Source organism: Zeimonas arvi (assembly GCF_008039575.1).
GTDB classification, from domain to species: Bacteria; Pseudomonadota; Gammaproteobacteria; order Burkholderiales; family Burkholderiaceae_E; genus Zeimonas; species Zeimonas arvi.
In genome coordinates, this window is the sequence record NZ_VDUY01000001.1 from 1 (window position 1) to 57421 (window position 57421).

Annotated in this window: 48 protein-coding genes (1 of these 48 cut by a window edge); 25 read left to right on the forward strand and 23 right to left on the reverse strand. The window is 70.8% G+C overall.

Annotation, left to right across the window (positions count from 1 at the left end; all coding sequences use genetic code 11):
• Positions 1–132 (forward strand): integrase core domain-containing protein (locus FHP08_RS00005; RefSeq protein ID WP_147702272.1); only part of this gene is annotated, 132 nt, incomplete at its 5' end.
• Between the two features lie 32 nt (positions 133–164).
• On the opposite strand, the gene FHP08_RS00010 is transcribed toward FHP08_RS00005, so the two are convergent.
• From FHP08_RS00010 to FHP08_RS00020, 3 genes are read right to left on the reverse strand one after another with little or no spacing between them, the layout of a single operon-like run.
• Complete coding sequence (locus FHP08_RS00010) at positions 165–2078, reverse strand: DMT family transporter (protein WP_147702273.1); 1914 nt, start codon at positions 2076–2078, stop codon at positions 165–167.
• Positions 2075–2989, reverse strand: coding sequence for a cysteine synthase CysM (gene cysM, locus FHP08_RS00015; protein ID WP_147702274.1), 915 nt, complete (start codon positions 2987–2989; stop codon positions 2075–2077). The genes FHP08_RS00010 and cysM overlap by 4 nt, the downstream gene beginning before the upstream one ends.
• Positions 2990–3045: 56 nt before the next feature.
• Positions 3046–3990, reverse strand: coding sequence for a LysR substrate-binding domain-containing protein (locus tag FHP08_RS00020; RefSeq protein ID WP_147702275.1), 945 nt, complete (start codon positions 3988–3990; stop codon positions 3046–3048).
• Between the two features lie 61 nt (positions 3991–4051).
• Here FHP08_RS00020 and FHP08_RS00025 point away from each other — a divergent pair, with 61 nt between their 5' ends.
• Together FHP08_RS00025 and FHP08_RS00030 are read left to right on the forward strand one after the other, a co-directional pair.
• Complete coding sequence (locus FHP08_RS00025; RefSeq protein ID WP_187272106.1) at positions 4052–5026, forward strand: 2-dehydro-3-deoxygalactonokinase; 975 nt, start codon at positions 4052–4054, stop codon at positions 5024–5026.
• A gap of 66 nt (positions 5027–5092) precedes the next feature.
• Complete coding sequence (locus FHP08_RS00030) at positions 5093–5764, forward strand: 2-dehydro-3-deoxy-6-phosphogalactonate aldolase (protein ID WP_147702277.1); 672 nt, start codon at positions 5093–5095, stop codon at positions 5762–5764.
• Between the two features lie 50 nt (positions 5765–5814).
• On the opposite strand, the gene FHP08_RS00035 is transcribed toward FHP08_RS00030, so the two are convergent.
• Positions 5815–6309, reverse strand: a complete 495-nt coding sequence (locus FHP08_RS00035; RefSeq protein ID WP_147702278.1) for a c-type cytochrome — start codon at positions 6307–6309, stop codon at positions 5815–5817.
• 282 nt (positions 6310–6591) lie between these two features.
• Between FHP08_RS00035 and FHP08_RS00040 the strand changes: the two genes are divergently transcribed.
• Complete coding sequence (locus FHP08_RS00040) at positions 6592–7203, forward strand: Spy/CpxP family protein refolding chaperone (protein WP_147702279.1); 612 nt, start codon at positions 6592–6594, stop codon at positions 7201–7203.
• The gene (locus tag FHP08_RS00045; protein WP_147702280.1) at positions 7200–7454 is read left to right on the forward strand and encodes an SHOCT domain-containing protein; all 255 of its coding nucleotides are present in this window, start codon (positions 7200–7202) and stop codon (positions 7452–7454) included. Before FHP08_RS00040 ends, FHP08_RS00045 begins: the two co-directional genes overlap by 4 nt.
• Before the next feature lie 37 nt (positions 7455–7491).
• Here the strand turns inward: FHP08_RS00045 and recG are convergent, their stop codons facing one another.
• The 3 genes from recG to FHP08_RS00055 all read right to left on the reverse strand — a co-directional run bounded on the left by recG (position 7492) and on the right by FHP08_RS00055 (position 10620).
• Positions 7492–9516: an ATP-dependent DNA helicase RecG gene (gene recG, locus FHP08_RS00050; protein WP_225878967.1), complete on the reverse strand. Its 2025-nt coding sequence runs from the start codon at positions 9514–9516 to the stop codon at positions 7492–7494.
• A gap of 41 nt (positions 9517–9557) precedes the next feature.
• A complete protein-coding gene (locus tag FHP08_RS18580) occupies positions 9558–9950 on the reverse strand; it encodes a RidA family protein (RefSeq protein WP_225878968.1) in 393 nt (130 codons plus the stop codon).
• A gap of 94 nt (positions 9951–10044) precedes the next feature.
• Positions 10045–10620, reverse strand: a complete 576-nt coding sequence (locus tag FHP08_RS00055; protein WP_147702282.1) for a PaaI family thioesterase — start codon at positions 10618–10620, stop codon at positions 10045–10047.
• A 100-nt stretch (positions 10621–10720) separates the two neighbouring features.
• Here FHP08_RS00055 and FHP08_RS00060 point away from each other — a divergent pair, with 100 nt between their 5' ends.
• The 4 genes from FHP08_RS00060 to FHP08_RS00075 are packed head-to-tail and all read left to right on the forward strand — an operon-like array spanning position 10721 to position 17424.
• Positions 10721–11695 (forward strand): helix-turn-helix transcriptional regulator, encoded by a 975-nt coding sequence (locus FHP08_RS00060; RefSeq protein WP_147702283.1) that lies wholly within the window; start codon positions 10721–10723, stop codon positions 11693–11695.
• A gap of 30 nt (positions 11696–11725) precedes the next feature.
• The gene (locus FHP08_RS00065) at positions 11726–13000 is read left to right on the forward strand and encodes a metallophosphoesterase family protein (RefSeq protein WP_147702284.1); all 1275 of its coding nucleotides are present in this window, start codon (positions 11726–11728) and stop codon (positions 12998–13000) included.
• Positions 12997–16578, forward strand: coding sequence for an ATP-binding protein (locus tag FHP08_RS00070; RefSeq protein ID WP_147702285.1), 3582 nt, complete (start codon positions 12997–12999; stop codon positions 16576–16578). The genes FHP08_RS00065 and FHP08_RS00070 overlap by 4 nt, the downstream gene beginning before the upstream one ends.
• A 39-nt stretch (positions 16579–16617) precedes the next feature.
• A complete protein-coding gene (locus FHP08_RS00075; protein ID WP_147702286.1) occupies positions 16618–17424 on the forward strand; it encodes a universal stress protein in 807 nt (268 codons plus the stop codon).
• A gap of 32 nt (positions 17425–17456) precedes the next feature.
• Here the strand turns inward: FHP08_RS00075 and pobA are convergent, their stop codons facing one another.
• Complete coding sequence (gene pobA / locus FHP08_RS00080; RefSeq protein ID WP_147702287.1) at positions 17457–18632, reverse strand: 4-hydroxybenzoate 3-monooxygenase; 1176 nt, start codon at positions 18630–18632, stop codon at positions 17457–17459.
• 164 nt (positions 18633–18796) lie between these two features.
• On the opposite strand from pobA, the gene FHP08_RS00085 reads away from it, so the two are divergent.
• A complete protein-coding gene (locus tag FHP08_RS00085; RefSeq protein WP_147702288.1) occupies positions 18797–19471 on the forward strand; it encodes a histidine phosphatase family protein in 675 nt (224 codons plus the stop codon).
• Between the two features lie 42 nt (positions 19472–19513).
• On the opposite strand, the gene FHP08_RS00090 is transcribed toward FHP08_RS00085, so the two are convergent.
• The 3 genes from FHP08_RS00090 to FHP08_RS18355 are packed head-to-tail and all read right to left on the reverse strand — an operon-like array spanning position 19514 to position 21215.
• Positions 19514–20038, reverse strand: coding sequence for a superoxide dismutase family protein (locus FHP08_RS00090; protein ID WP_225878969.1), 525 nt, complete (start codon positions 20036–20038; stop codon positions 19514–19516).
• 29 nt (positions 20039–20067) lie between these two features.
• On the reverse strand, positions 20068–20778 hold the full coding sequence (locus tag FHP08_RS00095; RefSeq protein WP_147702289.1) for an alanyl-tRNA editing protein: 711 nt from the start codon (positions 20776–20778) through the stop codon (positions 20068–20070).
• A gap of 17 nt (positions 20779–20795) precedes the next feature.
• Complete coding sequence (locus tag FHP08_RS18355) at positions 20796–21215, reverse strand: TM2 domain-containing protein (protein ID WP_187272107.1); 420 nt, start codon at positions 21213–21215, stop codon at positions 20796–20798.
• A gap of 166 nt (positions 21216–21381) precedes the next feature.
• On the opposite strand from FHP08_RS18355, the gene FHP08_RS18360 reads away from it, so the two are divergent.
• Together FHP08_RS18360 and FHP08_RS00120 are read left to right on the forward strand one after the other, a co-directional pair.
• On the forward strand, positions 21382–27861 hold the full coding sequence (locus FHP08_RS18360; RefSeq protein ID WP_225879016.1) for an excinuclease ABC subunit UvrA: 6480 nt from the start codon (positions 21382–21384) through the stop codon (positions 27859–27861).
• 82 nt (positions 27862–27943) lie between these two features.
• The gene (locus FHP08_RS00120) at positions 27944–28612 is read left to right on the forward strand and encodes a DUF1294 domain-containing protein (protein ID WP_225879017.1); all 669 of its coding nucleotides are present in this window, start codon (positions 27944–27946) and stop codon (positions 28610–28612) included.
• Between the two features lie 88 nt (positions 28613–28700).
• On the opposite strand, the gene FHP08_RS00125 is transcribed toward FHP08_RS00120, so the two are convergent.
• The 5 genes from FHP08_RS00125 to FHP08_RS00145 all read right to left on the reverse strand — a co-directional run bounded on the left by FHP08_RS00125 (position 28701) and on the right by FHP08_RS00145 (position 33290).
• Positions 28701–30179 carry an aldehyde dehydrogenase gene (locus tag FHP08_RS00125; RefSeq protein ID WP_147702291.1) on the reverse strand — a complete coding sequence of 493 codons (1479 nt, stop codon included), beginning with the start codon at positions 30177–30179 and terminating at the stop codon, positions 28701–28703.
• A 41-nt stretch (positions 30180–30220) separates the two neighbouring features.
• Positions 30221–31138 (reverse strand): NAD(P)-dependent oxidoreductase, encoded by a 918-nt coding sequence (locus FHP08_RS00130; protein WP_147702292.1) that lies wholly within the window; start codon positions 31136–31138, stop codon positions 30221–30223.
• Positions 31139–31158: 20 nt separating this feature from the next.
• Positions 31159–31752, reverse strand: coding sequence for a thiamine pyrophosphate-dependent enzyme (locus FHP08_RS00135; protein WP_323808881.1), 594 nt, complete (start codon positions 31750–31752; stop codon positions 31159–31161).
• A gap of 11 nt (positions 31753–31763) precedes the next feature.
• Positions 31764–32300, reverse strand: a complete 537-nt coding sequence (locus FHP08_RS00140; protein WP_147702294.1) for a thiamine pyrophosphate-binding protein — start codon at positions 32298–32300, stop codon at positions 31764–31766.
• Between the two features lie 138 nt (positions 32301–32438).
• A complete protein-coding gene (locus FHP08_RS00145) occupies positions 32439–33290 on the reverse strand; it encodes a class I SAM-dependent methyltransferase (RefSeq protein ID WP_147702295.1) in 852 nt (283 codons plus the stop codon).
• Between the two features lie 137 nt (positions 33291–33427).
• Here FHP08_RS00145 and FHP08_RS00150 point away from each other — a divergent pair, with 137 nt between their 5' ends.
• Entirely contained in the window at positions 33428–35437 is a 2010-nt protein-coding gene (locus FHP08_RS00150) for a BTAD domain-containing putative transcriptional regulator (protein ID WP_225878970.1), read from the forward strand.
• 15 nt (positions 35438–35452) lie between these two features.
• Here the strand turns inward: FHP08_RS00150 and FHP08_RS00155 are convergent, their stop codons facing one another.
• Both FHP08_RS00155 and FHP08_RS00160 read right to left on the reverse strand, forming a co-directional pair.
• A complete protein-coding gene (locus tag FHP08_RS00155; protein WP_147702296.1) occupies positions 35453–36274 on the reverse strand; it encodes an alpha/beta fold hydrolase in 822 nt (273 codons plus the stop codon).
• Positions 36275–36332: 58 nt separating this feature from the next.
• Positions 36333–36923: a TetR/AcrR family transcriptional regulator gene (locus tag FHP08_RS00160; protein WP_147702297.1), complete on the reverse strand. Its 591-nt coding sequence runs from the start codon at positions 36921–36923 to the stop codon at positions 36333–36335.
• Between the two features lie 113 nt (positions 36924–37036).
• On the opposite strand from FHP08_RS00160, the gene FHP08_RS00165 reads away from it, so the two are divergent.
• From FHP08_RS00165 to FHP08_RS00190, 6 genes are all read left to right on the forward strand, one after another.
• A complete protein-coding gene (locus FHP08_RS00165) occupies positions 37037–38071 on the forward strand; it encodes an NADP-dependent oxidoreductase (protein WP_147702298.1) in 1035 nt (344 codons plus the stop codon).
• Positions 38068–38616 carry a DUF924 family protein gene (locus FHP08_RS00170; RefSeq protein WP_147702299.1) on the forward strand — a complete coding sequence of 183 codons (549 nt, stop codon included), beginning with the start codon at positions 38068–38070 and terminating at the stop codon, positions 38614–38616. The genes FHP08_RS00165 and FHP08_RS00170 overlap by 4 nt, the downstream gene beginning before the upstream one ends.
• Positions 38617–38712: 96 nt before the next feature.
• A complete protein-coding gene (locus FHP08_RS00175; protein WP_147702300.1) occupies positions 38713–39543 on the forward strand; it encodes a methyltransferase domain-containing protein in 831 nt (276 codons plus the stop codon).
• Between the two features lie 131 nt (positions 39544–39674).
• Complete coding sequence (locus tag FHP08_RS00180) at positions 39675–40301, forward strand: LysE family translocator (protein ID WP_147702301.1); 627 nt, start codon at positions 39675–39677, stop codon at positions 40299–40301.
• Positions 40298–40924 (forward strand): LysE family translocator, encoded by a 627-nt coding sequence (locus FHP08_RS00185; protein WP_147702302.1) that lies wholly within the window; start codon positions 40298–40300, stop codon positions 40922–40924. Before FHP08_RS00180 ends, FHP08_RS00185 begins: the two co-directional genes overlap by 4 nt.
• Positions 40921–41442 carry a TspO/MBR family protein gene (locus FHP08_RS00190; protein ID WP_225878971.1) on the forward strand — a complete coding sequence of 174 codons (522 nt, stop codon included), beginning with the start codon at positions 40921–40923 and terminating at the stop codon, positions 41440–41442. The genes FHP08_RS00185 and FHP08_RS00190 overlap by 4 nt, the downstream gene beginning before the upstream one ends.
• 1 nt (position 41443) lies before the next feature.
• Here the strand turns inward: FHP08_RS00190 and FHP08_RS00195 are convergent, their stop codons facing one another.
• Positions 41444–41788 carry an antibiotic biosynthesis monooxygenase family protein gene (locus FHP08_RS00195; RefSeq protein ID WP_147702303.1) on the reverse strand — a complete coding sequence of 115 codons (345 nt, stop codon included), beginning with the start codon at positions 41786–41788 and terminating at the stop codon, positions 41444–41446.
• 76 nt (positions 41789–41864) lie between these two features.
• Here FHP08_RS00195 and FHP08_RS00200 point away from each other — a divergent pair, with 76 nt between their 5' ends.
• Positions 41865–42176, forward strand: coding sequence for a cupin domain-containing protein (locus tag FHP08_RS00200; RefSeq protein ID WP_147702304.1), 312 nt, complete (start codon positions 41865–41867; stop codon positions 42174–42176).
• Between the two features lie 68 nt (positions 42177–42244).
• Here FHP08_RS00200 and FHP08_RS00205 read toward each other — a convergent pair whose 3' ends face one another.
• The gene (locus FHP08_RS00205) at positions 42245–42436 is read right to left on the reverse strand and encodes a hypothetical protein (RefSeq protein WP_222707784.1); all 192 of its coding nucleotides are present in this window, start codon (positions 42434–42436) and stop codon (positions 42245–42247) included.
• Between the two features lie 270 nt (positions 42437–42706).
• On the opposite strand from FHP08_RS00205, the gene FHP08_RS00210 reads away from it, so the two are divergent.
• Both FHP08_RS00210 and FHP08_RS00215 read left to right on the forward strand, forming a co-directional pair.
• Positions 42707–43150, forward strand: a complete 444-nt coding sequence (locus tag FHP08_RS00210) for a hypothetical protein (protein ID WP_147702306.1) — start codon at positions 42707–42709, stop codon at positions 43148–43150.
• 33 nt (positions 43151–43183) lie between these two features.
• The gene (locus FHP08_RS00215) at positions 43184–51802 is read left to right on the forward strand and encodes a GH36-type glycosyl hydrolase domain-containing protein (RefSeq protein ID WP_147702307.1); all 8619 of its coding nucleotides are present in this window, start codon (positions 43184–43186) and stop codon (positions 51800–51802) included.
• A gap of 23 nt (positions 51803–51825) precedes the next feature.
• Here the strand turns inward: FHP08_RS00215 and FHP08_RS00220 are convergent, their stop codons facing one another.
• The gene (locus FHP08_RS00220; RefSeq protein ID WP_147702308.1) at positions 51826–52488 is read right to left on the reverse strand and encodes a glutathione S-transferase family protein; all 663 of its coding nucleotides are present in this window, start codon (positions 52486–52488) and stop codon (positions 51826–51828) included.
• 144 nt (positions 52489–52632) lie between these two features.
• Between FHP08_RS00220 and FHP08_RS00225 the strand changes: the two genes are divergently transcribed.
• Both FHP08_RS00225 and FHP08_RS00230 read left to right on the forward strand, forming a co-directional pair.
• Positions 52633–53337 (forward strand): ribonuclease activity regulator RraA, encoded by a 705-nt coding sequence (locus tag FHP08_RS00225; protein ID WP_147702309.1) that lies wholly within the window; start codon positions 52633–52635, stop codon positions 53335–53337.
• Positions 53334–54680, forward strand: coding sequence for a TIGR03862 family flavoprotein (locus FHP08_RS00230; protein WP_225878972.1), 1347 nt, complete (start codon positions 53334–53336; stop codon positions 54678–54680). The genes FHP08_RS00225 and FHP08_RS00230 overlap by 4 nt, the downstream gene beginning before the upstream one ends.
• Before the next feature lie 12 nt (positions 54681–54692).
• On the opposite strand, the gene FHP08_RS00235 is transcribed toward FHP08_RS00230, so the two are convergent.
• Complete coding sequence (locus FHP08_RS00235) at positions 54693–55451, reverse strand: 2OG-Fe dioxygenase family protein (RefSeq protein ID WP_147702310.1); 759 nt, start codon at positions 55449–55451, stop codon at positions 54693–54695.
• Between the two features lie 95 nt (positions 55452–55546).
• On the opposite strand from FHP08_RS00235, the gene panC reads away from it, so the two are divergent.
• On the forward strand, positions 55547–56452 hold the full coding sequence (gene panC / locus FHP08_RS00240; RefSeq protein ID WP_147702311.1) for a pantoate--beta-alanine ligase: 906 nt from the start codon (positions 55547–55549) through the stop codon (positions 56450–56452).
• Positions 56453–56480: 28 nt separating this feature from the next.
• Here panC and FHP08_RS00245 read toward each other — a convergent pair whose 3' ends face one another.
• Positions 56481–57421 carry the 3' portion of an MBL fold metallo-hydrolase gene (locus FHP08_RS00245; RefSeq protein ID WP_147702312.1) on the reverse strand. The gene runs 136 nt beyond the window's last position, so only the last 941 of its 1077 coding nucleotides appear in the window; its start codon lies off the right edge, out of view; the stop codon is at positions 56481–56483.

The following is a 57421-nucleotide window of genomic DNA, read 5'->3' on the forward strand; positions in this document are numbered from 1 at the left end:
CGTACCCAGATGCTTGCGAAGTGGCAGCACCACTACAACTGGCACCGCCCGCATCAGGGCATCGGCGGCGTGCCGCCGATCTCCAGACTCAACGCCGCGTCAGACAACAACGTCTTGACGCTTCACAGCTAGGCGTCCGGGCGGCACTCTGCCGCCCAGACTCCCTAGTCCTCGATCGCGCGCACCGGCATCCGGTTGCGGATCGCCATCACCACCCCGGTCGTCACGATGAGCCCCAAGCCGAGCAGCGCCGGCAGGTCCGGGAACTGGCCGAAGAACACGAAGCCGAAGACCAGCGCCGCCGCGGCGTGCGCGTAGCCGTAGGGCGCGAGCGACGAGGCCGATGCGATCTCGTAGGCGCGCACCAGCATCAGGTGGCCCACCGCGCCGATCGCCCCGGTGGCCACGAAGAGGATCGCGTCGAGCGGCCCGGTGGGCAGGCTCCAGGCTCCCGGCGCGAACAGCGACAGCAGCAGGGCCGCCACCGCGCCGCCGATGAACAGCGTGGCCAGCCCGTTGTCCACGCCGCTGAGTTGCCGCGTGAGCAGTTGATAGCCCATCGCGAACACCGCGGTCAGCAGCGGCAGCAAGGCCGCCCAGCCGAACAGCGCGCTGCCCGGACGCACGATCAGCATCACTCCGGCGAAGCTGGCCACCAGCGCCCACCAGGTGCCCGGCGGCGTGCGCTCCTTCAGCCACCAGACCGCGCCCGCGGTGACCAGCACCGGCGCGATCGCCACGATCGCAGTGGCCTCGGCCAGCGGCAGGTAGGCGATGCTCGAGAAGAAGCAGATCGACGACAGGCCCAGGCAGAGCCCGCGGGCCACCTGCAGCCCGGGGCTGCGGGTCACGAAGAGCCTGCGGCCCATCGTGGGCGCGAACACCGCGACCATGATCACCACATGGAACACGTAGCGCGCCCAGGCCACCATCATCGGCGAGTGGGTCTGCGACAAGTGCTTGGCGATGCTGTCGAGCAGCGAGAACATCACGCAGGCGCCCACCGCGAGCAGCACGCCGCGCAGCGGCGCGCGGACGGACACCGCGGGCACCGGCACCCGGGCCGGGGCCGTCGCCTCGGCCGGCAGCGCCGGCGCGCCGTCGGGCGCCAGCACCGGACCGGCGATCGCCGCCGCGCGCTCCTGCGCCGCCGGTTCGAGCGTCTCCGGCTGCGCGGCAACCCCCGCAGTCTCGCGCTCCGGGCGCATCGGGCCGCGACCGCGCAAGGCCATCGTCACGCCGGTCAGCGCGATCAGCCCCATGCCGGCCAGCGCGACCAGGTCCGGGAAGTTCCCGAAGACCAGCCAGCCCAGGGTCAGCGCGGCCACGATCTGCAGGTAGATGAAGGGCGCGAGCAGCGAGGCCGGCGCCCGCTCGAAGCCGCGCACCAGCAGCAGGTGACTGAACGCGCCCATCGCGCCCATGGCCAGGAACAGGCCGGCGTCGGTCCAGTTGCGTGGCAGCTCCCAGTACCAGGGCACCACCAGCGTGGCCAGCGCGGTGGCCACCAGCGCGCCCAGGAACAACGTGGAGAGTCCGTCGTCGACGCCCGCCAGCTTGCGGGTGAGCAGCTGGTAGCCGGCGAAGCAGAAGGCCGTCGCCAGCGGAAAGAGCGCCGGCCAGCCGAAGACCTGGCCGCCCGGGCGCACGATCAGCAGCACGCCGGCGAAGCTCACCGCCAGCGCCCACCAGGTGCCCGGGGGCGCCTTCTCGCGCAGGAAGCGGCGCGCCAGCAGCGTGAGCAGGATCGGCGCGACCATCGTGATGGACGAAGCCTCGGCCAACGGCATCAGCGAGATGCCCGACACGAAGAACAGCGTGGACATCCCGAGCACCACGCCGCGCGCGATCTGAAGCCCCGGGCGCTGCGTGGCCACCAGCCGCGCGCCCATCCGCGGCCACAGCAGCGCCACCATGATCACCACGTGGAAGAAGTAGCGCGCCCAGATGACCAGCGGCAGCGGATAGCTCTGCGAGAGATGCTTGGCGAAGGAGTCGAGGACGGAGAACGACGAGACCGCCGCGACGACGAGCAGGATGCCGACGAACTGGCGCCGGCGTTGCGCGCCGTCGTTCACGCCGGGAACACGCCCGTCGACAGGTAACGGTCGCCGCGGTCGCAGACGATGAACACGATCGTCGCGTTCTCGACGGTCTCGGCGATCCGCAAGGCGATGCAGCAGGCGCCGGCGGCCGAGATGCCGCAGAAGATGCCCTCTTCGGCGGCCAGCCTGCGCGCCATCTGCTCGGCATCGGCCTGCGTGACCGACTCGGTGCGGTCGACGATCGCATGGCGATAGATCTTCGGCAGGTACTCGACCGGCCACTTCCGGATGCCCGGGATCGACGAGCCTTCGGCGGGCTGAGCGCCCACGATCTGCACCGCCGGATTCCTTTCCTTCAGGTAGCGCGACACGCCGGTGATTGTGCCGGTGGTGCCCATCGCCGACACGAAATGCGTGACCTGCCCGCGCGTCTGCTCCCAGATCTCGGGGCCGGTGGTTTCGTAGTGCGCCGCCCAGTTGTCGTCGTTGGAGAACTGGTCGAGCACCCGGCCCTTGCCCTCGGCCTGCATCCGGTCGGCCAGGTCGCGGGCGCCCTCCATGCCTTCCTTCTGGCTGACCAGGATCAGCTCGGCGCCGTAGGCCTTCATCGACTGCCGGCGCTCGACCGACAGGTTGTCGGGCATGATCAGGACCATCCGGTAGCCGCGTATCGCCGCCGCCATGGCCAATGCGATGCCGGTGTTGCCGGAAGTGGCCTCGATCAGCGTGTCGCCCGGCCGGATCTCGCCGCGCGCCTCGGCCTTGGCGATCATCGCCAGCGCCGGCCGGTCCTTGACCGAACCTGCCGGATTGTTGCCCTCCAGCTTGCCCAGGATCAGGTTGCCGCGCGCGGCGTTGGCGGCGCCGGGCAGGCGCTGCAGCCGCACCAGCGGCGTGTGGCCGATCGTGTCCTCGATCGTCGGGTAGGTCGGGCGTTCGCTCATGCTTGGCGTCCCATTGTTTGACGTCCATCGGGGCCGGGCAGGGCCGACCGGGGTTGTCAGTGGCTGACGGCGGGCTCGTCGGCCAGCATGGTCACGCCCGGCAGCCCCGCGTGCAGGATCGCCTTGCGCAAGGCCTCGATGGCCGGCCGCCGCGAGTAGCTCTTGCGCCAGGCCAGCGACACTCGCCGGTAAGGCTCGGGCGTCTCGAACGGGAGATAGGTCAGCAGGCCGTCGTCGCTCATGTCGGGCCGGACCATCTTGGGCAGCACCGTGACGCCGATGCCCGAGGCCACCATGTGCCGGATGGTTTCCAGCGAGGAGCCCTCGAAGGTCTTCTGGATGCCGGCGCTGGCCTGCGAGAAACGCGACAGCTCCGGGCAGACCTCGAGCACGTGGTCGCGGAAGCAGTGGCCGGTGCCGAGCAGAAGCATCGTCTGCTCCTTGAGCTCCTCGGAACGGATCTTCCTGCGCTTCGCCCAGGGGTGGTGTTTCGGCACGGCCACGATGAAGGGCTCGTCGTAGACCGCCTGCGTGACCAACCCGGCGTCGTGGAAGGGATCGGCCACGATGGCCACGTCGATGTCGCCCTGGCGCAGCAGCTCGAGCAGCTTGACCGTGTAGTTCTCCTGCAGCAGCAGCGGCATCTGCGGCGCGTCGGCGATCATCCGCCGCACCAGGTGCGGCAGCAGGTAGGGGCCGATCGTGTAGATCACACCCACCCGCAGGGGCCCGGCAAGCGGGTCGCGGCCCTGCGCCGCGATCTCGCGGATCGCGTTGCTCTGCTCGAGCACGTGCTGGGCCTGCTCGACGATCTGCTCGCCCACCGGCGTGACCGCGACCTCGGAACCGCCGCGCTCGAAGAGCTGGACACCGAGTTCGTCCTCGAGCTTCTTGATCGCGACCGAAAGCGTAGGCTGGCTGACGAAGCAGGCCTCGGCGGCGCGGCCGAAGTGGCGCTCGCGCGCCAGGGCCACGATGTACTTGAGTTCGGTGAGCGTCATGGGGTCGGACGATGATATCAAGGCGCCCGGCCGGGGCCGCGGCTCGGGCATACTCCCGATCATGGTTCCGGAACACGACTCCGAAGCACTGCCCGCCGGCGCTGCCGAACGCGCCCGCCTGATCGCGCTGGACTGGGGCAGCTCCTCGTTGCGCGGCTGGCTGCTCGATGCGAACGGCGAGGTGCTCGACCGGCGCGAGGCGCCGCTGGGCATCCTGAACGTGCGCGAAGGCCGCTTCGCCGAGGCCTTCCGGGCCTTCTGCGCGCTGTGGCTCGCCATCCGCCCCGACCTGCCGGCGATCGCCTCCGGCATGATCGGCAGCCGGCAAGGCTGGCGCGAAGCGCCCTACGTGGCCACCCCGGCCGGATTCGACGCGCTGGCCTCGGGCCTGCTGGATCTCGGCGACGAAGCCGGCCGCCCCTTCCGGATCGTGCCGGGGCTGGTCACCCGGCCGCCCGGCGGATCGCCCGACGTGATCCGGGGCGAGGAGACCCAGGTGTTCGGGGCGATCGGGACCGGCGCCAGCGGAACGGCCCTCTTCCTGCTGCCGGGCACGCACAGCAAGTGGGTCGCCACGCGCGACGCGGTCGTCACCGGGTTTCGCACCTGCATGACCGGCGAGCTCTACGCGGTCATGCGCCAGCACTCGATCCTCGGGCGGCTGTGCGAGGAACCCGAATCGCCCGATGCCCCCGGTCCCTTGTCGGCCTTCGACGACGGCGTGCGCCGCGGCCTGGCCGAACCCGGCGCCCTGGGCCACCTGCTGTTCACGGTGCGCAGCGAAGGCCTGCTCGGCCAGCGCCCGCCCGATCACCTGCCCGGCTACCTGTCCGGTCTGCTGATCGGGGCGGAGATCGGCGACGCGCTGCGCGCCTTCTCGCCACGCCAGGCGCCCTGCGTGATCGCCGCGCCGGCGCTGGCCGCCCGCTACCTGCGCGCGCTGCACCTGGCCGGCATCGAGGCCACTGCCGCGCAAGGCGAGCCGGCCCGGGACGGGCTGTACGCGATCGCCGCCCACGCGGGGCTCGTCGCCTGAGCGCCGGCCCTTCGATCCTCGACGACGCCTCCGAAGCGCAACGCGATTTCCCTGAATCCGAACGCGATGTCCCCGACTCCGAACACGACGACGCCCCGCCACCCCGAACTCGACGCCGCGATCGCGGCGCTTCCGCTGGTCGCGATCCTGCGCGGCCTCACCCCCGCCGAGGCCCCGGCCATCGGCGACGCGCTGCGCGACGCCGGCTTCCGGCTGATCGAGGTGCCGCTGAACTCGCCCGATCCGCTCGCCAGCATCGGCCTGCTGGCCGCGCGTCTCTCGGACTGCGTGGTCGGCGCCGGCACGGTGCTGGAGGCCGCCGAGGTCCGCGCGGTCCGCGAGGCCGGCGGCGGTCTGGTGGTGTCGCCCAGCTTCGACCCCGAGGTGGTGCGGCAGGCGGCAGCGCTGGGAATGCCGGCGGTGCCGGGTGTCGCCACCCCGTCCGAGGCCTTCGCCGCGCTGAAGGCCGGCGCGGCGGCGCTCAAGCTCTTCCCCGCCGAGGGCATCCCGCCGGAAGCGCTGCGCGCCTGGCGCGCGGTCGTGCCGGCCTCGGTGGCCATCCTGCCGGTGGGCGGCATCACCCCCGAGAAGATGGCCGTCTGGCGCGCCGCCGGCGCCTCGGGCTTCGGGCTGGGCTCGGCGCTCTACCGCCCCGGCGACGAGGCCCGCGCGGTCGGCGAGCGCGCGCGCCGCTTTGTCGCGGCCTGGAACGCAGCGAACGGGCGATTCAGCGTCTGAAGCGCGCCGCCGTCGGCGGCCGCGCCGCCATCGCACCGCGCAATCGCCGCTCAGCGCCGGCGATTGCGCCGATCGATTTCGTCGTGGTAGCCGCGGGTGTCGGCGGGCCAGGTCGACTTGATGAATGCCAGCACCGCCCAGATCTCGGCGTCCGACAAACGCCCGGCGTAGGCCGGCATGTCGCTTTCGTAGCCGGCCGGCGCGTAGGCCTCAACGCCATCCTTGACGATGCCGAACAACTGCTCGGCCGGGTGATGCCAGGTGTGGCCCGAAGGGTCGTGCGGCGGCGCCGGCAGCCGGCCGTTGATCAGGCGCGTCTGCCAGTCGGGCTGGCCTTCGAGTTGCACGCCGTGGCAGCTCGCGCATTCGCGCTGGTAGACACGCTCGCCCAGGGCGAGCACGCGCGGGTCGGTGCTGTCCATGGGACTTGCTGCCGTCCGGGCGAACTGCCACCACCCCAGGCCGGCGATCGACGCGACCAGGGCGGCGCCTGCGAGCAGCCCGATGACCGGCACACCGCGCCGCGATGGGGTTCCCTCCGTCATCGTCCTGTCCTTGCTCCGCGGGCCTGGGCCGGCCGCCTGGCCATGCCCTCGAATCCGACATTGTCCTGGGTCAACGCACGCCGGGCAATGCGATTGACGCCGCCGACAGCGGGTGCCATCTTGAGCGCTCGCACGGTGCGACGCACCGCCTGCCGGCAGCGCCGGCCCTATCCCGCCTTCGACTGCCGACGGGATCCGACCCCCCTCTCTCAGGCGGTCGCCGCGGCGAGAGCCTGCGTCGGTCCTTGGTCCAGGATCTGCGCCGCTATCCAGGAGACGGACATGAAGCGAATGATCCTTGCCTCGGCCCTCGCGCTCTCCGCGGGACTAGCCGTCGCCCAACCCTCGCCGAACGCGCAGGCGCCCGGCGGCTGGGGCCACGGCTGGGGCATGGGTCCTGGCTGGGGCATGGGCCCCGGCATGATGGGCGGCTACGGGTCCGGCTACGGCATGGGCCCCGGCATGATGGGCGGCTACGGGCCGGGCTACGGCATGGGCCCCGGGATGATGGGCGGCCATGGCCCCGGCTGGGGAATGGTCCAGGGCATGATGGGCTTCGGCGCGGGCCGCGCGATGTGGCTGGCCGATCTGACCGAGAAGCAGCGTGGCGAACTCGCGAAGATCCAGGACGAGACCCGCCGCAAGCAGTGGGAGCTCGCCGGCAAGATGCACGACGAGATGGCGGGGGTCCGCGACGCGATGGCCGCCCCGGGCAAGCGGGATCGCGCCGCCGCGCTGGCTGCCTTCGACCGGATGAGCGCGCTGCGCAGGCAGCGTCTCGAGATCGCCCTCGACACCGCAGACCGCGTCGACCAGGTTCTCACACCCGAGCAGCGCGACAAGCTGCGCAACTGGGGGCCGTGGTGGGGGCCGGGAGACGGAGGCCCTCGATGATGTGGGGCGGCATGTACGACGGTGGATGGGGATGGGGCATGGGCTGGGGCCTGATGGGCCTGCTCCATGGCGTGCTCTGGCTGGTGCTGATCGCGATGGGAATCTTCGTGCTGGCGCGGTGGCTGCGCGCCGACGCCGCAACGACTGGCCACGGCGCGGAAAGCGCCCTGGATGTCCTGAAGAAGCGCTACGCGCGCGGCGAGATCGGCAAGGAGGAGTACGAGGAGAAAAAGCGCGACCTGAGCGCCTGAGCCGGCCCGGCACGGGCGCCTGGGGCCCCTCGGGCCTTCATGCCTTGAGGAATTCCTCGCGCCCGCCCAGCCAACGCTCGAGGTGCGCGTCGACCGCCGCTGGATCCTCGCGCAACATCTGGTCGGCGGTCTCGCGCGCGACGGCCACCAGCTCGGAGTCGCGCTCGAGGTCCGCGAAGCGCAGCAGCATCTGCCCCGACTGGCGGGCGCCGAGCAGCTCGCCGGGCCCGCGCTGCATCAGGTCGCGGCGCGCGATCTCGAAGCCGTCGGTGGTCTCGTACATCGTGCGCAGCCGCTCGCGCGCGGTCGCCGACAGCGGGTTGCGGTACATCAGCACGCAGAAGCTCTCGGTCGTGCCGCGCCCCACCCGGCCGCGCAGCTGGTGCAGCTGCGCGAGGCCGAAACGCTCGGCGTGCTCGATGATCATCAGCGAGGCGTTGGGCACGTCCACGCCGACCTCGATCACCGTGGTGGCCACCAGCACCTGCACCTCGCCGCGCACGAAGCCGTCCATCACCGCCTGCTTGTCGGCCGGCGGCATCCGTCCGTGGACCAGGCCCACGCGGATCGGCGCGAGCTCCCGGGACAGGCGCTCGTGGGTGTCGATCGCGGTCTGCAGGTCGAGCGACTCGCTCTCCTCGATCAGCGGGCAGACCCAGTAGACCTGGCGCCCGGCGGCGGCGGCGGCGCGCAGCCGGTCGATGACCTCGTCGCGCCGCGCCTCGGACACCAGCTTGGTGACCACCGGCGTGCGACCCGGCGGCAGCTCGTCGATGACCGACACGTCGAGGTCGGCGTAGTAGGACATGGCCAGCGTGCGCGGGATCGGCGTGGCGCTCATCATCAGCTGATGCGGCAGCAGGCCGCCTGCCGCGGCCGTGTCGAGCTTGGCCCGCAGGGCCAGCCGCTGAGCCACGCCGAAGCGGTGCTGCTCGTCGACGATCGCCAGGCCCAGACGCGCGAAGGCCACCGTGTCCTCGATCAGCGCGTGCGTGCCGACCAGCAGGTCGACCTCGCCGGCCGCGACCGCGGCGCGCACCGCCTTCTTCTCCGATTCGCGCAGCGAGCCCGACAGCCAGGCGACGCGCGCGCCGACCGCCTTCATCCAGGGCGCGAGCTTTCGCCAGTGCTGCTCGGCGAGCAGCTCGGTGGGCGCCATCATCGCGGCCTGCCAGCCGCTGCCGATGGCCTGCGCCGCCGCCAGGGCCGCGATCACCGTCTTGCCGCTGCCCACGTCGCCCTGCAGCAGCCGGTTCATCGGCTGCGCGCGGGCCAGGTCGGCGGCCACCTCGGCCCAGGCCCGCTGCTGCGCGCCGGTCAGCCTGAAGGGCAGCGCCCCGAGCAGGCGCCCGACCGCAGTGCCCGAGCCGAGCGCCGGCGCGGCCAGCGAAGCCCGGGCCGCGCGCGCGCGCTTGAGCGACAGTTGCTGGGCCAGCAGCTCGTCGAAGATCACCCGCCGCCACTCGGGCGTGGCGCGCTCCTGCAGGGCCTCCAGCGCCACGCCAGGCTCGGGCTGGTGCAGCGCCCGCAAGGCGTCGGCCGCCGGCGGCAGCCCCAGCCGGCGCACGACGTCGGCCGGCACCGTCTCGGGCCAGGCGAGCTTGCGCAGCGCACCCAGCACCGCGGCGCGGATCCTGGCTTGCCCGATGCCGGACACGGTCGAGTACACCGGCGTGAGCCGATCCGGCAAGGGCTCGCCCGGGTCGACCAGCCGCCAGCGCGGGTGGACCAGCTCCAGGCCGAACAAGCCGCCGCGCGCCTCGCCCTGCGCCCTCACCCGGCGGCCCGACCCGAACTGCTTGAGCTGCGAGCCCCAGAAGTTGAAGAAGCGCAGGTCGATGCGGTCGCCGGCATCGTCGCGCAGCGCCACGACCAGCATCCGCCGGGGCCGGGGGACGATCTCGGTGCGCGCGACCTCGCCCTCGACCTGCACCGTCTCGCCCGGGCGGACCCGGGCGATCGGCACGATCCGGGTCTCGTCCTCGTAGCGGATCGGCAGGTGAAGCGGCAGATCCTGCTCGCGGCGGATGCCGAGCCTGGCGAGCGGAAGAGCCTCGGCCACCTGGATGAAATCGGCAGGCTGCTGCGCCGGAAGTCGGCGGACTAGACGACCTGCTCGAGCACCAGCACCGCCTCGACCTCGAACTGCGCGCCGCGCGGCAGGCTCGCCACGCCCAGCGTCGAGCGGGCCGGATACGGCGCGCGGAAGTGCCGCTGCATGATCTCGTTCACGGTGCCGAACTGCCCGAGGTCGGTCAGGAACAGCGTGAGCTTGACGATCTGGTCCAGCCTGCCGCCAGCCGCCTTCACCACGGCCGCGAGATTCGCGAAGGCGCGCTCGACCTGGGCAGTGAAGTCCCCGTCGACCAGCTGGCCGGTGGCCGGGTCGAGCGGGATCTGGCCCGAAAGCCAGACCGTGTCGCCGACGCGAACCGCCTGCGAGTAGGGGCCGATCGCGGCAGGCGCGTCGGCGGTGGCAACGATCTGTCGGGGCATCGGCGCTCTCCCGGAGGGTTGGACTGCGCCGATGTTAGCCGATCGCCTGGCGCGGCCGGCCCCTCGCGCCGGGGCAAGCGCGGGGATCGCGGGCTCAGGCCGTCTGCGGAATCGGGAAGATCAGGCAGGTCGTGGTCGCGTGGGCGTAGAGCTTGCCGCCGGCATCCACCAGGCGCCCCTCGGCCGTTCCGATCTGGCGCGAGACGTTGATCACCCTGCCTTCGGCGCGAACCGGCCCGGTCCGGTCGGTAACCGGGCGCAGGTAGCTGAGCTTCAGCTCGAGCGTGGTGTAACCGAAGCCCTTGGCGATCATCGTCTGCACGGCGCAGCCCACTGCCGAATCGAGCAGCGTGGCGATGTAGCCGCCGTGCACCGAGCCGATCGGGTTGTAGTACTCGGCCTTCGGCGTTCCCTGGAAGACCATCCGGCCTTCCTCGCACTCGACCGGCACGAAGTCGAGCGCCTGGAAGATCGGCGCCGACGGCAGCTCGCCACGCCCGATGCGCTGCAGGAACTCGAGGCCTGAGGTCCGGGCGAGTTCGTCGAGCGGAATCTTTCCGGGCTGTGCGAGGAGAAGGCGCGCCTCGCGCTCGCGCGCGAGCCAGCGCTCGATCGTCGCCGCCCTGTCGTCGCCGGCATTGCCGCCGGCATCCTGCGGCGTGGGATCCATGTACTTGGCTTTCGGTGAAGTTGCCCCGTATATACCATTTTCGCGGCTGGCATAGACTTCGCCGTGGCCCCGATCGCGGGCAGGAATTCCCCTGAGATCAATGAACCAGACCGAGCGCTTCTACCGCATCGACCAGCTGATCAACCAGCGCGGGCTGGTTCCGTTCGACGAACTGATGCGCGAGCTCGAGGTGTCGCGCGCCACGCTCAAGCGCGACCTGGCCTACCTGCGCGACCGCCTGAACGCGCCGATCGTCTGGGACCGCGAGCGCGGCGGCTACTGCTTCGCCGGGGGCGCCGCCACCGGCCCGCAGTACGAGCTGCCCGGCCTGTGGTTCAACGACCGCGAGATCCTCGCGCTGCTCACGATGCATCGCTTGCTCGAAGAGCTGGACACCGGGGGCATGCTCGGCCCGCAGATCGCGCCGCTGATCGCCCGGCTCAAGGCGCTGCTCGGCACGGCGGAGGGCGACCCGGACGAGATCATCCGGCGCGTGCGGCTGATCCCCGCGCAGAACCGGCCGGTGCCGCCGGTGCGCTTCGAAGTGGTCGGGAGCGCGCTGGTCAAGCGGCAGCGGGTCGAGATCGCTTACCACACGCGCTCGCGCAACGCGCGCAGCGTGCGCGAGGTCTCGCCGCAGCGGCTGGTCCACTACCGAAACGCCTGGTACCTCGACGCCTGGTGCCATCGCAGCGAGTCGCTGCGCGTGTTCGCGCTCGACGCAGTCGAGGACGCCCGCCTGGTGGACCGCCGCGCCCGCGACCTGTCGCTGAAGACGGTGGAGGCCGAACTGGGCTCGGGCTACGGCATCTATCGCGGCACGAAGCTTCGCTGGGCGGTACTGCGTTTTTCCGCCGACGCGGCGCGCTGGGTGCGCGCCGAGGTCTGGCATCCTCGACAGGAAGGGCTCGCGCTCCCTGACGGTCGCTACGAGCTGCGCATCCCCTACTCGCAATCGCCCGAGCTGGAGATGGATATCCTTCGTCATGGCGAGCAGGTCGAGGTGGTGTCGCCGGACAGCCTTCGCAAGCGGATCGCCGAGCGTCTGGCGACCGCGGCCGCGGCCTATCGCTGACCGCCCGCCTCTCCCCCGGACCTCACCGCCTTGAGATTCAGCTTCCTTCACGCCGCCGACCTGCACATCGACAGCCCGCTTCGCGGGCTCGACGCCTACGAGGGCGCGCCGGTGGCGCGCCTGCGCGGCGCCACGCGGCAGGCGCTGGTCGCGCTGGTCGACCTCGCGATCGATCGGGCGGTCGACCTGGTGCTGCTCGCCGGCGACGTCTACGACGGCGACTGGGCCGACTTCCGCACCGGGCTCTTCTTCCGCGACCAGATGCTCAGGCTGCGGCGGGCCGGCGTGCGGGTCTTCGCGGTCAAGGGCAACCACGATGCCGAGAGCCAGATCACGCGGCAGCTGCCCGAGGTCGAAGGGGTGCACGTCTTCAGCTCGCTGAAGAGCGAGACGATGGATCTGCCCGAACTGGGCGCGGCGATACACGGCCGAAGCTTCCCGAACCGGGCGGTGCCCGAGGATCTGGTGCCGCTCTATCCGGCGCCGCTGCCGGGCCGCTTCAACATCGGGCTGCTGCACACCAGCCTGACCGGGCGCGAGGGCCACGACCCCTACGCACCGACCACGCCCGACACGCTCGTCGCCAAGGGCTACGACTACTTCGCGCTGGGCCACGTGCATGCCCGCGAGGTCGTCCGCGAGGCCTCGCCGCGGATCGTGTTCCCGGGCAACCTGCAGGGCCGCCACGCCCGCGAGACCGGCCCGAAAGGCTGCGAGCTGGTGGTCGTCGAAGACGGCATGCTGGTCTCGGCCGAGTTCGTGGCGCTGGACGTGGTCCGCTGGCACCGGGTGGACATCGACGCTTCCGGCATGCACGGCATCGATGCGCTGGCCCGGCGCTTCCGCGAGCGCGGCGCGGCGCTCGCCGCCGACGCGCGCGACCGCCTGCACGCGGTGCGCGTGGTCGTGGAAGGGGAATCCGCGCTGCATCGCCTCGAGGCCACGCAGCCCGGCACGATCGCCGCCGCCATCCATGCCGCGGCCCAGGACGTCGACGACGCCGAGTTGTGGATCGAGTCGGTACGGCTTGCGCTGCGCTCGCCCTTCGATCGCGCCGCCGCCGCCGAGCGCGGCGACGCCACCGGCGAGGTCGTGCGGCTGGTGGACGCGATCGCCGCCGACGAGGCCGGCATGCGGGACTGGTTCGTCGCGCAGCTCGCCGAGCTCGGCCCGCTTCCGTCCCTGGTCGCCGACGCCGACCCGCGCGCACTCGACGCCGCGGCGATTCGCGCGCTGCTGGGCGACGCCGAGGCCACGGTCCTGGCCCAGCTGACGGGCGATGCCGCCGAGGGAGACGCGCGTTGAGGCTGCTGCGCCTGCACCTGAAGGCCTTCGGCCCGTTCACCGAGCGCGTGCTCGAGTTCGGACCGGATGGGCGCGGCCTGGTGCTGGTGCACGGCCCGAACGAAGCAGGCAAGTCTTCCGCCCTTCGCGCGATGACCGACCTGCGTTTCGGCATCCCGCAGCAGAGCCCGGACAACTTCGTCCATCCGCATCCCGACATGCGCGTGGGCGGCGAATTCGTCGACCGTTCGGGTGCGCGGCACGCGCTGATGCGCCGCAAGGGTCGGATCAACACGCTCTACCGGACCGACTTCGCCGACCCCGAGGCGCAGCCGATCGACCCGGCCCCGCCGGAACTCGAGGCGCTGCTCACCTGCGGCCTGAGCCGCGACGAGTACGAGACCGGCTTCGCGATCGACCACGGGCGCCTGCGCAAGGGCGGCAAGGCGCTGCTCGAGGGCGAGGGCGAAGTCGGCGCGGCCTTGTTCGAAGCCAGCGCCGGCGTACAGAGCATTCCGCGCATCCTCGACCGGCTGGACCAGTCGGCCCGCCGCTTCTTCATGCCCGGCGCGCGCGGCCGCAACGCGCGGATAAACGAGGCATTGCGCGCGCTCGACGAGAACCGGAACGCGATGAAGGAGGCACTGATCCGGCCCGCGCACTGGGCCGAACTGTCCAGACGCCACCGCACGGCCGCCGAGGCGCTCGCCGCGCTGGAAGCCCGCCAGCGCGAGTTGGGCAGCCGGCTGCGCCAGGTCGCGGAGCTGCGGGCGGTCGCGCCCCTGCTCGGCGCGCTGGACCACGCGCGGACCGTGCTCGAGGAGTTGCGCGAGGTGCCGCCGCTGCCGGACGCCGCCGCGAGCGAGCGCGCCGCCGCCGAATCCGGACTCGCTGCCGCGCGCCAGGACGCCGAGGACGCCGCCGCCGAGGCCGCGCGCCAGCGGCAGCGGCTGGCCCGCCTGTCGCTCGACCGCGCAATCCTGGACATCGCGCCGGCCGCGCGCAGGTTGCTCGCCTCGGCCGAATCCATCGACCGGCATCGCATCGAACTCGCGAGCACCACCGCGGAGGTCGCGACCGAATCGCAGCGCGTCGCGGAGATCGCCCGCCGCATCGACCCGCAGGCCTTCGCGGGCGGCGCCACCGGCCCGGACTCGCACGAAACCCGCTCGGCCGTGGCGGCGGTGCTCGCGCGTGCGCCCTCCCTCGCCGGACGCACCGCGATCGAGGAAGCCCTGCGCGACGTCGAACGACTCGAGCAGGCCCTCGAACAGCACCGCGAAGCTGCCGCCGAGGCGCAAGAGCCCGACGAAGGCGCCGAGCCCTCGCTTGCGCCGCCTGAAGCGCGCGCAGCGCTCCGGATCGCGCGCGCCGCGGTGGCCGGCAACGCGAGGCTGCTGCAGCAACTGGTCGAGCTGCCCGCCGCTATCGAGGCCGCGCGGCGCGCGCTGGCGATCGCGCTGGCCGACGCGGGGCTGCCGGACGAGGCCGCCCTGCGTCGCGCACGCCCCTTGCTCGACACGCAGATCGACGACGCGATCAGCGCCGACCGCCGGGACGCCACGCGCCGCGAGGAGCACGAACGACGCCTGGCGCGGATCGCCGAGGCGCGCGAGGACGAGACCGCCCGCCGCGACGCGGTGCTCGCCCAGGGCGAGGTCCCGACCCGCGAGGCGCTCGCCGCCGCCCGCGCGCATCGCGACGCCGGCTGGGCGCTGGTGCGAGCCGCCTACGTGGAGCGCACCCACCCGCGCACCGAGGATTTCGCCGGCGACCGGCCTCTGCCGCTCGCTTACGAGGAGTCCGTCGCCCGCGCCGACGCCCTCGCCGACACGCTGGCCGCCGAGCACGAACGCTCGGCGCAACTGCAGGCCAGCCTGCGCGAGATCGCGAAGCTCGACCGCGACGCCGCGGAACTGCGCCGGCAGCTCGAAGAGATCGCGCGCGAGGCAGCGGCGCGACAGGCCCGCTGGCAGCGCCAGCTCGCCGATGCGCACCTGCCGCCGCTCTCGCCGGCGGCGCTGCGCGACTGGCAGGCGCGGCTCGCCCGGCTGCGGAGCGCCGCCGAGGCTTTGCAGGCGCGCGTCGACGAGCACGAAGCCGCACGCGGTCTTGCCCACCGACTCGCCGCTTCGTTGCACGCCGCCATCGAGGCTTCCGGACACGCGGTCCCCGACGCGCAGACACCGATCGAGGCACTGGCGGCGATCGCCGACGAGATCGAGGACCGCCACCGCCAGGCCGAGAAGCGCCTGGACACCGCGCGGGGCCAGCGCGCCCAACGCGAGCTCCAGCGCCGGCAGTCGGCGGCGCGCGAAGCAGCGCTTCGCAAGGCGCTCGGCGAGGCCCGCGCGGCCCTCGACGCGCCGCTGGGCGGCCTGCTGATCGAGGGAGAGTCCAGCATCGCGGTGATCCGGGCCCGCCTGGCCGAGTTCGATGCGCTGCTCGCCGGGCACGAGCGCCTGGCCGCGGTCGAAGCCGGCGCGCGGCGTGCGCGCCAGGCCCTGTCGCTGCTCGAGCGAGACGCCGGGTCGATCGCCACGTCCCTTGGCGAACCCGCGCCGGCCGACCTTCGCCTGTGGCTCGAGCGGCTGGCCACCCGGCTCGACGGCGCCGAGTCCGACGCCCGCGAGCACGCGCTGGCCAGCCAGGCCCTCGAGGCCGCGACCGCGAACCTGGCCCGGCACCGCGCCACCGCCGCCCGTCACGAAGCAACGCTCGCCCGACTGTGCGAGTCGGCAGGCGTCGCGTCCCCGGCCGCCCTGCCCGAGGCCGAAGCGCGCGCCCAGCGCAGGCGCGATGCGCAGGCGGCCTTCGACGGCGCGAGCGCCCAGCTCGCGCAGGCCTCGCGGCAGCCGGTCGAGGCGCTCCGCGAACACCTGGCAGGACTCGACCCCGACCGGCTGGACGCCGACGAGACCACCTGCACCCGCGCGCTGGCCGACCTGGAGGACGAATTGCGGGCCGCCCGCGAGGCCGAGGAATCCGCCCGGCACGCTCTGCGCGCGATCGACGGTGCGGACACCGCGGCGGCCGCACGCGAGACGATGGAGCAGGCGGCAGCCCGGATCCGCGGCGATCTCCCTGACTGGATCCGCACCCGTCTCGCCCACGCCCTGCTCGGCGAAGCCACGAAGCGCTTCCGTGACAGGGCCCAGGGACCGATGCTGCGCGCCGCCTCCGCCTACTTCGAGCGGATGACCGAAGGCGCCTTCACCAGGCTCCTGACCGACGATTCGGCCGCCGATCGACCGGTGCTGCTGGCCGAGCGGCGCGACGGCCGCAGGATCGGCGTCGAAGCCATGAGCGAGGGAAGCTGCGACCAGCTCTACCTGGCCCTGCGCCTCGCCGCGCTCGGACTGCGTCGGGAAGCCGGCGTCGACCTGCCGGTCGTGCTCGACGACGTGCTGATGACCTCCGACGACCGGCGCGCGGCCCACATGCTTCAGGCGCTCGCGGATTTCGCGCAGACCGGCCAGGCGATCGTGTTCACCCACCACGGCCATCTGGTCGACCTTGCCCGCGCCGCCCTGCCGGCGGACAGGCTGGTCGTGGTCGAGCTTGCGCCAGCGCAAGACGCTCTCCACAGAGCGCCCTAGACTGACGAGATCGAAACCCCGTCAACCGAGGTGAGTCCCATGTACAAGCGAATCCTGGTTCCCGTCGATGGCTCCGAGTTCGCCGAGCAGATGATCCCCCACGCAACCGCGATCGCGCGGGCCACCGGCGCGAGCGTCACGCTGCTGCGAATCGTGTCCGATGCCGCCGACCAGGCCGACGCCCGGGATCACGTGGCAAAGCGGGCCGAGAGCGTGGGCGCCGAAGGCCTGTGCATCGTGGCCAGGGGCGAAGCCGCCGACGCCATTCGGGCCGAGGCCGAGCGGGTGCCGGACACCCTGGTCGCCCTCTCCTCCCACGGCCGCAGCGGCGCTGCCGAAGCGATCTTCGGCAGCGTGGCGCTCGACGTACTGCGCGGTTCGCGCGCGCCGATCCTGGTCTTCCGCCCGGACTCGCGGACCTCGGCTGCGCCGGTTCCGAAGATCGGCCGCATCGTCGTGCCGCTCGACGGCAGCAAGGAGTCGGAATCGATCGTTCCGCAGGCCGCCGAGTTCGCGAAGTGGCTGGGCGCGCGCATCGTGGTCGTCTCGGTGCTCGACCCCTCCCCGCGCCTGGCCCCGGGCATTCCGGCCGGCGACGTCCAGGAGTCCAGTTACGTGCATGGCCGAGCGACCGACATCGCCCAGCGCTACGGCGTGGCCACCGGCTGGGAAGTCCTGCACGGCGACCCGAAGGAAGCGATCCCGCAATTCGTGCGCAGCCTGGGCGACGCCATGCTCGCCATGACCACTCACGGCCGCAGCGCCCTGCGCACCGTGGTGGCGGGCAGTTGCACCGCGAGCTGCCTGCGCGAGGCCGGCGTGCCGGTGCTCACCCGGCTGCCCTGACCGCCCGGCGCGAACGATTCACCCCGACGTTCTCAGACCTCGAAGGGCAGGCCCACGTAGTTCTCCGCCAGCGAGGTCGACGCGGCCGTCGAGCCGACCACGTAGTCCAGCTCCGCTTCCTGGATCTTCTGGCCGAATTCGCCGGTGTCCGGGAAGCGGTGCATCATCGAGGTCATCCACCACGAGAAGCGCACCGACTTCCACACCCGGCGCAGGCAGCGCGCCGAGTAATGGTCGATCTCGCGCATGGTGCCGCTGCGGTAGTGGTCGATCAGCGCGCGCGACAGGTAGTGGATGTCGCTGGCCGCCAGGTTGAGCCCCTTGGCGCCGGTGGGCGGCACGATGTGCGCCGCGTCGCCGGCCAGCATCAGCCGCCCGAAGCGCATCGGCTCGGCCACGAAACTGCGCAGCGGCGCGATGCTCTTCTCGATCGATGGCCCCGTGACCAGGTTGGCCACCGCCTCGTGGTCCAGCCGGCGCTTGAGCTCCTCCCAGAAGCGCTCGTCGGGCCAGTCCTCGATGCGGTCGTCGAGCGAGCACTGCACGTAGTACCGGCTACGGGTGCGCGAACGCATGCTGCACAGCGCGAAGCCGCGCTCGTGGTTGGCGTAGATCAGCTCGTCGGACACCGGCTTCACGTCGGCCAGGATGCCCAGCCAGCCGAAGGGATAGATGCGTTCGTAGGTCTCGAGCGCCCCCGAGGGCACGCTCGCCCGGCTCACGCCGTGATAGCCGTCGCAGCCGGCGATGAAGTCGCAGCGGATCTCGTGCTCGACGCCGTCCTTGCGATAGCGCACGACGGGCGAGTCGCCGTCGAAGTCGTGCAGGCTGACCTGCTCGGCCTCGTAGACGGTCTCGGCGCCGGCCGCGGCCCGGGCGTCCATCAGGTCGCGGGTCACCTCGGTCTGGCCATAGACGGTGACCGACTTCCCGGTCAGGCCCTGCAGGTCGATCCGGTGCCGCTGGCCGTCGAAGCAGAGCTCGATGCCGCCGTGCACCAGCCCCTCGGCGTGAAGCCGCCTGCCTACGCCCGCCTCGTCCAGCAGGTCGACCGTGCCCTGCTCCAGCACGCCGGCGCGAATGCGCGACAGCACGTGGTCGGCACTGCGCCGCTCGAGGATGATCGCGTCGATGCCCGCCCGGTGCAGCAACTGGCCCAGCAGCAAACCGGCCGGACCGGCTCCGATGATCGCCACCTGTACCCGCATCGCCTCCGCCTCCTGTCGCCCGGTCTTCTTCCGACCCGATCGGGAAAGCATACGCGATTCGCCCCGCCCCGAGCCGTCGCAAGCCCCTGCCGGCGGGGCCGGAAGCGGCTCGGGGATAATGCCCGCTTCGCGAATTCCGCTCCGTCTTTCCGGACCCCTCCCCCATGGCCCTCGTCTACTTTGTCCGCCACGCCCAGGCCTCCTTCGGGAGCCGCAACTACGACCAGCTGTCCGAGCTCGGCCGCCAGCAGGCGCGCTGGCTCGGCGAATGGTTCGCCGCGCACGACGTCCGATTCAGACGGGTGCTGGCCGGCACCCTGGTCCGGCAGCAGGACACGGCCCGCGAGATCCTCGCCGCCACCGGCGCCGACGCGGACGCCATCGAGACCCACGCGGGCCTCGACGAATACCAGGGCGAGGCCATCTGGGCGGCGCACACGAGCGGCGGCGATCCGATCGCCGCCCAACGCGCCGACTACAAGGCCTACTGGCGAACCTTCCGCGACGCGATGGAGGCCTGGTCCGAGGACAGGCTGACCGGTGTCCCGGAATCCTGGGGCGACTTCGGCGCGCGCGTGCGCGACGCGCTTCAGACGGCGACCCGCGACACCGCGCGCGAGGACGCCTTGCTGGTGGTGAGCTCCGGTGGCGCGATCGGCCGCGCGATCGCCGACATCGTCGGCAGCCCCTCGAAGGTCGCGATCGAGTTCAACCTGCAGTTCCGCAACACCGGCTTCTGCGAGCTGATCTCGGGCGGCGGCGCGATGCGGATGCTCAGCTTCAACGCGATCCCGCACCTGATGCGCCCGGACCGGCGCAAGGCGATCACCTTCGCCTGAGCGCGGCGCGCCCCGGCGCGAGCCTGCGATCTCCCGAATCGTTCAGCCCGCGATCACGCCGCAGGCCACGCGCCCGCCCGCGTTGCCGGTCGGATCGGTCTTCAGGTCGTCGGGCTGCGCGTGGACCACGACCGCGCGGCCGACGATCCCGTCCACCGCGCTGCGGCTGACCGAGATCCCGCGCACCCGGAGGTCCACCGTGGCGCGGCCCGATGCGTCGAACGCCACGTTGCCGAGATCGCCGGCGTGATGCCCGACCGGCGATGCGCCGTGACGCAGCCGGTGCGGGTTGAAGTGGCCGCCCGCGCTGCTCGCGTCGCGCGCGCTGCAGTCGCCATTCTCGTGGATGTGGAGGCCCTTGGGCCCCGGCGAGTGCCCGGCGAGCTCGCCCCGGATCCTCACCACGCTGCCGGTCTGGACGAAGACGAGCTGCCCGCTCACCGACGAGCCGCTGGCCGGCCGGATCACGACCCTCGCGGTCGGCTCCTCCAGCGAGACGGTTGCGCAAGCGCCCAGCGCCAGGAATCCGGCGAAGGCGCCGGCGATCGACATGGCTCGAACTGTCACGGCTGTCTCCTCTTCGTTGTCGACGCGATTCAGGCGAATCCGATCTCGACCCGCTTGTTCTTCTTGCCCTCGCTGCGGATCTTCAGCACCTTCACCCGCCCGATCTCGCCGATGTTGCGAACGTGAGTGCCGCCGCAGGGCTGGAGGTCGATGCCAGGAATCTTCAGCAGCCGCACCCGGCCCGCGCCGCGCGGCGGCTGCACGCTCATCGTCTTGACCAGCTCGGGCTTGGCATCGAGCTCGGCGTCGGAGATCCACACGGTCTCGGTGTCGACGCCGCGCTCGATCAGGGCATTGACCTCGCGCTCGATCTTCTCCGCGTCGAGCAGGCCCATGTCGATGTCGAAATCCAGCCGGCCCTTGTCGGGCGCGATGTTGCCGCCGGTCACCGGCGCCACCACCACACAGGACAGCACGTGCAGGCAGGTGTGAATGCGCATCATCGCGTAGCGGCGGTCCCAGTCGATCTCGGCGCCGACCTCGTCACCGACCGAGAGCGGCGGCGCATCGGCCTCGGGAACGTGGACCACGCTGTCCAGGCCCTCGCCCTTGCGGGTGTCGGCAATGCGCACCGTCACGCCGTCGCCCCGGCGCAGCCAGCCGGTGTCGCCTGTCTGGCCACCCCCCATCGGGTAGAAGACCGTGCGGTCGAGCTCGTAGCCGCGCTCGGTCACCGCGGTCACGCGGGCGGTGCAGGACTTCAGGTAGGCGTCGTCGCGAAAGAGCAGTTCGGTGGGCATGGCTTGTCGGGAAAGCGTCACAGGCGGCCGGCGCGGATCGCATCGAACCAGGCCTCGAGCGCGATCGCCAGCACCGACATCATCAGCGTGGCCCCCAGCATCAGGGACAGGACCGCCACGAAGACCGGCCCCCAGCGGCTCGCCGATGCGATGCCGGAACCGGGATTGCGCCGGGCGTCCCACTTCTCGTCGGGCGTCAGCGAGATCACGATCGCCTCGAGCATCGCGATCAGCGCCACCAGCGCGGCCACGAAGAAGCCAGGGTGGCGGAACCAGGCCTCGCCGCTGGCGGCGAAGGCCAGGCCCATCGCGGGCATCGCTATCACCGGATACAGCCACCACAGACGCGAGCCGAGATAGAGGCGGTGGGCGCCGGCCCAGCCGAGGAACAGCGCCAGGGCGCCGGCCAGGGTCTTCGAGCGGTGGGGCTGGTTCATGAGGTCGGTCGGAAACGTCGTAGACAGTACCGTGGGATCGGACGCAAGTCTAACCGGTGCCGTCGCCCTGCTAGACTGGGCCGCTCTCATCCGGCTCCCCGCGCCCATGCTGCAAGACACTCCGAACGCCGCCTCCGACGAGGCCGGCCGGCCGCTGCAATCGGTGATCCGCCAGTCGATCCGCATCCGCGGCGCGCGGCAGAACAACCTGAAGAACGTCGACCTCGACATCCCGACCGGCGAACTGGTCGTCGTCACCGGCGTGTCGGGTTCGGGCAAGTCCTCGCTGGTCTTCGACACGCTCTACGCCGAGGGCCAGCGCCGCTACGTCGAGACCTTCTCGGCCTACGCGCGCCAGTTCCTCGACCGGATGGACAAGCCGCAGGTGGACCGCATCGAGGGCGTGCCGCCGGCGATCGCCATCGACCAGACCAATCCGGTGCGCACCTCGCGCTCCACGGTCGGCACGATGACCGAGCTGAACGACCACCTGAAGCTGCTGTTCGCCCGCGCGGCGCAGCTGCACTGCCGCTGCTGCGCGCGGCCCGTCAGGCGCGACACCGTGGCCAGCGTGCGTGCCGAGATCGCGCGCCGGGCTGCCGACGCCGGGGACCCCAGGCTGGTCGTGTCCTTCCCGGTCGCGGTGCCGGCCAACTTCGGCGAGGACGAGATCCGCGCGCACCTCGAGGCACAGGGCTACACGAGGATCCAGGCGACCGAGCGGGTCGCCACCGCCGAAGGCGAAGGCAGGTCAGCGAAGCCGCGTGGCGCCAATGCCGCCGAATCGGCCAAGGCCCGCGGGGCGAAGGCCGCCGCGCCCGCCGAATCCGTGCTGCTGCACGTGGTGCAGGACCGCTTCCGCCTCGGCTCGGTCGAGCAATCCCGGGTCGCCGACTCGGTGGAGAGCGCGCTGGCCCGCGGTCATGGCCGGGTGTCGGTCCACGTGCTCGACGACGACGGCAGCGAGACCGCGCGCTGGCGCTTCAGCGCCGGCCTGCACTGCGCCGATTGCGACATCGCCTACGCGGATCCGCTGCCCAGCCTGTTCTCGTTCAACTCGCCGCTGGGCGCCTGCGAAGCCTGCCGCGGCTTCGGCCGGGTGATCGGCATCGACCTGGGGCTGGTGATTCCCGACGAGGGCAAGACCCTGGCCGAAGGCGCGGTCAAGCCCTGGCAGACCGAGAGCTTCAAGGAATGCCAGCGCGAGATGAAGAAGTACGCGCCTGCCGCTGGCGTGCCGATGGACGTGCCCTGGCGGGAACTGAGCGAGGCGCACAAGCACTGGGTGATCGAGGGCGGCGACGACTGGACCGGCAAGTGGCAGACGCAGTGGTACGGCATCCGGCGCTTCTTCGACTGGCTGGAGTCGAAGGCGTACAAGATGCACATCCGGGTGCTGTTGTCGAAGTACCGGTCGTATACGCCGTGCACGGTGTGCCGGGGCGCGCGGCTCAAGCCCGACGCGCTGCTCTGGCGCGTGGGCTCGTTCGCCGAGGCGTCGGCGGCGCTCGGCGTGCCACCGTTGCGCGAGGCCGGTGAGGCTGGGGAGGCCGGGGGCCGATTCGAGTCGCTCCCCGATACTCGCTTGGTCGAATCGGCCCCCGGCCTCCCCAGCCTCACCGGCCCGGGGGGGGCGGTGGCATGCGAAGCGACGGGTGGCGCGGCGTCGGCGAACGAGCCGACCCGCCACAGCAGCGCGTCGCGCGCCTCGCCTGATGCGCCACCATTTTCCGAGAATGGCACGACCACCCCGCCAGGCCCGTCGAACGCCGCGAGCCGCGCCGCGCTCGAGGCCGCGCCGGCCGCCACGGGCGCGCAGGCCCCCCCCGAGGCCGGAGGCCAGGGGGATCGATTCGACCAAGCGAGTATCGGGGAGCGACTCGAATCGATCCCCCTGGCCTCCGGCCCCGCAACGGTGCAATACGCGCGCTTCCACCCCACCGGCGTGGACTGGAGCGCGGCGCAGCTCGCGGCGATCGACGGGCTGAGCATCCACGACTTGATGTTGTTGCCGATCGATCGCGTCGCCCGCTTCTTCGACTCGCTGAAGCTGCCCGCGCCGCTCGACGAGGCCACCGACCTGCTGCTGACCGAGACCCGCGCGCGGCTGCGTTACCTGCAGCAGGTCGGGCTCGGCTACCTGACGCTGGACCGGCAGTCGCGCACGCTGTCGGGCGGCGAGGTGCAGCGGATCAACCTCACCACCGCGCTCGGCACTTCGCTGGTCAACACGCTGTTCGTGCTCGACGAGCCGTCGATCGGACTGCACCCGCGCGACATGAACCGGGTCATCGAGGTGATGCAGCGGCTGCGCGACGCCGGCAACTCGCTGGTCGTGGTCGAGCACGATCCGCAGGTGATGTTCGCCGCCGACCGGATGATCGACATCGGTCCCGGCCCGGGCGAACGCGGCGGGCAGGTGGTGTTCGACGGCGATCCGCAGGCCTTGCGTTCCGCGAACACGCTGACCGGCGACTACCTGTCGGGCCGCAAGCAGGTCGACACCGGCCGGCCGCAGCCGGTCGGCCCATCCACGAAGAAGCTGGTGCTCGAAGGGGCGCGCGAGCACAACCTGAAGAACGTCTCGGTGGAGATCCCCCTCGAGCGGCTGGTCTGCCTGACCGGCGTCTCGGGCAGCGGCAAGTCGACGCTGATGCAGAACGTGCTGCTGCCGGCCCTGCTGAAGGCGCGCGGCAAGCCCACCGAGTCGCCCGGCGTGCACGACCGGCTGCTCGGCGACGACTGGATCGGCGACGTGGTCTTCGTCGATCAGTCGCCGATCGGCAAGACCGCGCGCAGCAATCCGGCGAGCTACGTCGGCGCCTTCGACCCGATCCGCAAGCGCTTCGCAGCCGCGGAGCGCTCGAAGGAGCGCGGCTACACTGCGGGCACCTTCAGCTTCAACGCCGGCGACGGCCGCTGCCCGACCTGCGGCGGCAACGGCTTCGAGCACGTCGAGATGCAGTTCCTGTCCGACGTCTACCTGCGCTGCCCCGACTGCGACGGCAAGCGCTTCCGGCCCGAGGTGCTCGAAGTGACGATCGCCGGCCGCGACGGCCGCGAGCGCTCGGTGGCCGACGTGCTGGAGCTCACCGTGCACGAGGCGCTGGCGGTCTTCGCCGGCGAGCACGACATCCGCACCAAGCTCCAGCCGCTGGCCGACGTCGGGCTCGACTACCTGCGGCTCGGCCAGCCGGTCCCCACGCTGTCGGGCGGCGAGGCCCAGCGCCTGAAGCTCGCCGGCTTCCTCGCCGAAGCCGCCAGCCAGGGCCTCACCGCCAGCACCACGCCCGGCCACGCCTTCGCGAAAGCCGGCCGCCGCGGCACGCTGTTCATGTTCGACGAGCCCACCACCGGCCTGCACTTCGACGACGTCGCCAAGCTGCTGCGCGCCTTCCGCAAGCTGCTCGCCGCCGGCCACTCGCTGCTGGTCATCGAACACAACCTCGACGTCATCCGCGCCAGCGACTGGCTGATCGACCTCGGCCCCGAAGGCGGCGACACCGGCGGCCAGATCGTCGCCACCGGCACCCCCGACCAGCTGGCCACGGAAGCCCGCACGCACACCGGCAAGGCCCTGGCCGATTACGCGAAAGCGATGAACGAAGATCGCTTCGCTGGGGCGATCCCGCCTTCGGCAAGCGGCGCAGCGTCGGTCCCGAGCGGGCTCGCGGGCTTCGAGGCCGCACCTGAGGTGGACTTGGCCGGAGCGGGAGGGCCGTCCAACCAAGCGAGTATCGGGGAGCGACTTGGACGGCCCTCCCGCTCCGGCCACGCCCCCGCCGCAACAAGCCTCGAAGCCCGCGAGCCCGCCCACGGCCCGTCGCTGCAAAGCGTCCTGCGGGATCGCGCCCGCGAAGCGATCTTCGTGCATCGCGCCCGCGAACATAACCTCAAGAACATCGACGTCGAGATCCCCCGCGACAAGCTCACCGTCATCACCGGCGTCTCCGGCTCCGGCAAGTCCACCCTCGCCTTCGACGTGGTCTTCGGCGAGGGCCAGCGCCGCTACCTGGAATCGCTCAACGCCTACGCCCGGCAGTTCGTCCAGCCCTCGTCGCGGCCGGATGTGGACGGCGTGTTCGGCATCCCGCCCACGGTGGCGATCGAGCAGCGCACCAGCCGGGGCGGGCGCAAGAGCACGGTGGCCACGCTCACCGAGATCTACCACTTCCTGCGCCTGCTCTACGTGAAGCTGGGCCAGCAGTACTGCCCCGACTGCCGGGTGAAGATCGAGCCGCAGAGCTTCGACGCGATCGCCGCCCGCATCCTGCGCGACTACCGCGGCCAGCACGTGGGCCTGCTCGCGCCGCTGGTCGTGGCGCGCAAGGGCGTGTACACCGACCTGGCCAAGTGGGCCAAGGCCAAGGGCTTCGGCCACCTGCGCGTGGACGGCGAGTTCCTGCCCACCGACAAGTTCCCGCGGCTCGACCGCTACGTGGAGCACGACATCGAGCTGCCGGTGGCCGACCTGGTGGTGGACGCCGCCGACGAAGCGCAGTTGCGCGAGGCGCTGCGCCAGGCGCTCGAGCTCGGCAAGGGCATCGTGATGGTCGCGGCGCCGCTGGACGGCCTGCGGTCCGCCGCCGACGGCGGCAATGCCGAGGCTTACGCCGCCGCCGCGACCGCGTTGCAGACGCGGCTGTTCTCGACGAAGCGCGCCTGCTCCTCCTGCGGCACCAGCTTCCCCGAGCCCGACCCGCGGATGTTCTCGTTCAACTCGAAGATCGGCTGGTGCCCGGCCTGCATCGGCACCGGCGTGAAGCTGCCCTACGTTCCCGAGCTGGACCCGAAGCGACGCTCCGACGAGGACTCGAGCACCGAGGCGATCGGCGCGATGGCCGAGAAGCTCGCCGACCAGCTGGCCGACCGGGCCGAGAGCGAGGCGGCGGAATCGGGCGAGGCTGGCGGCGCCGCCAGCGAGCCCTGCCCGGCCTGCGCCGGCCGCCGCCTGAACCGCAGCGCGCTGGCGGTCAGGCTGCTCGACCTGTCGATCGCCGAGCTGACCGCGATGGCGGTCGGCGACTGCGCGCGCTGGCTCAAGCAGGTCGGCTTCGCGGGGCGGGAGCAGGAGATCGCCCGCGACGTGCTGGCCGAGATCCGCTCGCGGCTGGCCTTCCTGCAGGACGTCGGCCTCGGCTACCTGACCCTGGACCGCGCCGCGCCCACGCTGTCGGGCGGCGAGGCCCAGCGTATCCGCCTTGCGGCGCAGCTCGGCTCGAACCTGCAGGGCGTCTGCTACGTGCTCGACGAGCCCACGATCGGCCTGCACCCGCACGACAACCGGATCCTGCTCGACACGCTCGAGGCCCTGCGCAACAAGGGCAACACGCTGCTGGTCGTCGAGCACGACGAAGACACGATCCGCCGCGCCGACCACGTCATCGACATCGGGCCCGGCGCCGGAAAGCTGGGCGGACGCATCATCGCCACCGGCCACCACGAGGCGCTCGCGGCGCATCCGGACAGTCTCACCGGGCGATTCCTGGCGAACCCGCTCGCGCACCCCCTGTATCCGCCGCGCCCGTTGCCCGCGCCCGAGGACGGCTGGCTGAGCCTGCGCGGCGCCCACCTTCACAACCTGCGCCACGTCAACGCCCGCATCCCCTTGCGCCGGATGACCGTGGTCACCGGCGTGTCGGGCTCCGGCAAATCCACGCTGGCGCGCGACGTGCTGCTCGCCAACGTGGCCGCGCAGGTTCATGCGCGCAACCAGCGCAGGCCGGCGCCCGCGCTTGCGGGCGTGCAGGAGATCGAAGGCTGGGAAGGCATCACTCGCGTGCTCGAGGTCGACCAGACCCCGATCGGCAAGACTCCGCGCTCCTGCCCGGCCACCTACGTCGGGTTCTGGGATTCCATCCGGCGGCTGTTCGCCGACACCAGCGAGGCGCGGATCCGCGGCTGGGGACCGGGTCGCTTCAGCTTCAACACCGCGGGCGGCCGCTGCGAGGCCTGCGAGGGCCAGGGCGTGCAGACCATCGAGATGAGCTTCCTGCCCGACGTCAAGGTGCTGTGCGACGTCTGCCGCGGCCGGCGCTTCAACCGCGAGACGCTCGACGTGCAGTTGCGCGGCAAGAGCATCGGCGACGTGCTGGCGATGGACATCGACGAGGCGGTGGAGTTCTTCGCCGCCCACCCGAGCATCGCCCATCCGCTGAAGCTGCTGCAGGACGTCGGCCTCGGCTATCTCACGCTGGGCCAGCCCAGCCCCACGCTGTCGGGCGGCGAGGCCCAGCGGATCAAGCTGGTCACCGAGCTGGCCAAGGTGCGCACCCGCGGCGAAGGCAGCGAGGACGACCCGCGCATCGCCCGCGCCCGCGCGAAGGCACTGGCCGAAGGCAAGACCCTGCCCCCATCGCCGCAGACGCTCTACGTGCTCGACGAGCCCACGGTGGGCCTGCACATGGCCGACGTCGAGAAGCTGATTCGCGTGCTGCACCGGCTGGTCGAGGCCGGCAACACGCTGGTCGTGGTCGAGCACAACCTCGACATCTGGGCCGAGGCCGACTTGATCGTGGACCTGGGGCCCGAAGGCGGGGCCGGCGGCGGACGGATCGTGGCCGCCGGCACGCCGGCCGAACTTGCGGCGCGTGGGGTCACGCACACGGCGCGGGCGCTGGCGGATTTCCTGGCTCCGCGCGGGTGAAGCAAGCCTTCGGTTCGCCATCGGCCGCCGCTTGTCGGCCACCCGACGCAGCCGGTCGACGCAGTATGCCTCTGCGGTGATCATGCCGACCATCGCAGATGACGCGACAGGGTCAGGCATGCGCTACGCAGGAAAGATCACCGACTGGAACGACGACAGGGGATTCGGGTTCGTGACGCCGAACGGGGGCGGCGAGCGCGCCTTCGTTCACGTGAAGGCCTTCGTCAGAGCAAGGCGGCGCCCCGTCGCAGGCGACACGATCGTGTACGAGGCGGCGAGGGATGCCAAGGGACGGCTCAACGCGTCGCGAATCGAATTGGCCGCCGACCGGCTCGCGAGAAAGACGGTGGAATCGCGGAGAACGCAATCCCACCGCGCGGGTCGGGCCCGAAGTCTGGCTGGCATGGCGGCACTCGTCACACTGGTACTGGCGTGGGCCGTCGGTTCGATTCCGGCGATCGTTCCCCTGGTCTACGGAGCGATGAGCCTGCTCGCGATCCTGGCCTATGGAAACGACAAGACCTCCGCCGAGAAAGGCCGTTGGCGCACACCAGAGCGCACGCTGCACCTGATCGGGCTGCTCGGCGGATGGCCGGGTGCAATGATCGCGCAGCAGATGTTCCGCCACAAGTCGAGCAAAGCCGAGTTCCAGCTCATCTTCTGGCTGACGGTGTTCGCGAATTGCGGGGCGCTGGCCTGGCTTCTCGCGGGCGACGGAGCCGGCCTCCTCGACCGTCTCGTGTCGGGCTGAGATCCCTCGCGAGCGGGCCCTAGGCTCTGCCGGTGCTGTCGCCGGCGAGGGTTCTTCGGCGGTCCGCCCGCGCGCTGCTCGCGCGGCTTTAGCGCATCACGAACGGATTCCCCGCCACCGCCCCGCTGTTGATCCAGACGGTCTTGTTCTGCAGGTACTCGCGGATCGCCTCCTGACCGTTCTCGCGGCCCAGCCCCGAGTCCTTGTAGCCGCCGAAGGGCGCCATGTAGCTGACGGCCCGGTAGGTGTTGACCCAGACGGTTCCCGCCTGCAGCTTTTCCGACATCCGGATCGCGCGGCCGATGTCGCGGGTCCACACGGCGGCCGCCAGGCCGAAGCGCACGTCGTTGGCGATCCGGATCGCGTCGGCCTCGTCGCGGAAGCGGATGATCGACAGCACCGGGCCGAACACCTCTTCCTGCGCGATCCGCATGTCGTTCTTCACCTCGCCGAAGATGGTGGGCTCCACGAACCAACCCTTGCCGCACTCCGGCCGCGTTGCCGGGCCGCCGCCCAGCAGCAGTTTCGCGCCGTCGTTCTTCGCGACCTCGATGTAATCGAGGATCTTGCGGTACTGCGGCGGCGTCGTCACCGGGCCGACCTGGGTCTCCATGCTCATCGGATCGCCCATCCGGGCGGTCTTCGCCAGCGCGACCAGCCGCTCGACGACCTCGTCGTGGATGCCGTCCTGCACCAGCAGCCGCGACCCGGCGATGCAGGTCTGGCCGGTGGCGGCGAAGATGCCTGAGACCGCGCCGAACACCGCCTGCTCGAGGTCCGCGTCGTCGAAGACGATGTTCGGCGACTTGCCGCCCAGCTCCATCGACGCGTGCTTGAACTGGCGCGCCGCCTGCTCGTTGATCATGCGTCCGGTGGCGTCGGACCCCGTGAAGCTCACCTTGCGCACCAGCGGATGCTCGACCAGCGGCGAGCCCACGTCCTTGCCGAGGCCGGTGACCACGTTGACGACGCCGGGCGGGAAGCCGGCTTCGTCGAACAACTCGACAAACTCCAGCGTGGAGGCCGACGTGAACTCCGACGGCTTCAGCACCACCGTGCAGCCGGCCGCCAGCGCAGGCGCAAGCTTCCAGGCGGCCAGCAGCAGCGGCGAGTTCCACGGCGTGATCGCCGCGACCACGCCCACCGGCTCCTTGCGCGTGAACGCGAAGTAGCCCTTCTTGTCGAGCGGCAGCGCCGCGCCCTCGATCTTGTCGGCCAGGCCGCCGAAGTAGTAGTACCAGTGCGGCACGTAGTTCAGCTGACCCTGCATTTCGGCGATCAGCTTGCCGTTGTCGCGCACCTCGGTCGCGGCGAGTTTTCTCGCGTCGCGCGCGACCAGGTCGCCCAGCCGGTGCAGCAGCAGGCCGCGCTGGCTCGCGGTCATCTCGGCCCAGGGACCCCCGGTCAGGGCCGCGTGGGCCGCCTGCACCGCACGGTCCACGTCACGCGCGTCGCAGCGCGGGATCTCCGCCCAGGCCTCGCCGGTGAACGGATTCTGGCTCTCGAACCACGCGCCGCCCGCCGGGTCCACCCACTGGCCCGCAATCCGCAGCTGGTAGCGCTTCATCGTGTTTCCTCCTGGATCTCGTCGACGGGTCGCTTCGTGCCTCAGGCGGGCTTCCATCCCTCCGGCACCCGCGGCTTTTCGATCCTCGCGATCTCGCAGACGACGTCGGCGATGCCCGAGAAATCGATCTTGCCGAACTCGGCCGCCCGGGCCTGGCTGAAGGACTCGTGCACCGCCGCGGCCACCGGCATCGGCACCCGCGCCGCGTGCGCCGCCGCCACCACGAGCGACAGGTCCTTGTGGGCCAGGTCGATCGTGAAGCCCGGGCTGGTGTCGCCGGCCAGCACCTTGTTCGGGAAGTTCATCCGCAACTGGCCGTTGCTGGCCGAGGTGCCGTAGAGCACTTGCAGCGTCTTCGTGATGTCGAGCCCGAAGCGCTGCGACAGCGCCAGCGCCTCGCCGTTCACCTGGCACAGCGTGATCGCGATGTAGTTGTTGACCAGCTTGGTGCGCCCGCCGGTGCCGACCGGGCCGCAGTGGTAGATCGCGGTGCCCATCGCCTCCAGCAGCGGCTTCACCGTGGCGAAATCGGTCTCGGACGCCCCGACCATGAACAGCGACTCGCCGCGATCGGCATGCTCGGCCAGCCGGCCGACCGGCGCATCGACCATCGTCGTGCCGTGCTTGCCCGCCTCGGCGCTCAGCCGGTCGGTGGCCAGCGGGTCGATCGTGCTCATGTCCATCAGGATCGTGCCGGGCGCCGCATTGGCGAAGATGCCGTCCGAGCCGAGCGCCACCGCCTCGACCTCGAGGTGGGTCGGCAGCATCGTGATCACGATCCGGCATTCGCGGGCGATGTCGGCGATGCTGGCGCCGGCCCTGGCGCCCAGCGCGACCAGCGCGTCGACCGCCTGCCGGTCGATGTCGTGAACGGCCAGCTCGAAGCCCTTCTTGCGCAGGTTCGAGGCCATGGGCCTGCCCATGCGGCCCAGACCGATGAAACCGATCTTGTTCGTCATGCCTATCTCTCGCGGTGGAATCAGAGGGGGTCCAGGCCGAGTGACTGGCGGAACCGGTTCTTGACGTGAACGCCGTCGCGCGACGGCAGCGCGCGCGGCAGGTCGTCGGCCTTCACGATCACCTGCGCGAAGCAGGCGCCCTCGCGGGCCAGCACCGCCTCGGCGACCCGGTCGACGCCGGCCATGTCGTCGACCCGGAACGCCTTGCCGATGCCGCAGGCCCTCGCGACCGCCGCCAGGTCGGTGCCCAGGCTGGTGTGGCTGCGCTGCATGCCGGTCTCGCCGAAGTGACCGTTGTCGAGCACGACCACGCTCAGGTTCTTCGGCTGTTGCGCGCCGATCGTCGACAGGCCGCCGAGGCCCATCAGCTGCTCGCCGTCGCCGGTGATCACCAGCACCTGCTGGCCGGGCTGGGCGATCGCCAGGCCCAGGCCCATGATCGCGGCGCCGCCCATCGCGCCCCACAGGTAGAAGTTGCGATCGCGGTCGCCGGCGGCGAACACATCGTAGGTCGGCGAGCCCAGACCGGTGATCACCAGCGCGTCGGGCAGCTTCGCGAGCAGCGCCGCGACGAACTCGCGACGATCGACGGCGACGGCCTGCCGTGGATTCACGTTCGCTTCCATCAATCGCGCACCCATTTCTTGCGGCCGATCAGGCTTTGCGACAGCAGCACCGCGACCTGCTCGCCGGCTTCGAAAACCGCGTCGAGAGCGGCGCCGACCAGGTCCTCGACCTCGTCGGGGCGGCTCGCGCGCAGCACGCGAACGCCCATCAGCTCCATCGCCCCCTGCGTCGCCTTGCTCATCGGCGTCTGCCAGGGATTGAACTCGGCGTACTCGCCGCGCATCGTGACCAGCGTGAGGAAGGGAAAGCGGCAGCTCTGCAGCAGCGACATCATGTTGATGCAGTTGCCCACGCCGCTGCTCTGCATCAGCAGCACCGCCCGTTGGCCGCCGAGCCATGCGCCGCTGGTCAGCGCCACGCCCTCTTCCTCGGTGGTCAGCACGATGCCCCGCATGTCCGGGTCGGCATGGACCCTGCGGATCACGTGCGCGTGGCCGGCGTCGGGCACGTAGCAGGCCTGCCTCACGCCGCCGCGCTTCAGTGTCGTGTAGATCGCCTCCTGCCAGGTCGGTGCGATCGCGTCTCCTGCGCTCATCGTTCGATTTCTTGCCCGCGGGGTTGGATCCTCCATTTTATTGGAGCTTTCCCGATCCGAAGACCGGAACGGGAAATATCGGATCGACGCCCGTGACTGTCCGTGCCCGGACGCCGAGCGGCGCCCGGGCAGGCGCCGTCAGCGCCGCGTGACCACCACCTCGAGATACTCGCCGGGCACCGCCATCGTGCCGTCTCCCGCCCGATTGAACCGGTCGATCAGGGCCAGCACGTCGCTCTCGAGCACGACCCGGCCGCCCGGCTCGAGCGCCGAGAAGGCCTTGAGCAGCGGGCCGTACCAGGTCCTGAACACCTCGAGCCAATGGCCGGGCGAACGGTAACGGAACACGAAGTCGCGTTGCACCGACTTCACCGAGCTCGCGTGCGGCTCGAAGAGTTCGGCCAGCCGCTCCCGGGTGCCCCAGAGCGCCGGCGATTTCGCGCCGGGCGGCGGCGACACGTGCTTGCCGATCGTCTTGAAGAGCTGTCCGATGAAGCCCTCGGGGGTCCAGTTGGCCAGGCCGATCTTGCCGCCCGGGCGGCAGACGCGGACCATCTCCGCGGCGGCGCGGTCCTGGTCGGGCGTGAACATCACGCCGAAGGTCGAGACCACGGCGTCGAAGCTGGCGTCGGCGAAGGGCAAGGCCTCGGCATCGGCCTCGCGGAAGTCGATCGCAAGCCGCTCGGCGGCGGCGCGCTCGCGGCCCCGCTCGAGCAGCGCCGGCACGTAATCGGTCGAGACGACGTCGCACCAGCGGCGGGCTGCGGCGAGCGAGGCATTGCCGTTGCCGGCAGCCACGTCGAGCACCTTCTGCCCGGCGTGCAGGTCGAGCGCCTCGCACAGCGACTCGCCGACGATCTGCAGCGTGGTGCCGATGACCGCGTAGTCCCCGGACGCCCAAGCCGCCTGCTGGCGGGCCTTGATCGCCTTCAGGTCGGGCTGGGTCGCGGCAGGCCGGTCTTGACTTGCGGTGGCTGCGGAAGTATCCATGTCGTTTCTCCTCGGGTTCGTTCGGGTTCCGCCTCGCTGGCGCGACGGCGGGATCGGGCGGTCCGGCCGCACCTGCGGCGCTCGACCGACGTGACCGAACGTAAGGCCCAGGCGTGGAGGCGAACGTGGTAGCGGGCGTGGAAATTTCCGGCCCCCCGATCGAGGTCCGGCTGCTCGGCACGCTCAGGATCGATCGCAACGGCATCCCGATGCGGTTGCCGGCCTCGCGCAAGGTGCGCGCCCTCTTCGGGTGGCTGGCGCTCGCGCCGCGCCCGGTTGCCCGGGAAACGCTCTGCGATCTGCTCTGGGATGCCCCCAGCGACCCGCGCGGGGAGCTGCGCTGGTGCCTCAGCAAGATCCGGGGACTGGTCGATGCTCCCGGAAGGCGAAGGCTGCTCAGCGAGGACGACCGGGTCTGGCTCGATCTGTCCGACGGTTTCGTCGACGCGGTCGAGGTCGCCCGCTCGGCCGAGCCGGGACTCGAGGGGCTCGCCCCGGAGCGCCGGCGGGCGCTGGCACAGCTGTTCGCGGGAGACTTCCTCGAAGGCCTCGCGCTCTCCGGGCATCCTGCCTACGCCGCCTGGCTGACCGCGCAAAGGCGCCGCTTCGGCGGCCTCCAGCTCCGGCTGCTGGCGGATCTCGTGTGCGACGCCGCCGACGAAGACGAGCGCTTGCGACATCTCGAGCGATGGCTGCAGGTCGCGCCGCTCGACCGGGACGCCCACGAGCGCCTGCTCGAAACCCTCGCCCGGCTGGGCCGGATTCGCGAGGGGGAGGCGCAGCTCGCAGCCGCCGCGCGGCTCCTCGACGCCGAAGGGCTGGACAGCTCGCCGCTGCGCGCCACGTGGCAGGCAGCCAGGGCGGCGAGCATCGACCTGCCGCAGGCACCGCCGATGGCAAGCGAACCGCGAGCCCTCGGCGCGCCGGACACGAACGACGAACCAGGTCCCGACCTCGCCGCGCACCGCGCGTCGATCGCGGTGATGCCCTTCGTCGACGGCTCGCCCGAGCCCGAGGCGCGCGGCGGGCTCGCCGACGCCCTGGCCCACGATGTGATCACCCGGCTCGCCAAGCTCCGGAGCCTGTTCGTGATCGCACCGGGCACCGTGTTCGCCCTGCACGAGCGCGCGATTCCCCCGGAACGGGCCGGCCGGATGCTGGAAGTCGACTACGTGGTCGGAGGCACCGTTCGGCGAGGCGATGCGCGCCTGCTCGTGGCGGTCGAGCTGGCCGACACGCGGACCGGCCGGATCGTCTGGGCCGAGACCTTCAGCCACAGGGCCGACGACGCGCTCCTCGTGCTCGACGCGATCGGCGACCGGATCGTGGCCTCGATCGCGAGCGAGATCGAGGCGCTCGAGCGCGACCGCGCCATCCTTAAGCCACCCGATTCGCTCAACGCATGGGAAGCCCACCATCGCGGCCTGTGGCACATGTACCGCTTCAACAAGGCCGACAACGAACGCGCCCGGCACTTCTTCGAGACCGCGCTGCGCCTCGACCCGAGCTTCGCGCGGGCCCACGCCGGCCTCTCGTTCACGCATTTCCAGGACGCCTTCCAGGGCTGGTCCGAGCGCGAGCCCGGCATCGAGCTCGCCTACGCGTCGGCGAACGACAGCCTGATGGCCGACGATCGCGACCCCGCCGCACACTGGGCCATGGGACGCGCGCTCTGGCTGCGCGGCCGGCACGAACCGGCGATCGGCGAACTGGAACAGGCGGTCGAGCTGAGCCCCAATTTCGCGCTGGCCCACTACACGCTCGCCTTCATTCACTCCCAGGACGGCGACCCGGCCGCCGCGATCGCGGCCTCCGACCACTCCCGTCACCTGAGTCCCTTCGATCCGCTGCTCTTCGGGATGCTGGGCGCGCGGGCGATGGCGCTGGTCCGGCTCGGCCGCTTCGACGAAGCGGCCCGCTGGGCGGTCAAGGCCGCCGCCCGCCCCAACGCGCATCCGCACATCCAGGCGATCGCGGCCTTCGCGCTGGCCCTTGCCGGTTCGCTCGACGAGGCGCGGGCGCAGGCCGAATCGATCCGCCGCGCGCTGCCCGCTTATCGCTTCGCCGACTTCCTCGCGGCCTTCCAGTTCGATGCGCAGGGCGCGGCCCTGTTCCGCAAGGGCGCGCGGCGCATCGGGATGGGCTGACCGCCTGGCGGCCGACTAATCGCCGCGCGCAGGGCCTTCTGCCGCCAGGAACGCCACCGACGCTGCCAGCGTCCGCTCTTCCGCCAGAACCCGGCGATGTCCGCCCCCTTCAAAGGCCAGGAGTCGGGCGCCCGGCCAGGCAGCCGCGTTCTCCCGTGCGTCCCCGATCGGCACCACCCGGTCGTCGGCCGAATGAATGAACAGGGCCGCTTGGCTCAGGCCGGCCGCGATTCTCGGACCGTCCAGCGCAGCGACGTCGATTCCGCGGTTCGCCAGCGCCGCGCGCAACGCCTCCGTTCCATGGTCGTCAAGGCCCGCCGCCCGCCCGAAGGCATTCAGGTAATCCCGGTAGCGGGCCGGCGCGCCAATCAGCACGACGCGGCCGACCTGCAGGCCGCCGCGCAGTGCCTCGAGCGTTGCGGCGGCGCCGACCGAGTGCGCGACCACGGCCGCGAAGGGCCCGGACGCCGCACCGAGCGCCTGCATGACCTCGGCGCACGCGAACGGACTCGTCCGCTCACCGTCCGATTCGCCGTGAGCCGGCAGGTCGAAGGCGACCACACGATGACCGGCGCCGGCCAGGCGCTGACCGAGCGCCAACATGTCGGCGGCAGCACCCTCCCAGCCGTGAACCAGCAGCACACCGGGCCCGGCGCCGAACTCGGCCATGGCGATGTCGCCATGCCGCGTGCGAAGACGACGACGTGTCGCGCCGGGAAATCGGTCCAGCGTGGCCTGTCTGGCGCGCGGCGAAGGCGTCAGGAAGGCGTTGGCAAGCGTCTCCAGGCGCGCCGGGGCCAGCGCGGGATTCTCGAGAAGGGCGGATTCGTGTCGCATATGATGTTCGTCATATTCCTGGTGAAAAAAAAGAGAGGGGGTGCGGCCGGTTCGCGCCTCACCCCGATTGCGGCGCGTCGCCGACCAACGCGCGCTCGACCGACCGGCGGATCGTCCGCCCGAGCGACTCGTCGCTCGAGGCGCGCGCCAGCACCAGGGCGCCGACCAGCGCGCTGAGCACCACCGCCGGATCGCGCCGCACCGGCTCGTCCGCCTGCACGCGATCGACGAGCGCGAGCAGCTCGCGCAGCTTGCTCGTGGCGGCCTCGCGAACCGCCGGTTCCTGCCGGGCCGTCTCGGTGCCGAGGGCCGCGAGCGGGCAACCGAGTTCTGGATGGCGCAGATGCCGATCCGACAGGTAAGCCGACACCAGCGCAGCGAGCTTCTCGCCGGCGGGGGCCTGCGCTGCCGCGCGCGACAGCGCAGCGATGCCGTCCTCCCCGGCCTCGGCAGCCGCCTCGGCGAGCAGGCCGGCCTTCGAATCGAAGTGCGCGTAGAACCCGCCGTGAGTCAGGCCGCAGGCCTTCATCAGGTCGGCGACACCGAGGCCGTCATAGCCGTGCCGGCGGATCGCCTGCGCCGCGGTCGCCACGATGCGCCGGTGCGTGCGCGCCTTCTTGGATTCGCTGCAGACAAGCTTTTCTTTCATTTTTTTATGATATTCATCATATTCAAGCTTTGCAAGCAGCCAAGGCCTCGAGTCGCCTCGAAAGTCGCTTCCCGGGTTACGCTTGCCGGATCGATTCCCGCAGCAGGCAGTCCATGAGCCAGGCCCCAGTCAATCGTCAGGTGCTCCTGAAATCCCGGCCATCCGGGATCCCGCAGGCCGAAGACTTCGAGATCGTCGAGGCGCCCGCCCCGGCGCCGGCGGACGGCCAGGTGCTGGTCCGCAATCTCTTCCTGTCGGTCGAGCCCGCCATGCGCGGCTGGGTCAGCGCGGTCGCCAACTACTCGCAGCCGGTCGGCATCGGCGAGGTGATGCGCAGCTTCGCGGTGGGCCGCGTCGTCGCGTCCAGGGCCGCCGGCTACCATGAGGGCGACCTCGTCGTCGGCATGTTCGGCTGGCAGGACTACGCCGCGGTCGGGCCCGAGGCAATCCAGCGGCGAATCGAGGAGAGCGACCTGCCGCCATCGACCGCGCTGGGCGTGCTCGGACTGAACGGCCTGACCGCCTACTTCGGCCTGCTCGACGTGGGGCAGCCGAAGTCCGGCGATACGGTCGTCGTGTCCACCGCCGCCGGCTCGGTCGGCTCCGCGGTCGGCCAGATCGCGAAGATCCACGGCTGCCGCTCGGTCGGCATCGCCGGCGGCCCGACCAAGGTCGCCCTGTGCCTGGACGAATTCGGATTCGATGCCGCCTTCGACTACAAGGCCGGCGACCTCGATGCCGCGCTGGACCGCGCCTGTCCGAACGGCGTCGACGTCTACTTCGACAACACCTCGGGCCCGATCAGCGACGCGGTGATGAAGCGCCTGAACGTGGGTGCGCGGGTCGTGATCTGCGGCACCGCGTCGGTGGCGAGCTGGGACCCGTGGCCGAAGGGGCCGCGTGTCGAGCGCCACCTGCTGGTCAAGCGGGCCCGGATGCAGGGCTTCGTGATCTTCGACTACGCGAAGCACTACGCCGAGGCCTGGCCGGTGCTGGCCGACTGGGTGCGCGCCGGCAAGCTCCGCTACCGCGAGGACATCCTGGACGGCATTGAGCACGCGCCCGGCGCGATCGCCGGCTTGTATCGCGGGGAGAACCTCGGCAAGCGGCTGATCCGGATCGCCGACCCTGACCAGGGCGCGCAATGACCGGAATCGCCAGAGAAGACATCCTGCGCTTCTGGTTCGAAGCGCTCGAGCCGAAGCAGTGGTGGAGCAAGGACGCAGCGCTCGACGCGCTGATCGCCGAGCGCTACGCGCCCCTGCTGGCTGCCGCCTCGCGCTGCGAGCTCTACGGATGGCGGGCCACGCCGCGCGGCCGGCTCGCGGAAGTGATCGTGCTCGACCAGTTCCCGCGGCAGATCCATCGCGACACGCCGCAGGCCTTCGCCTGCGATCCGCTTGCGCTGGCGCTCGCACAGGAAGCGGTCGCCCGCGGCGACGACGCCGCGCTCACGCCGATCGAGCGGGTGTTCCTCTACCTGCCCTACATGCACAGCGAGTCGGCGGCGATCCAGCAGGTTTCGGTGGCGCTCTACGAACGGAACGGTCTGCCCGACAACCTGGACTTCGCGCGCCGGCACAAGGCGATCGTCGACCGATTCGGGCGTTATCCGCATCGCAACGCGATTCTCGGGCGGGCATCGACGCCCGAGGAGATCGCCTTCCTGAGAGAGCCTGGATCGAGGTTCTGACCGGCATCGGGCCGGCTCGGTCGCCATGCTTGACTGGCCCGCCGCGGCGCGGAAAATCGAGGACAGCATCGCGCCACCTTGCTGGAGGGCTCCGTCATGCCCGACTCGATGCTGAAGGCCCAGATCGAATCTGCATCTGCCTACGAGCGGCTGTTCGTGCCCGCCCTCTTCGGCCAATGGGCGCCGAGGGTCGCCAACGCGGCGGGCATCGCTGCGGGCGACCGGGTGCTCGATGTCGCCTGCGGCACCGGCGTGCTGGCTCGAGAGGCCGCGCAGCGGGCCGGGCCGCATGGAAAGGTCACCGGCGTGGATCCGGCGGCCGGCATGCTGGCCGTGGCCGCGCGCCTCGCTCCGTCGATCGAGTGGCGCGAGGGCGCGGCCGAAGCCCTGCCCTTCCCCGACGAGGCTTTCGACGTCGTCGTCAGCCAGTTCGGGCTGATGCTGTTCGCCGACCGCGGGCTCGCCGTGCGGGAAATGCAGCGCGTGCTGGCGCCTGGCGGGAGACTCGCGGTTGCCGTGTGGAACGAGATCGGCAGCAACCCTGCCTACAAGGACGAGGCAGCCCTTCTCGAGGAAATCGCGGGCCGGCGGGCTGCCGATGCGATCCGCTCGCCCTTCTCGCTGGGCGACCGCGACCGCCTTGCCGCACTGTTCGTAGCGGCCGGGATGACGAAAGTCACTGTCGACACGCTGGAGGGAAAGGCGCGCTTCCCCGACATCCGGACGATGGTCGAGGCCGACCTGCGCGGCTGGCTGCCGGTGACCGGCGTGGTGCTGGCCGAGGACGAGATCGCCGAGGTCCTCGTGGGGGCAGAACAGGCGCTTGCGTCCTACCGGGCGCCGGATGGAACGGTGGCGTTCGCGGTGTCCGCGCATCTGCTGACCGGACGCAAATCGCACGACACCGAGTCCGCGACGGCGGCGTGACGGATCCCGCGCGAGACTCGCACTGCGCGCATCTGCCCGTCGTGCGCGGATCTGGCCCTCATCGAGTGCGCGGCCTCCTCGAAGCCTACAATGCGGGCGTTCTCGAGTCCCTGCCAAGGAGCAGTCCGTCAATGGCGATCGAACTCTGGCTCGCCTTCGTCGCCGCATCGGCGGTGATGCTGGTCATTCCCGGCCCGACCATCCTCACGGTGATCAGCTACTCGATCGCGCACGGCAGGCGCGCGCAACTGCCGCTGGTCGCCGCGGTGGCGCTGGGCGACTCCACCGCTCTGGTGCTCTCGCTGCTGGGCCTGGGCGCGCTGCTGGCCACCTCGGCCTTCTGGTTCACGGTGATCAAGTGGCTGGGCGGACTCTATCTGCTGTACCTGGGGGTCAAGCTCCTGCGGGCCGGCGCGAGCGGCGCCGAGCTGGAGCGGCCCGCCGCGCCCGGATCGCGCGGGCGGCTCTTCCTCAACACCTGGCTGGTGACCGCATTGAACCCGAAGGGCATCGTGTTCTTCGTGGCTTTCCTGCCGCAGTTCATCGACCCGGCCGCGGACGTGAGCCGGCAGCTGTGGATCCTGGCGATCACGTTTGTTGCTCTGGCCACGCTGAACGCGACGCTCTACGCGGCCTTCGCCAGTTCTGCCGCCAAACTGCTGTCGTCCGGGCGCGCGCAGCGTCGCTTCAAGCTCGCCGGCGGGTCGCTGTTGTCGGTCGCCGGGGTGTGGGCGCTGCTGGCCCGCCGCGCAGCATGATCGAAGCCGCCTGGCTGCTCTTCGTCGCGACCTCGCTGCTGGTGATCGCCACGCCGGGCCAGGACATGATCCTGGTGATGTCGCGCTCGGTGGCGCTCGGACCGGCGGCGGGCGTGGTCACCGCGGCCGGCGTCAGCATCGGGCTGGTCGGCCACACGATCCTGGCCGCACTGGGCCTGGGCGCGATTCTGCGCGCCTCCGAGATGCTCTTCACCGGGCTCAAGCTGGCTGGCGCCGCCTACCTGGTGTGGCTGGGCATCGGCCTGCTGCGCACCCGCGGCGCCGAGATCGCGCTGCGTGGATCGTCCGCGCGCTCGTCCGTCAGGCTGTTTGCCGACGGCGCGCTCTCGAACCTGTCGAACCCGAAGATCGCGATCTTCTACTTCGCCTTCCTGCCCCAGTTCGTGCCGGCGGGCGCCGCGCATCCCACGCTGTCGATGCTCGCGCTGGGGCTCGTGTTCGCCGGTCTCACCTTCCTCGTGAAGGCGCCGGTGGGGCTCTTCGCGGGCCTGCTCTCGGGCTGGCTTCGCGCGCGTCCCTGGGCGCTGGTCTGGCTGCATCGGGCGAGCGGCGCGGTGCTGGTGGGGCTCGGCGTCCGGCTGGCGATGGAGCCGCGGCCGTGAGCGGCGCGAGGCCTCGCGAAGAAGGCGATCCGCCGATACGCCGCGGGCTCCTCGGACTCGCCGGCTGGCTCGCCCTCGCCTTCGCCGCGGCGGCGATCGGCGGCATCGCCTCCGCGAACGCCGGCGACTTCTACGCTCAACTGGTGCGCCCCGCCTGGGCGCCGCCCGGTTGGCTGTTCGCCCCGGTCTGGACCCTGCTCTACCTGACGATGGGCGTCGCCGCCTGGCTGGTCTGGCGCGAGGCCGGCTTTCGCGGCGCGCGCGCCGCGCTCACGCTCTTCGTGATCCAGCTGGCGGCCAACGCGCTGTGGACCTGGCTGTTCTTCGCCTGGCGGCTGGGCGGTCTCGCCTTCGCGGAGGTGCTGCTGCTGTGGGTGCTGATCCTGGCGACGGTCGTCGCGTTCTGGCGCGTGCGGCCGCTCGCCGGTGCGCTGATGCTGCCCTACCTCGGCTGGGTGAGCTTCGCCTGCGCGCTGACCTGGGCCACCTGGCGGCTCAATCCCGGGCTGCTCGGCTGATTCAACCGTGCACCGCCCGCGAATCCCCCGGCGCCTCGACCCGCTCGTTCTTGCCATAGTCGCGCAGCACCGCCGCCACCCGCAGCCGGTAGTCCGCGAACATCCGCTCGCGGCCGGCGTGCTGCGCCTGCCGGTGCTCCTCGAGCGCGCGCCAGCGGCGCACCGCGTCCTCGTCGCGCCAGAACGAAAGCGAGAGCAGCTTGCCCGGGTCGGTCAGGCTCTGGAACCGCTCGACCGACACGAAGCCGTCCATTTCCTCGAGCCGCTTGCGCAGCGATGCGGCCATGGCGAGATAGGCGTCCTTCTGTCCCGGTGCGGGCATGACCTCGAAGATGACTGCGATCACGTCGGCGCTCCTCCTGTTCGTCTGCCTTCGGCAGGTACCATCCATCCGCCCGACAGGCTACCGCGAGACGACGCCCATGAAAATCATCCGCAGCAGGACCTTCACCGCCGAACGCCCCTGGGGCGCGCTGGACATCGCCTGCATGAACGGTATCACCGCGCGCCTGCACTGGACCGACCGGCCCTACCGCTGGCACGTGAACGACGGCGAGGAGATCTTTGCGGTGCTCGACGGCCGGGTCGAGATGCGCTACCGCGAGAACGGCGAGGAGCGCTCGGCGATCCTGGAAACCGGCGACGTGTTCCACGCCACGGTGGGCACCGAGCATGTCGCGCATCCGATCGGCGCGGCGCGGATCCTGGTGGTGGAGCAGGCGGGCAGCGTCTGAGCTCCCGCGGTTGAATCGCCTCGTGCGGGCATCGGCGAATGCAGTGAAGGCCGCCGGCGCTCGGTCGCTCAGGTCGGCTGCGAGGACGAGGTCGATGGAGGCACCGGACTGCCGCCCTCACCTTCCCAGACATCGAGCTCCATCTTCAGTCGCCTGATGTCTTTCCGTCGACGACCGTGACGCATTTTCGAAAGCAGCGACGCATACGCCGCGACGCCGATCAGCAAAGCGAGCGGCAGAATCAAGCGCCTCATGCTCATCATCGATAACTCCTGACCCGAACGAACAAATCGTATGCGGTCGAACGCATGGCGTCGGTGCGGTCGCGGACACAAGCGCCGATCGGCAAGCACCGGCCTGCGCGGGCCCGCGCGGCACTCGGCACTCTGTTCGACACCGAACAGACCGGATGCACCAGAGCCTCGTAGGATCAAGCTCTTTCGCGCGATCCCGTTGCCGACGTAGCTACTGATTCGACGCCTTGCCACGCAAGCGTTGTGAGATCCGGCTGGCGCCCTGCGGGCCCATCCATGTTCGACCGCGACGCTCAGGAGACAGGAATGAAGCAGAGAAGAGCCCCGAAGCCGGTCATCGATCCACTGCCCCTCTGGACCGAGCTGGCGATGAAGACCGGCGATACGATGCGCGCGTCGGCACAGGTCCTCGGCGACCGCACGACTCGCATCGCCACGACGGGCGTCAGGCCGAGCGCGAGCGATCGCCGCGAGTTCGCGTTGATGGGACGGGAAACGTTCGAAGCCTCGATCGAGTCGGCTCAGGCCGTCATCGCGCAGATGATCCGGGCGAGCCCGCAGCTCGGGGCGCGCGGCGTCACCCGGCCGGCAGCTTCCGCCTCGCAGTTCTCCGGTTCGACCGCGCGGATCGCCGAGAAGGCGCTGCAATCGATGCACGCGCGGGCAAGGGCAAATGTCAGACGGCTCGGGAAACGCAAGCCCGGAACGTCGTCCAGCTGACGTGCCCCCTGAAGAGCCCTCCAGCCCCGCGTAATGAGCGAGGATCAATCGAGAGCACGCGAGACGCGATCGAATCGGGCCTGGCTTCGCCCTTTCGGTCCCAAGACGCCCGCCTTCCGAAGAGATTCGCATGCCGCGCCCTGGCACAACGAAGCGCCGATCCGCGCGGACCTGTTCAGCATCGAGCGTCTCGAGCAGCATGCCGAAAGTCTTGCGGCGAGCCAGCCCGTCACGGACAAGCCCAAGGCCGGGCGATCCCTCGCCGCTCGACTCGCGGACGACGAATCGGTCCTGCGCGAAGCCTATCGCACCACGGCAAGCGCGGCCGCCGAAGGCGAGGCGATCACCCCGGCCGCCGAGTGGCTGCTCGACAATTACCACCTCGTCGACGAGCAGATCCGGGAGATCCGCAACGATCTGCCCCCCGGCTACTACCGCCAGTTGCCGAAACTGGCCGACGGTCCTCTGGTCGGTTTTCCGCGCGTTTTCGGGTTGGCCTGGGCATTCGTCGCGCATACGGACAGCCATTTCGAGCCAGGGGCGCTGCGCCGTTTCGTGCGTGCCTACCAGCGCATCCAGCCCCTGACCACCGGGGAGCTGTGGGCAATCGCGATCACGCTGCGGATCCTGCTCATCGAGAACCTTCGGCGCTCGGCCAGACGCCTCGTGACGAGCCGGGCCGCACGCCGCGAGGCGGATGCCCTGGCTGACCGGATCCTGGGCGTGGACACACGCCCGGCCGAGCCCATCGTCGAGGTTCTCGCGCGTCGTGACGATGCGCCGCTGCCGGCGGCTTTTGCCGCCCAGTTGGTCCAGCGCCTGAGAGATCAGGATCCCAAGGTCATGCCGGCGCTTGCCTGGCTCGACGAACGCCTGGCGGCACAGGGGACGACCGCGGACGCGATCGTGCACGACGAACACCAGAGCCAGGGCGCGGCGAACGTGACGGTGCGCAACATCATCACCAGCATGCGCCTGATCTCCGACGTCGACTGGGCGGACTTCGTGGAGAGCGTGAGCCTGGTCGACGACGTGCTGCGCGCAGGCAGCGAATTCGCCGACATGGATTTTTCGACGCGCAACCTCTATCGCGACGCGATCGAGGAACTCGCGCAGGGCTCCAGGCTGACGGAACTGGATGTCGCGCGCGCCGCGCTCAAGGCTGCCAGCGATGCGGCGCTCGCGGCGATTGGCGACGATGCGCAGCGCCGGGTGAACGATCCCGGCTACCACCTGATCGCCGGAGGGCGGCGCGCGTTCGAGGCCACGATCGGATACCGCCCGCCACTGCTGGCCCGGCCTGGCCGCTTCAGTGCGGCGGCCGGCCTGCCCGGCTACATCGCCGTCGTCGCGCTGGTGGCCGCGCTCGTCCTGTGCCTGCCCTTGCTCCCGCTGGCGCGCCTGGGCATCGGCGGCTGGCATCTCGCCCTGCTCGCTCTCGTCGGCGCGATCCCGGCGATCGATGCGGCAATGGCTCTGGTGAATCGCGGCGTCACGCAAACCGTCGGCGCAGCCATCCTTCCCGGCCTGGAACTGCGCGATGGCGTGCATTCGACCCTGCGCACGCTGATCGCCGTGCCGATGCTGCTTACCACGCGGGCCGACGTCGAGGAGTTGGTCGAGGCCCTGGAGATCCATCACCTTTCGAGCCCCGACGGCGAGCTGCATTACGCCCTGCTCTCGGACTGGACCGATGCCGACGCCGAAAACGTCGAGGGCGATGAGGCGCTCGTCGACGCGGCGGCCGCGGGCATTGCCCGCCTGAATCGCCGATACGGGCCGGCAGCCGGCGGCGAGCGCTTTCTGCTGCTCCATCGCCGGCGGGTCTGGAACGAAGGGCAAGGACGGTGGATCGGTTGGGAGCGCAAGCGCGGCAAGCTCCACGAGCTGAACCGCCTGCTTCGCGGCGCCACCGACACGACCTTCATGATCATCGACGGTCAGCCGCCCGCAGTGCCGCCGGGCGTTCGCTACGTCATCACGTTGGACGCCGACACCCGGATGCCCCGGGACACTGCCCGCCGGCTGATCGGCAAGATGGCGCACCCGCTCAACCGTCCCCGCTTCGACGCCAGTTCCCGCCGGGTCGTCGAAGGCTATGGGATCTTGCAGCCCCGCGTGACCCCCTCTCTGCCGATCGGCGACGAAGGTTCGATCTTCCAGCGGCTCTTCGCCGCCGCCGGCGGGATCGACCCATACGCCGCCGCGGTGTCCGACGTGTATCAGGACCTGTTCGGCGAGGGCTCCTACACCGGCAAGGGAATCTACGATGTGGATGCCTTCGCAGCCGCGCTCGACGGACGCGTCGGCGAAAGCATGCTGCTGAGCCACGACCTGTTCGAGGGCAGCTTCGCGCGCTCGGGGCTGGCTTCCGATATCGAGATCGTCGAGGAATTTCCGGCGCGCTACGACGTGGCCACCGCACGCCAGCATCGATGGGCGCGAGGCGACTGGCAGCTGGCGCCTTGGATCCTCGGTCGCGGCCACGCGGCGGACGGCGATCGGAGAATGAGCACGGTGCCACCGCTCGGGCGCTGGAAAATGCTCGACAACCTTCGGCGCTCGCTGTCCGCCCCAGTCGCCCTCGCCGCATTGATGGCGGGATGGGCGCTGCCGCTGTGGGCCGCCGTGACCTGGACCGGCTTCGTCGCGGCGACCATCGCGGTGTCGACGCTGCTGCCGGTTCTCGCCGGTCTGACGCTGCGGCACTCCCGGCTCTCGGCACGCAGCCGCGTTCACGCGCTGGCCACGGAACTCCGGCTCGCCCTGTCGCAAACGGCATTGCTGCTGGTGTTCCTCGCTCATCAGGCATGGCTGATGGCCGATGCCATCGGAAGGACGCTGTTTCGCCTGATCGTCAGCCACCGCCATCTGCTCGATTGGGTGACGGCAGCCCAGGCGAAGGTGGGGCGACGGCTCGAGCTCGCCGGCTTCTACCGGCAGATGTCGCGGGGGGTCGCCATCGGCGTCGCCGCGGCGATTTTCGTCTGGCTGGCCGGGCGCGATGCATGGCCGGTGGCAGCACCATTCGTGTTCGCCTGGCTGGCATCGCCGGCCGTCGCCCGGTGGTCGAGCCTGTCGCCTGGCATGGCGGAACGCCCGCAGATTTCCCTTGCGAACGTCCGCACTCTGCGGCAGATCGCGCGCCGCACCTGGCGCTACTTCGAGAACTTCGTGACGACAGCCGACAACATGCTGCCGCCCGACAATTTCCAGGAAGATCCGCACCCGGCCATCGCGCACCGGACATCGCCCACGAACATCGGCCTGTATCTGCTCTCCGCGGTCAGTGCCCGCGATTTCGGATGGGCCGGCACGGCCGACACGGTCGGTCGCATCGAGTCGACGCTCGCGACGATGAACAGCCTGCCGCGCTTCAGGGGCCACTTCTACAACTGGTACGACACACGAGCTCTTTGCCCGCTGGACCCGAAGTACATCTCCTCGGTGGACAGCGGAAACCTGGCCGGACACCTGATCGCACTTGCCAATGCCTGCCGGGAGTGGAGTCGGAGTCCGATTGCGCTGGCCGACTCGTTCGCCGGGATCGACGACAACCTGAGTCTCGCGCGCGCTGCGCTGCGAGCCCTTCCCGACGATCGACGAACCCAGACGATCACTCGACACCAGCTCGAAGCGGCGCTCGATGCCCTGAGTGCCGAACTCGGCCGGCACGGCATGCAGCCCGCGAGGGCCGCTGATCCGTTCGCCAGCATGTCGCCCCAGGCAGCGACCGCTGCAGATATCGCCCGGACGCTGGCCAGCGAGCGCGGAGACGACGCTGGCGAGGAGATGTTGTTCTGGGTGGAGGCGACGCAGCGGTCGATCGCGAGTCACTGCCGTGATCTCGCTGCGACCGGGCCCGACGGCCGGCTGCTGGAGCGCCGGCTGACGGCACTCGAAGCGGCAGCGCGGTCCATGGCCAATGCCATGGAGTTCGGGTTCCTGCTGGACGCGGACCGCAAGCTCCTTTCGATCGGCTATCGCGTTGCCGAGGACACACTCGACCCGAGCTGCTACGACCTGCTCGCCTCCGAAGCGCATCTGGCCAGCTTCGTGGCGATCGCCAAGGGTGACGTCCCATCGCCGCACTGGTTTCGGTTGGGGCGAGCCGTCACCACGATTGGACACGGCGTGGCGCTGATCTCATGGTCGGGATCCATGTTCGAGTACCTGATGCCGTCGCTCGTGATGCGAGCGCCGATCGGCAGCCTGCTCGAGCAATCCAACCGTCTGATCGTTCGCCGGCAGATCGCCTACGGCGCCGAACGCGGCGTGCCCTGGGGTCTCTCGGAGTCCGCCTACAACGTCCGCGACCTCGAGTTCACCTATCAGTACTCGAACTTCGGCATCCCCGGCCTGGGCCTCAAGCGTGGGCTCGGCGAGAACATCGTCGTCGCCCCCTATGCGACGGCGCTCGCGGCGATGGTCGATGCAGAGGCGGCGACCCGGAATTTCTCCCGGCTCGATTCCCTCGGCGCGCAGGGCCGCTTCGGGTTCTACGAGGCGCTCGACTACACGCGTGCCCGCCTGCCCAAGGGCAGCCATTTCACGATCGTGCGGACATTCATGGCGCACCACCAGGGCATGACCGTGGTGGCCCTGTCGAACGCCTTGCTGGACGGAATCATGCGGTCGCGGTTTCACGCCGAACCGATCATCCAGGCGACCGAACTCCTGCTCCAGGAGCGCACACCGCGCAACGTCGAGCCGGCCCATCCGAGGGCGGAAGAAGTGGCGACGGCGGCCACGGCCCGCGATCTTCAGCTTCCCGCGGTGCGGCGACTGCGCTCGCCGCACCACTCTCAGCCGCAGTCCCACCTGCTGTCGAACGGGCGTTACACGGTGATGCTGACGGCTGCCGGCTCCGGATACAGCCGTTGCGGAGATATCGCGGTCACGCGCTGGCGCGAGGACGCCACTCGCGACGACTGGGGAAGCTATGTGTTCCTGCGCGACGCAGCGAGCGGCGCCGTCTGGTCTGCCGGATGCCAGCCGAGCGGCGTCGAACCGGACGATTACGTCGTCACGTTCAACGAGGACCGCGCCGAGTTCGTGCGTCACGACGGCACCATCGCCACGACGCTCGAGGTCATCGTTTCGCAGGAAGGCGACGCCGAGGTTCGTCGCGTGTCCGTCTCCAACACCGGCAACCGATCCCGGGAGATCGACCTCACCTCCTACGCCGAAATCGTGCTGGCGCCGCCCGCCGCCGACGCGGCTCACCCGGCCTTCTCCAAGCTCTTCGTGCAAACCGAGCATCTCGTCAAGGACGGCGCCATCCTGGCCACGCGGCGGCGTCGCTCGCCCGGCGAGCCCGAAATCTGGGCCGCCCATTTTGCGGTCGTCGAAGGCGAGGCAGTGGGCGACCAGCAGATCGAGACCGACCGGGTCCGTTTCCTGGGGCGCGAACGCGAGATCCGGGCGCCAATCGCCGTGATGGACGGACGGCCGCTTTCCAACACCGTCGGCGCCGTCCTCGATCCGGTTTTCGCACTCCGCCGCCGTCTGAGAATTGCACCGGGTCGCACGGCGCGCATTGCGTTCTGGACGGTGGTCGCGCCTTCGCGCAGCGATCTGCTGGACCTTATCGACAGCCACAACGACACCACGGCCTACGATCGCGCGGCCACGCTGGCGTGGACCCAGGCACAGGTCCAGATGAACCACCTGGGCATCGACGAAGAACAAGCGATCGTCTTCCAGCGCCTCGCGGGCCACGTGATCTACGCCGATTCGTCGATGCGTTCCTCGTCCGACACCATACGGCGCGGCATCGCCGGTCCACCGGCACTCTGGGCCCAGGGCATCTCCGGCGACATCCCCATCGTGCTGCTTCGCATCGACAGCATCGACGATATCGGGATCGTGCGCGAATTGCTTCGAGCCCATGAATGGTGGCGGATGAAGCAGCTCGCCGTCGATCTGGTGATCCTCAACGAGCGCGCGTCTTCCTATACCCAGGATCTACAGATCGCTCTGGAAACGCAGATCCGCACCAGTCAGTCCCGACCTTCGATCCGGGCGAGCGCCACGAGCGGCTCGGTCATCGTTCTGCGCACCGATCTGATCGCCGCCCAGACACGTGCGCTGCTTCTCGCGCTCGCCCGGGTCGTTCTGGTCGGACGCCGCGGCGGGTTGTCCGAGCAGCTGAGCCGTGTCCAGGCCGCGCCAAGCGGCGCGCCGGCGCCCCGGCGCGCGCCGTCGGTCGAGGCGCCCCAGGACACCCCGGCAGTGCCGGCGCTCGAGTACTTCAACGGATTCGGCGGATTCGCAGCCGACGGGCGCGCTTACGTGACGATCCTCGACGGCGGCCGGTCGATACCCGCGCCGTGGGTCAACGTCATCGCCAATCCATCCTTCGGCTTCCAGGTCGCGGTCGAGGGCAGCGGCTATACGTGGTCGCTCGGCAGCCGCGAGAACCAGCTCACACCGTGGTCGAACGATCCCGTCACCGACCGCCCGGGCGAGGTCATCTACCTGCGCGACGAGGACAGCGGCGAACTCTGGGGGCCGACCGCGCAGCCGATCCGGCACCCGGCCTCGCCCTACGTGGCCACGCACGGCCAGGGGTACAGCCGGTTCGAACACACCGCGCACGGGATCGAGCTCGATCTCATCCAGTACGTGCCGCTCGAGGACCCGGTCAAGATCTCCAGGCTGTCGATCCGGAACAGGTCGGGGCGAAGCCGGCGGCTGTCGGTCACCGCCTATGTCGAGTGGGTGCTCGGTCCGTCGCGCGCCGCATCTGCCCCCTCCATCGTGACCGACATCGACGCCGCAACCGGCGCGATGTTCGCGCGCAACCCCTGGAACATGAACTTCGGCTCGCGAGTGGCCTTCGCGGACCTGTGCGGACAACAGATCGCCTGGACCGCGGACCGGCGGGAATTCCTGGGACGCAACGGCTCGCTCGACAATCCGGCTGCACTGACCGCGAAGGTCCCCCTCTCGAAGCGCGTCGGTGCCGCTCTCGATCCCTGCGGTGCGCTGCAGGCCCCGGTCGAACTCGCGCCGGGCGGTACGGCCGAGATCGTGTTCTTCCTCGGCCAGGCGTCGACGGCGGCCGACGCGCAATCGCTGATCACCCGGTACCGGGCGGCCGACCTGGATGCGGTGCTTCGCGAGGTCGTCCAATACTGGGACGAATTACTCGGCACGGTCAAGGTGAAGACACCGGACCGGTCGATGGACATCATGCTGAACCGATGGCTGCTCTATCAGACCCTCGCGTGCCGCGTGTGGGCGCGGTCGGCGTTCTATCAGGCGAGCGGCGCCTACGGCTTTCGGGATCAACTGCAAGACAGCATGGCGCTCGCCGTGGCGAGGCCGGCATTGACGCGTGAGCACCTGCTGCGCGCCGCTGGCCGGCAATTCGTCGAAGGCGACTTCCAGCATTGGTGGCTACCGCCGTCGGGCCAGGGTGTTCGCACCCGCATCTCGGATGACCGGGTATGGCTCGCCTATGCCGCGGCTCACTACGCGGCGACCACCGGCGACACCGCCGTCCTGGACGAGTCCATCTCCTTCCTGGAAGGCCAGTCGCTGCAGCCGGGCGAGCACGATGCCTACTTCCAGCCGGCGCTCTCGGAAGAATCCGCGTCGCTGTTCGAGCACTGCGCACGCGGCCTGGATCTGAGCCTCGCCGTGGGCGCGCACGGCCTGCCGCTGATCGGCACCGGCGACTGGAACGACGGCATGAACCGGGTCGGCGAGCACGGCAAGGGCGAAAGCGTCTGGCTCGGCTGGTTCCTGCATGCGACGTTGGCGGCATTCGTGCCGATCGCCGAGGCGCGAGGCGAAGAAACACGCGCCGCCCGCTGGCTGGCGCATCTCCGGCTGCTGCGCGAATCCCTGGAACGGGATGGCTGGGACGGAGACTGGTACCGGCGCGGCTACTTCGACGACGGCACGCCGCTCGGGTCGTTCGTCAGCGACGAATGCCGGATCGACTCGATCGCGCAGTCCTGGAGCGTGCTGTCCGGCGCGGGGGATCCTGTTCGGGCGCTGCGTGCCATGGCCGCCGTCGACGAGCAGTTGATCCGCGACGATGACGGCCTGGCGCTGCTGTTCACGCCGCCGTTCGACCGGACAACGCTCGATCCTGGTTACGTGAAAGGCTACCCGCCCGGCGTTCGCGAGAACGGTGGACAATACGCCCACGCCGCAGCTTGGTCGGTGCTCGCCCTTGCCGCCCTGGGCCAGGGAGACAAGGCTGCCAGCCTGTTCGGGATGGTGAACCCGGTCAGCCACACGAGCACGCGGGCAGACGTCCAGCGCTACAAGCTCGAGCCCTACGTCGCGGCTGCAGATGTCTACTCGGTGGCCCCACATGTCGGGCGAGGTGGATGGAGCTGGTACACCGGGGCAGCCGGGTGGCTCTACCGCGCGGGGATCGAGGGCATCCTCGGCTTTCGCCTGCAAGGCACCTGGCTGCTGCTGGATCCCTGCATACCCGTGGCCTGGCCCGGATTCGAGCTCGCATTCAGTCATCAGTCGACGCGCTACCGAATCGCGGTCCAGAACCCGCACGGCGTCAGCCGCGGGGTCGTGTTCGCAGAGCTCGACGGCACGATGCTGCCGGAAGGCCCGATCCGGGTTGCGCTGGTGGATGACGGCGAAACCCACGATTTGCGACTGACCCTCGGATGAGGGTGGCTCGTGCCTCGAAATGGTCAGGCCGGCTTGTAGACATTGAGCTGCAGCCGCTCGCGCTCGATCGCAGCCGCGACCGGCGCCGTGTCGGCCACGCGCTGGACATGGCTCCAGAGCTTCGGCAGCGACTCGGGATCGATGCCCGCATAGCCGCCCCAGCGCAGCAAGGTCAGCGCATAGGCGTCGAGGAAGGAGACCCGGTCGCCCAGCAGGTAGGGCGTGCCGGCGTGCTCGACCATGTGCTCGATGCGCGCGAGGTGCTTGCGGTACTGCTCGATCGCGTGCGCCTTGATCGCGGCCTGCGCGGCCTCGTCGCCGGTGAACTTGTTCGGCATGAACACGTGCGTGAACGTCGGGTGCACGGTGTTGTTCATCCACGCGAAGCGCGACATGGCCTGCGCGCGCGCCCAGGAGTCGGCCGGCAGCAGGCCGGCCTGCGGGAAGCCGCGGTCGATGAAGTCGCAGATGGCCACGATCTGCGAAAGCGGGTGGCCGTCGACCTTCAGCACCGGCACCAGTCCTTCGGGGTTCATGGCCAGGTACTCGGGCGTCTTGTGCTCGCCCTTGTGCAGCTTGACCATGTGCGGCGTGAAGTCCTGGCCGGTGGCGGCCTTCACCACCTCGAGGCCGGCGTGCGGCACGAAGGAACAGGCGCCAGGGGCGAAGTACAGCTCGATCTGCATCGGGTTCTCCTCGTATCGATCCCCGGTGATTCTCGCAGATCGCCGAACCGCCGCCGCGAAGCCCCCGAGGCCTTCCGCGGTACGATCTCGCACCAGGCCGCTCCCCGCCGAGCGCAAGAACACAACCCGCATCCGAGACTGCCGATGACACTGTCCGCCGAACTGCGCGAGACGCTCGCGACGATCACGACCGCCACGCTGACCACCGTGCTGCTGAAGAAGGGCCTGCGCAACGTCTGGCTGCGCGGCACCCGGCCGCTCAAACCCGGCCAGCCGCGCCTGGTGGGCCCCGCCTTCACGTTGCGCTTCGTGCCGGCCCGCGAGGACCTGGCCACGCCCGAGTCCTGGAGCTCGCCGATCTCGACCCGCGCGGCCATCGAGGCGATGCCCGAGGGCTGCATCGCGGTGGTGGACGCGATGGGCGTGGCCGATGCCGGCATCTTCGGCGACATCCTGTGCGCGCGCATGGCCAGGCGCGGCGTGGCGGGGCTGGTGACCGACGGCGTGGTGCGCGACGTGACCGGCGTGCTCGGCACCGGCCTGCCGGTGTGGTGCCAGGGCGCCGCCGCGCCGCCCTCGGTGGCGGGGCTCACCTTCGTGGGCTGGCAGCAACCGATCGCCTGCGGCGGCGTGGCGGTGTTCCCCGACGACGTGATCGTGGTCGACGACGACGGCGCGGTGCTGATCCCGGCGGCGCTGGTCGAGGAGGTCACGAAGATCGCGTTGGAGCAGGAGCGCCTCGAGACCTGGATCATGGGCGAGGTCGAGAACGGCGCCGCCCTGCCCGGCCTGTATCCGCCCAACGCGGAGAACAAGGCCCGATACGAGGCGTCGAAGCAGGCGAAGTGAACGAGGAAGATCTCGAAGGCGTCGCGGTCGTCGGCGCCGGCCCTGCCGGCCTGATGGCGGCCGAGGCGATCGCGGCCGCCGGCGTCACGGTCCAGGTCTTCGACGCCATGCCTTCTGCCGGCCGCAAGTTCCTGCTGGCCGGCCGCGGGGGGCTCAACCTCACGCATTCCGAGCCGATCGGCCCCTTCCTGTCTCGCTACGGCAAGGCCGGGGAGCGGATCGCGCCATTGTTGCAGGCCTTCGGGCCCGACGCCCTGCGAGAGTGGACGCACGAGCTGGGCATCGACACCTTCGTCGGGAGCTCGGGCCGCGTGTTCCCGAAGGAAATGAAGGCCGCGCCGCTGCTGCGCGCCTGGTTGCACCGGCTGCGCGCGGCCGGCGTGCGCTTGCGGATGCGGCACCGCTGGACAGGCTGGGACGAGGCCGGCCGGCTGCGCTTCGAGTCGCCACAGGGCCTGCTCGCGCTGCGTGCCCGGGCGGTGGTGCTCGCGCTGGGCGGCGCGAGCTGGGCCCGGCTGGGTTCGGACGGCGCCTGGGTCGGGCCGCTGCAGGGCCGCGGCGTGCCGGTGGCGCGGCTGCAGCCGGCCAACTGCGGCTTCGACCTCGGCACGCTCGCCTGCCGGAGCGAGCCGGGCTGGTCCGCGCAATTCGTCGGGCGTTTCGCCGGCCAGCCGCTGAAGACGGTTGCCGCGGCGGTGGACGTCGACCCGGCTCCGGCGGAGACCGACGCCGCCCGGGATGGCGATCCGCGGAACGACGATGCACAGGCCCGGGACGTGCCCTGGCGCATCGGCGATTTCGTGATCACCGACACCGGAATCGAGGGCACGCTGGTCTATGCGCTGTCGGCCGAACTGCGTGACGCGATCGCCGCGCGCGGCGGGGTCACGCTGCGGGTCGATCTGACGCCCGGCCGCAGCCGGGAGCGGCTCGCCACGGATCTGGCCAAACCGCGCGGTGGCCGGTCCTTCGCCAATCACCTGCGCGCGCGTGCGGGGATCGAGGGCGCCAAGGCGGGCCTGCTGCGCGAGGCGCTCGGCACGGACGGCCTGGCCGCCGCCGCCCAGGATCCCTCGCGCCTTGCCGATGCAATCAAGTCGTTGCCCCTGCCGCTCGCGCGTCCGCGCCCGATCGACGAGGCGATCAGCACCTCCGGCGGCGTGCGCTTCGAGGCGCTCGACGATGCGTTGATGCTGCGCGGTCTGCCAGGGTTCTTCTGCGCCGGGGAGATGCTCGACTGGGAGGCGCCCACCGGCGGCTACCTGCTCACCGCCTGTTTCGCGAGCGGCCGCGTGGCCGGCGCGGGCGCCGCCCGCTTCGCAATGGAGCGCCGGGACCCGTAGGTCGCTTTCGCCTCAGGCCGGCGGGGCCTGGAAGCCGCCGCGTCGATAGGTCAGCACCAGCGTGTCACGATGGGGATCCGGCCCGTCGGGCTGGATCGGCGTGGCTTCGTGGATCACCCGCGCATCGTCGAGCAGCAGCGCGCTCCAGGGCTCGCCCATCACGAAGCGGATGCCCCGCGGGCCTTCCGCCTCGAACACCCGGCTCTCGCCGCCGCGAACGTCGGCGCGCTCGACCAGGATCACCGCCACGTAGTCGACGCCGTCGCGATGCGCCCCTTCCGGCGTGGGGCGACCCACGCCGTCGGACGTGTCGATGCGGAACTGGTGGGCCTCGACGTGCCAGCGATCCGGCGGCTCGCGGCCCGCGTCGCGTTCGGCCTGCGCGAAGACATCGCCCAGCGCGACGAGCAGCCGCCGCCAGGCCGGATCCTGGCAGACACCGGCCTCGATCGGGTCGAACATGCGCTCGATGCCGCCGTGCAGCGCGTTGTAGTCCACCGGCTGCCAGTGCGCGCGATGCGGCACCTGCTCGAGCACTCCGGTGGCCGGCACGTGGACGAAGCAGCTGTGCCGGCGGCGTCGATAACGCCCGCCATCACGCAGCCAGCCGTCGGGCGGGAGGCGGTCCCAGGTCGGCGCGAGCCGCGCGGTGTCGGCGTCGTGGAATCGGGCCAGTGCCCCAAGATCGGCGCGCGCGAGCCGCACGAAGCCCTGCCCCGCAAGCCGGCGCGACGGCGTATCGGTGCCCTGAGTCCAGTCGGACCAATCCATCTTCGAAACCCTAATGTGCCTGCCATGATTGTAGACTCGGCCCCCCGAGGGGCATCTCCCCACGCATCGGAATCCATCAGGCAACGGAGAGCGTCATGCGTATCGAACCGACCATCGCCGGCACGCGCGAAGCACTGATGGCGCCATCTCGCATCGGCGCGGGCATCGGATTGGTGCCCACGATGGGCAACCTCCACGACGGCCACCTCACCCTGGTGGGCGAGGCGCGTCGCCGCGTCGGCCCGGACGGCCTGGTGGCGGCGAGCATTTTCGTGAACCGGCTGCAGTTCGGCGCGGGCGAGGACTTCGACAAGTATCCGCGCACCTTCGAGCGCGACTGCGCGCTGCTCGCCGAGGCCGGCTGCGACCTGCTGTTCGCGCCGCACGAGGGCGAGATGTATCCGGAGCCCCAGACCTTCCACGTGGTGCCCGACCCGGCGCTGGCGGGCGTGCTGGAAGGCGCGGCGCGTGCCGGGCACTTCGATGGCGTATGCACCGTGGTGATGAAGCTCTTCTCGATCGTCCGGCCCACGCTGGCGGTCTTCGGCAAGAAGGACTACCAGCAGCTGATGCTGGTCCGCCGCATGGTCGAGCAGTTCGCGCTGCCGATCGAGATCGTGGCGCACGACACGGTGCGCGAGGCCGACGGCCTGGCGATGTCCTCGCGCAACGGATACCTCAGCGCGGCCGAACGCGCCGAGGCGCCCGCGCTGAATCGGGCGCTGCGCGGGCTGGTCGAGGCGGTTCGCGCCGCGCGAGCAGCCCACGCGAAGGCAAGGCTCGACCGCGCGCGGCTCGCCGAGCTGGAGAACGCTGCGATGGCCGAACTGCACGCACGCGGCTGGCGGCCCGATTACCTGAGCGTGCGCCGGCAGAGCGACCTGCAGTTGCCGTCGGACGCGCAACTTGCGGGCAGCGAGCCGCTGGTCGCGCTCGGCGCCGCGCGGCTCGGCATGCCGCGGCTTCTGGACAACATCGAGATCCAGGGTCCGGACGCGTAGTCCGGTCCAGGCTCCCTGCGAACCCGCCTCAGGCCGCGACGGCCTGGTACCAGGCCACGCCGTCGTCGTCGACCGACACGGTGGCTTCGCCCCGATGCAGCAGGTAGTTCAGGTGAGCGAGGCTCTCGCCGGTGGCCAGGCTCAGCAGCCGCGGCTCGTCGATCGCCCGGCCGAACAGGCTGGCGAACACGTCGACCACCCGGCGCGGCTGCGCGAGCCGGCGGCGCAGCCGGTCCAGCGACACGCGATGCCCCTGGCCCAGGTACGCGAGCCGTGCGTGCAGGCCGATGAAGGGCTCGTTGTGGGCCGGCAGCACCAGCACGTCGTCGGGCACGGTGTCGCGGATCCGCTCCATCGACCTGAGCCAGCCGTGCAGCGGATCGGCCTCCGGCTCGGTCGGGAACACCGACACGTTGGACGAGATCTTCGGCAGCACCTGGTCGCCCGAGATCAGCAGCTTCAGATCGGGGCACCACAGGCAGGCGTGCTCGGGCGAGTGGCCGGTGCCCACGACGACCCGCCAGTCGTGCTCGCCGATGCGCAGGGTCTCGCCGTCGCGCAGCCGCCGGAAACTCTCGGGCAAGGCATAGACCATCTTGCCGAACTGGCCGAAGCGGGTGCGGTAGTCCTCGATCGCCTCGTCGTCCCAGCCGGCCCGGTGGTAGAAGCGCACGCCCTCGTCGGGGGCCTCGCGGCCGGTGTCGGCGACCAGCACGCGGCAGTTCAGGTACTCGAGCCGGGTCATCCAGAGCGGGCAGTCGAACTTGCGGGTGAGCCACCCGGCCATGCCGACGTGGTCCGGATGCATGTGCGTGACGAACACGCGCGAGACCCCGTCCTCGAGCGCTCCGCCCGGGCCGAGCAGCGTGCGCCAGGCCGCGGCGATCTCGCGGCTCTGCACACCGGTATCGACGATCGCCCAGCGTTCGCCGTCGCGCACCGCCCAGACGTTGATGTGGTCGAGCGAGA

Excerpts from the sequence above, each read along its gene's own strand:
- FHP08_RS18580 (WP_225878968.1), bottom strand. The coding sequence starts at position 9,950 with ATGCCCCGACAGATCGTTGCCACCGCCGACGCGCCTGCCGCGATCGGC.
- FHP08_RS00200 (WP_147702304.1), top strand. The coding sequence starts at position 41,865 with ATGAAAATCATCCGCAGCAGGACCTTCACCGCCGAACGCCCCTGGGGC.
- FHP08_RS00125 (WP_147702291.1), bottom strand. The coding sequence starts at position 30,179 with ATGAAGCGCTACCAGCTGCGGATTGCGGGCCAGTGGGTGGACCCGGCG.
- FHP08_RS00210 (WP_147702306.1), top strand. The coding sequence starts at position 42,707 with ATGTTCGACCGCGACGCTCAGGAGACAGGAATGAAGCAGAGAAGAGCC.
- FHP08_RS00085 (WP_147702288.1), top strand. The coding sequence starts at position 18,797 with ATGGCCCTCGTCTACTTTGTCCGCCACGCCCAGGCCTCCTTCGGGAGC.
- FHP08_RS00025 (WP_187272106.1), top strand. The coding sequence starts at position 4,052 with ATGGTTCCGGAACACGACTCCGAAGCACTGCCCGCCGGCGCTGCCGAA.
- FHP08_RS00145 (WP_147702295.1), bottom strand. The coding sequence starts at position 33,290 with ATGGATACTTCCGCAGCCACCGCAAGTCAAGACCGGCCTGCCGCGACC.
- FHP08_RS00205 (WP_222707784.1), bottom strand. The coding sequence starts at position 42,436 with ATGAGCATGAGGCGCTTGATTCTGCCGCTCGCTTTGCTGATCGGCGTC.
- pobA (WP_147702287.1), bottom strand. The coding sequence starts at position 18,632 with ATGCGGGTACAGGTGGCGATCATCGGAGCCGGTCCGGCCGGTTTGCTG.
- FHP08_RS00055 (WP_147702282.1), bottom strand. The coding sequence starts at position 10,620 with ATGGATCCCACGCCGCAGGATGCCGGCGGCAATGCCGGCGACGACAGG.
- FHP08_RS00180 (WP_147702301.1), top strand. The coding sequence starts at position 39,675 with ATGGCGATCGAACTCTGGCTCGCCTTCGTCGCCGCATCGGCGGTGATG.
- FHP08_RS00045 (WP_147702280.1), top strand. The coding sequence starts at position 7,200 with ATGATGTGGGGCGGCATGTACGACGGTGGATGGGGATGGGGCATGGGC.
- FHP08_RS00155 (WP_147702296.1), bottom strand. The coding sequence starts at position 36,274 with ATGCGACACGAATCCGCCCTTCTCGAGAATCCCGCGCTGGCCCCGGCG.
- FHP08_RS00225 (WP_147702309.1), top strand. The coding sequence starts at position 52,633 with ATGACACTGTCCGCCGAACTGCGCGAGACGCTCGCGACGATCACGACC.
- FHP08_RS00130 (WP_147702292.1), bottom strand. The coding sequence starts at position 31,138 with ATGACGAACAAGATCGGTTTCATCGGTCTGGGCCGCATGGGCAGGCCC.
- FHP08_RS00160 (WP_147702297.1), bottom strand. The coding sequence starts at position 36,923 with ATGAAAGAAAAGCTTGTCTGCAGCGAATCCAAGAAGGCGCGCACGCAC.
- FHP08_RS18355 (WP_187272107.1), bottom strand. The coding sequence starts at position 21,215 with ATGAACCAGCCCCACCGCTCGAAGACCCTGGCCGGCGCCCTGGCGCTG.
- FHP08_RS00140 (WP_147702294.1), bottom strand. The coding sequence starts at position 32,300 with ATGAGCGCAGGAGACGCGATCGCACCGACCTGGCAGGAGGCGATCTAC.
- FHP08_RS00020 (WP_147702275.1), bottom strand. The coding sequence starts at position 3,990 with ATGACGCTCACCGAACTCAAGTACATCGTGGCCCTGGCGCGCGAGCGC.
- cysM (WP_147702274.1), bottom strand. The coding sequence starts at position 2,989 with ATGAGCGAACGCCCGACCTACCCGACGATCGAGGACACGATCGGCCAC.
- FHP08_RS00030 (WP_147702277.1), top strand. The coding sequence starts at position 5,093 with ATGTCCCCGACTCCGAACACGACGACGCCCCGCCACCCCGAACTCGAC.
- FHP08_RS00040 (WP_147702279.1), top strand. The coding sequence starts at position 6,592 with ATGAAGCGAATGATCCTTGCCTCGGCCCTCGCGCTCTCCGCGGGACTA.
- FHP08_RS00095 (WP_147702289.1), bottom strand. The coding sequence starts at position 20,778 with ATGCCCACCGAACTGCTCTTTCGCGACGACGCCTACCTGAAGTCCTGC.
- FHP08_RS00060 (WP_147702283.1), top strand. The coding sequence starts at position 10,721 with ATGAACCAGACCGAGCGCTTCTACCGCATCGACCAGCTGATCAACCAG.
- FHP08_RS00185 (WP_147702302.1), top strand. The coding sequence starts at position 40,298 with ATGATCGAAGCCGCCTGGCTGCTCTTCGTCGCGACCTCGCTGCTGGTG.
- FHP08_RS00220 (WP_147702308.1), bottom strand. The coding sequence starts at position 52,488 with ATGCAGATCGAGCTGTACTTCGCCCCTGGCGCCTGTTCCTTCGTGCCG.
- FHP08_RS00035 (WP_147702278.1), bottom strand. The coding sequence starts at position 6,309 with ATGACGGAGGGAACCCCATCGCGGCGCGGTGTGCCGGTCATCGGGCTG.
- FHP08_RS00165 (WP_147702298.1), top strand. The coding sequence starts at position 37,037 with ATGAGCCAGGCCCCAGTCAATCGTCAGGTGCTCCTGAAATCCCGGCCA.
- FHP08_RS00170 (WP_147702299.1), top strand. The coding sequence starts at position 38,068 with ATGACCGGAATCGCCAGAGAAGACATCCTGCGCTTCTGGTTCGAAGCG.
- FHP08_RS00075 (WP_147702286.1), top strand. The coding sequence starts at position 16,618 with ATGTACAAGCGAATCCTGGTTCCCGTCGATGGCTCCGAGTTCGCCGAG.
- panC (WP_147702311.1), top strand. The coding sequence starts at position 55,547 with ATGCGTATCGAACCGACCATCGCCGGCACGCGCGAAGCACTGATGGCG.
- FHP08_RS00215 (WP_147702307.1), top strand. The coding sequence starts at position 43,184 with ATGAGCGAGGATCAATCGAGAGCACGCGAGACGCGATCGAATCGGGCC.
- FHP08_RS00175 (WP_147702300.1), top strand. The coding sequence starts at position 38,713 with ATGCCCGACTCGATGCTGAAGGCCCAGATCGAATCTGCATCTGCCTAC.
- FHP08_RS00120 (WP_225879017.1), top strand. The coding sequence starts at position 27,944 with ATGCCGACCATCGCAGATGACGCGACAGGGTCAGGCATGCGCTACGCA.
- FHP08_RS00235 (WP_147702310.1), bottom strand. The coding sequence starts at position 55,451 with ATGGATTGGTCCGACTGGACTCAGGGCACCGATACGCCGTCGCGCCGG.